Below are 55,569 nucleotides of genomic sequence, written 5' to 3'. Positions count from 1 at the left end.
GCACTGACGCGTTTGAGTGATCTGGCTGGCCAGGTGGCTGTAGCTGCCTGCGACTCATCCGCGCTCTCCGCTCGCACCGAGCACGCCTTGCTGGAGCAGCGTGCAGAAACGGACATGACTGCGACTGCCATGACCGAGATGGCGGCTTCAATCGCCGAAGTGGCGGGGCATGTGCAACTGACAGCCACCGAGGCGCACACTGCAAATGAGCTGGCGCAGCAGGGCGACAAGGTGGCGCAAGCGTCCCGTGAGGCGATTCAAGTGTTAGCCAGCACGGTAAGCAATATCAGTAGCGCGGTCGATAAGCTGGCCGGCGAAACCCAGCAAATCATGAGTGCGGCGGGAATCATCCAGTCCATCGCAGAGCAGACCAATCTGCTGGCGCTAAACGCCGCCATTGAGGCCGCTCGCGCGGGTGAGCAGGGGCGTGGTTTCGCTGTAGTGGCCGATGAGGTCCGCGCCTTGGCCAGCAAGACGCGCGAATCCACTCAACAGATTCAAGGAATCATTGAAACCCTTAAGCGGGGTGCGGATGAGGCGGTGGGTATTGCCAGGCTGGGTATCAGTGAAGCAGATCATGGCGTCCAGCAAGTGGTCGAGACTCAGCTTGCGCTGCAAGGTATTCGTCAAGCGGTTGAGCGGATCAGCAGCATGAGTGAGCAAATGGCCGCCGCCTCCGAAGAGCAAAGCCATGTGGCTGAGGATATCGCCAGGCAGATCAATAATGTGGCCGGAACAGTTGAGGGAACGGCCAAAAGCGCCAATGCGGCAGTGCTGCGTGGCGGCGAACTGGAGCGTGCATCGCGTAGCTTGCACTCGCTGGTTGAGCGGTTCAACCGGTAGCGGTTCAACCGGTAGCGGTTGAACCCTGCGGGCTGTGCGAAGTGGCTGCAGCATTCCCCCCCAAGAAGGGTCTGCCATGCGGCCGCTGTGTATCTAAACTGTTTGCCGCTAGGTGAAACCTTGCCGGAGGTGCCCATCCCAGCCCTGGCTGTCTGCGCAACGTATCGACTAGCTTGAGTGAAAATCACCGGATAAAGATGTGTTCAATGACAGGTTCCCATGGGGGCTGGTGCACGACTCGCTCAGGCGCATGTCGCTGATTTGACGACATCGTAGCGCGTGCGGACAGAGGCAGCAGATCAGCTGTCGAGGTAAAGGAACTACTCCAACATGATGTTAAATCTATTCCAGAGTGCTGCGCTGCTGCTGTCCTTGTGCTGGTTGCAGGCGGTCAATGCCCATCTTTTGCGCTCGCGCGGGCTGACTGCGCAGTTTGTATCAGGCCTGTTATTTGGTGGTGTCTGCGTGATCGGCATGCTGACGGCGACCACCATACAGCCCGGGATAATCCATGACGCCCGCACTGTGGTGCTCAGCATGGCCGGTTTGTTTGGCGGTCCGTTAGTCGCTGGAATTGCGGCCTTGCTGGCGGGCGGCTTCCGACTCTGGCTGGGCGGGGCGGGTGTGGTGGTGGGCCTGAGTGAGATAGTCCTGGCCGTGCTGCTGGGCTTGGCCTATCGGTCGCTCTATCTGCGAGGAAAGGTCAGTCGTCGAGTGTTGCCATTATGGCTCTTCGGCTTGTTGGTGCAGGTTCAGGGACTGTTGCTATTGGTCCTGCTGCCTAGTGAATATCTGCTGGTCCTTCTGGCACAGACAGCGGTGCCTATGCTGCTGGTGATGCCGGTCGCCACTGTGCTGCTCGGCTCGATGCTTGAGCATATCGAGCAACGCAAGCGTATGGATCTGGTGCTGAAAATGAGTGAGGCACGTCAGCGTGCAATCACTGAAGCGATTCCCGATCTGTTGCTAGTGCTGGATCAGGATGGCCGTTATCTGGAGGTGGTTTATCCCAAAGACAACCGACTCCATTCCCTTTGCCCGAGGCGGGTCGGTCAGTCTCTGTTCGAGGTGCTGCCGCACAATGATGCCTGGCGCCTGCTGAACTTTATCCAGCAGACCTTGGCGAGCGACGGTCCACAGAAAATCGAGTATTCGATTCAGGGGCCGCAAGGCCTCATGGTGCTAGAGGGCCGGGCACAGCGGCTGGATGGTCCTATCGACGGCAAGCGGGCGGTGGTATTCCTGGTCCGTGACATCACCGAGCGGATGAATGCAGAGCGCGAACTGCGTATCGCCGCCATCGCCTTCGAATCGCAGCAGGGCATGATCATCAGCGACCCGGACAGCCGCATTCTAAGGGTCAACAAGGCGTTCAGTGCTATCACCGGCTACAGTGCGGAGGATGTCCTTGGGCAGAAAACCCGGATGCTGAGCTCGGGGCGCCAGAGCCCCGAGTTCTACCAGAGCATGTGGCGTAGCCTCAGCGAAACGGACAGATGGGAAGGTGAGATCTGGAACCGGCGCAAGAGCGGGGAGATTTTTCCAGAGTGGCTGTCCATCAGTGCGGTGCGCAACGGCCAGGGCCAGCTCATCAATTATGTCGCGTCGCTGACCGATAGCACTGAACGCAAGGCGGCCGAGGACCGGATCAAACAACTGGCATTCTACGACGCGTTGACGGCACTGCCCAACCGGCGTCTGTTGCTTGAACATTTGCAGCATGCCGTGGCCAATAGCGCACGCAGCGGCCAGTTTGCCGCACTGATGTTCCTCGATCTGGATAACTTCAAGAACGTCAACGATCTCTATGGGCATCAGGCCGGCGACAAGCTGTTGTGCCTGGCAGCCGAGCGTCTGGGCAACGCGGTCAGGGCCAGTGATACGGTCGCGCGTTTGGGCGGTGATGAGTTCGTGGTCATGCTGGAAGGCCTTGGCAGGCTACCTGCGGAGGCCGCAGGCCAGGCCAAAAAAACAGCTGAAAAGGTGCTGGCGGCGCTCGCCGCGCCTTATCGGGTCGGCACTGCGGAGCTGCGCAGCAGCGTCAGTGTCGGTGTGGTGTTGTTCAGCGATGAGTCTTGCAGTTGTGAAGAGCTGATGATGCGCGCCGACTTGTCGATGTACGAGGCTAAGGCTGCGGGCAAGAGCGCCGTGCGTTTCTTCGATCCAGTAATGCAGGACGTGGTCAGTACGCGCTTGCGCCTCGAGGAGGAAATTGACCACGGTCTTCTGGCGGGGGAGTTCATTGGCTATCTGCAGCCACAGGTGGACGAAGCCCATGGCCTTCTGGGGGCAGAAGTGCTGGCGCGCTGGCAGCATCCGCTGCGCGGCCTGCTAGGGCCAGCGACCTTTATCGAGGTGGCCGAGCGCGCCGGCCTGGTCGAGCGGCTGGACTTCCAGATGCTGCGCGGTGCCTGCGAGTTATTGGCCTTGTGGCGACAGCAACCGGCCCTGGAGCGGCTCAGCCTGGCGGTGAACATCAGTGCTCGCTTGCTCTACCAGGTAGATTTTGTCGAGCGTTTGCTGGATCTACTGCAGGAAACGGGTGCCAATCCGGGGCGGCTTAAGCTGGAACTGACCGAATCGCTGCTGCTCGACGATCTGCCAGGCGCCAGTGCCCGTATGTTGGCGTTGAAGAGCCATGGCATTCGCTTCTCGATTGACGACTTCGGTACTGGCTATTCGTCGATGGCCTACCTGCAGCAGTTGCCGCTGGATCAACTGAAGATCGACCAGTCCTTCGTGCGCAAGTTGCCGGAGGATGGCAGCAGCCTGGCGATCATCCGGGCCATCTGCGCCTTGGCAATCAGCCTCGAACTGGAGGTGATTGCCGAGGGCGTGGAGACCGAGGCGCAGCTCTCGACCTTGCGGGATACCGGCTGTCAGCGTTACCAGGGCTATCTGTTTGGACGGCCGATGCCATTGGTTGAGTTCGAGGGTTTGGCCATGGCTAATACGCTTGACTCCGGGCGCGAAGGGCAAGCATTGCGCTGGGAGATTTAGTCGGTTCTGGCCAAAGTGCGCGCCCGTGCGGCTATTGGCTGCGTAGTGAACTGGACAGTTTATGGGTTTATCTACCCTATTGAGCCATTCCTGGGTTCATGGCAGGCGCGCCCCACGGCCAATGCTGGCCGCAGGGCTGGCAGTCATGGGGCGGGTGTCAGCCAAAGACTGAGGTGCCTGATCCGGTCAGTGATCAATCGTTTCGCGTCAGCACTTCCAGCAGTTCAATCTCGATGATCAGGTTGGAGTGCGGCTTGATATGTTCGCCGGCCTGACTCTCGGCATAGCCCAGGTGCGCCGGTATGAGCAGCTTGCGTTTGCTGCCAGCCCATCCGACCCTGATTCCAGCCATTGATTACCCGGTCGCTGCCGATCACGCTCTGGAACGGCTTGCCGTGAGCGTAGAAGGAGATGAAGGTGCTGCCGTCCGCCATCATGCCCTCTACTGAGTGGTGATCAGGGCGCGCTTGATCACGGCCTTGCCAATATCTACAACCTGCAATTCGCTGCTCATCGCGTGCTCTTGCTCTGTCGCCAGTCCGTGACTGGCTTGCCTGGCAGGGTTTTTCAGGACTTTCATGGCCGGCTGATGCCAGAGTCAGGTCTGCTGCCAACGCTGAGTCGATCCCCGGGCCGGTTGCCCGAATGGATCCGTTTTCTCCCTGTGGGTATTGCTACCAAGGGAGTAGTTAAATCGGTACTGCGTGCAATTGTTGTGTGAGGCCCTGCGGCGAAGAATTAGCGCCAGACCGGGAGAACTTCCCGGGGATAACAATTAACCCGCAGAGGTAACCGCAATGAAACACTCCGGTCTACGCAAGCCCTTCGTGCTGAGTGCACTGTGCGCCGCCATGCTCCTCCCTGCCGTTTCGGCGTGGGCGGTCACCGATCAGGAAATCCTCAACGACGTAAATACCACTGACCAGATCGTGACCAACGGCATGGGCCTGCAAGGTCAGCGCTATAGCACCCTGGACATCCTCAATACCGACAACATCAAAGATCTGCGTCCGGTCTGGACCATGTCCTTCGGTGGCGAGAAGCAGCGCGGCCAGCAAGCCCAGCCGATGATCAAGGACGGCGTGATGTACGTCACTGCCTCCTACTCGCGGGTGTTTGCCGTGGATGCGCGCACCGGCAAGGAATTGTGGCAGTACGATGCGCGCCTGCCAGACGACATCCGCCCATGCTGCGACGTGATCAACCGTGGCGTGGCGTTGTACGGCGACCTGGTGATCTTCGGTACCCTCGATGCCAAGCTGGTCGCCTTGAACAAGGACACCGGCAAGGTGGTGTGGCGCAAGAACGTCGCCGACCACAAGGCCGGCTACTCGATCACCGCGGCGCCGCTGGTGGTCAACGGCAAGCTGATTACCGGCGTCTCCGGTGGCGAATTCGGCGTGGTCGGCAAGATCGAAGCCTATGACCCGAAGAACGGCGAACTGCTGTGGAGCCGGCCGACCGTCGAAGGTCATATGGGCTACATCTACAAGGACGGCAAGAAGATCGAGAACGGCATTTCCGGCGGCGAAGCCGGCAAGACCTGGCCGGGCGACCTGTGGAAGACCGGCGGCGCGGCGCCTTGGCTGGGCGGCTACTACGACCCGGAAACCAACCTGCTGCTGTTCGGTACCGGTAACCCGGCACCTTGGAACTCGCACCTGCGTCCTGGCGACAACCTCTACTCGTCCTCGCGCCTGGCCCTGAACCCGGACGACGGCACCATCACCTGGCACTTCCAGACCACCCCGCATGACGGCTGGGACTTCGATGGCGTCAACGAGCTGGTGTCCTTCAACTACCAGGACGGCGGCAAGACCATCAAGGCCGCGGCTACCGCGGACCGTAACGGCTTCTTCTACGTACTCGACCGCACCAATGGCAAGTTCATCCGCGGCTTCCCGTTCGTTGACAAGATCACCTGGGCCAAGGGCCTGGACAAGAATGGCCGGCCAATCTACGACGACAGCAACCGTCCGGGCGCGCCGGGTACTGCCGACAAGGGCAGCAGCGTGTTCTCCGCACCGGCCTTCCTCGGCGCGAAGAACTGGATGCCAATGGCCTACAGCAAGGACACCGGGCTGTTCTACGTGCCGTCGAATGAGTGGGGCATGGACATCTGGAACGAAGGCATCGCCTATAAGAAGGGCGCGGCTTACCTCGGCGCAGGTTTCACCATCCGTCCGCTGAACGAGGATTACATCGGCGTATTGCGTGCCATCGACCCGAAAACTGGCAAAGAAGTCTGGCGCCAGAAGAACTACGCGCCGCTGTGGGGCGGTGTGATGACCACCAAGGGCAACCTGGTGTTCACCGGTACGCCTGAGGGCTTCCTCAAGGCCTTCAACGCCAAGACCGGCGAAAATGTCTGGGAATTCCAGACTGGTTCCGGCGTGCTCGGCTCGCCAGTTACCTGGGAAATGGACGGCGAGCAGTATGTCTCCGTACTTTCCGGCTGGGGCGGCGCGGTGCCGCTGTGGGGCGGCGAAGTGGCCAAGCGGGTGAAGGACTTCAACCAGGGCGGCATGCTCTGGACCTTCAAGCTGCCGAAGGATCTGGTAGCCAAGCACTGATCGGTTACTCCTGAAACACCAATGATGCACAAGGCCGGCTTTTAGCCGGCCTTGTGCTTTCTGTCGTCCAGGTTTTCGCTCTTGCCTAGAGCCTACGCAGGTTTGCCGCCGTCGAGCAGGCGCTGCACATTCCAGGGCCAGTCATGCAGCAGGACGCTGTGCACCTGCACCAGTTCGGCTCCGGCGGCAAGCCGGGCCTGGAGGTGTGCGGCGGTCTGGATGCCGCCGACCGACATCAACGCCATCTGCCCAGCGCACAAGCGCCGCAATTGCTCGACCTGTGCGCAGGCCTGCGCCTGGCGGACCTCGTTCTGCCAGGCGTGGTAGCGCTGGCGGGTCGCTGGTGGGCCGGGATCATGGGCGACGAGCAGGCCGTCGTAGCCCAATTCCAGCAGCAGTTCGGTCAACTCCAGAGGCACCTCGTCGGGCAGGCAGCGCAGTTTGACCACCAGCGGTACGCGGCGTTCGCACCGGTTCAGGCGCTGCTGCTCGATGCGCGCCGCCGCCAGCAGCAGGCGTAGCCGCGCACGCTGCTCGATGCCGAGCAGTGCCGCACCGCGCGGATCGATCAGGTTGAGCGTCAGGTAGTCGGCCAGCGGCCAGGCGCGGGCCAGGCCGGCGCGCAGCGCAGTGAGGGTAATGTCCGAGTCCAGGCTGAGGTTGATCCCCAGTCGCGCCGTCCCAGACGTGAGCGCCCGCGCAGACAGCCGGGTCGTCGCGGCGAGATCGATGCTGCCGATTTCATTGAAGCCGAAACCCAGAGCTCCAGCCTGCCGGGCGAGCCGGCCAAACCGGTCGAAGCCGGCGGCGATGCCCAGCGGTGCCGCGAAATGCAGGCCCATCACCTCGACGCGGCGCTCGAAGGCGGGCGCCGTCAGGCAGCGGGCGGCGAGGCAGGCCAGCTGCAGGGCCAGCCTATGGCCGATGCGCTGTGTGGCATCAGCCATGCCGGCGTGCAAAGTCGTGCATGAACGCCAGTAGGCGCTCGACACCTGCCAGCGGCATGGCGTTATACAGGCTGGCGCGCACGCCACCGCTGGCCGCGTGGCCCTGCAGGTTGAGCAGGCCGGTCTGCTCGGCTTGGCGCAAAAACAGCGCGAGCAGGTGCTGGTCGCGCAATTGAAAGCAGACATTGACCGCCGAGCGGTCCGCCGGCCGCTGGCGGCAATGGTAGAGGTCGCTGGCGTCGACGTATTGATAGAGCAACCGGCTCTTGGCCAGGCCGGCGCGGGCCATGGCCTTGAGTCCGCCCTGCTGGCGAATCCAGCGCAGCATCAAGGCGGCGCAATAGAGGGCGAAGGTCGGCGGGGTGCACAGGCGGCTCTGCTGTTCGGCCTGCAGGGCGTAGCTGAACGGCGACGGCAGCCCGGCGCGCGGCGCCTTGAGCAGGTCGTCGCGGACGATCAGCAAACACAGGCCGGCCACGCCGAGGTTCTTCTGCGCGCTGGCGTAGATCAGGCCGAAGCGTTCGACCGGTAGCGGGCGGGTGAGAAAGTCCGAGCTCATGTCCGCCACCAGCGGTACCGACAATTCGGGGAAATGCCGCAGCTGCAGGCCGTTGGCGGTCTCGTTGCTGGTGATATGGCAATAGCCGGCCTGTGGGTTCAAGCGCCACTCATGGACCGGCGCAATGGCGCTGAAGCCGTCACCGGCACCGCTGGCGACCATGTTCAGTGGCGCATGGCGGCGGGCTTCGGCGATCGCTTTGGACGCCCAGTAACCCGTCTCCAGGTAGTCGGCCGACTGGCCGGGCGCGAGCAGGTTCAGGGGCAGCAAGCCGAACTGGCAGGAGGCGCCGCCATGCATGAACAGCACGCGGTAGTTCGGCGGTATCCCCAGCAGTTCGTGCAGGTCCTGATCGGCCTGCTGCATCAGACCTTTGAAGGGTGCGCCGGTGAACGGCTGCTCCAGCACGGACAGGCCGCTGCCTTGCCAGTCCGGCAGCTCGTGCTGGATCTGCGCGAGCACCTCAGGCGGCAGCATCGCCGGCCCGGCGGCGAAGTTGTAGCGCTCGCCGCTGTGGGCCGCTGGCGCGCCGTCAGGAAAACAGATGCAGGCCATGACCGCCAGCCGCCATCAGGAATAGCAGGGGTATCGACAGGATGGTGTTGCTGCGCGAGGACAGGAAGGTGATCCGCGAGCAGCGTACCCGCTCCTCGAGGCTGGCCGGGACGAACCCCAGCAGCTTCTTCTGATGCGGCCAGAGCACCAGCCACAGATTGAGCAGCATCAGGGTGCCGATCCAGGCACCGAGGCCGATCACCGCCAGCGGGCCTTGCAGCAACAGGGCGTCCACCAGCCAGCCGCGTTGCCAGAGCATCAGCAGGCCGGAGAGCCAGACCACCAGTGAGGCGTAGCGAAAGATCCCATGTTCGCGCTTCATCCGTTGCTCCAGGTCGCGGTTCAGGGTCAGGGTGTCGATGCCGTTCTGCAGCGCCACGAACCTGGGGTTCTGGATGAAACTGGCATAGTTGTGGCCGACCCAGACCAGGGCGAACAGCAGGTGGGCGTAGCGAGCCAGCAGGTCGATGATGCTCATGGTCAACTCCTATAGCACCAGCCAGAACCTGAGCAATAAGTAACAGCCCAGGGTCAGCGCGAGGCCGGCGCCGAGGGTGCCGGCGAAGGAATCATGAGGTAGTTTCAACGTTCACCCCCTGACTGGCGAGCCTCGGGATCAGCGAGCCCGTCGGGCGCGGCACCTGCTGCGCCAGAGCCACCGCCTGCTTGATCAGCTGGTGATGCGGCGACTTGCTGCACGCCGGATCGGTGTTGTCGCCGGAGCCGGTGAGCAACAGCGCCTGACAGCGGCAGCCGCCAAAGTCGTTTTCCTTGTCGTCGCAACTGCGGCACAGCTCTGGCATCCAGGCATCGCCGCGATACAGGTTGAACACCGGCGAGTCGTGCCAGATCTCACCCAGGGGCTGCTGGCGCACGTTGGGGAAGGTCAGATGTTTGAAACTGCTGGCCTGGGAGCAGGGCAGCACATCGCCGTTGGGCGCGATAGTCAGGTGGATGGCGCCCCAGCCGTTCATGCAGGCCTTGGGCCGGCCTTCGTAATAGTCGGGGATGACAAAGAATATGGTCAGGCGATCGCCCAGGCGCTCACGGGCCTCTTGCACCTGGGCCTCGGCGCGTTGCAGTTCCTCACGGGTCGGCATCAATTGCTCGCGATTGAGCAGCGCCCAGTTGTAGTACTGCACGTTGGCCAGTTCCATATAGTCGACCCCGAGTTCGACGGCGAAGTCGATGATCTGCGCAATCTGGCCGATGTTCTGCCGGGTGATGGGCACGTTGAGCACCATCGGGAAGCCATGCGCCTTGATCGCGCGGGCCATGCCGAGTTTGCGCTCCAGGCAGTCGACGCCGGCCAGTTGTTGCGCCGTGACCCGGTCGGTGGACTGGAAACCGAGCTGGATATGCCGCAGGCCGGTGTCCTTGAGTGCCCGCAGGCGGGCCTCGGTGAGGCCGATGCCGGAGGTGATCAGGTTGGTGTAGTAGCCCAGGCGATCGGCTTCGGCCACCAGGATTTCCAGATCCTTGCGCAACGTCGGTTCGCCGCCGGAAAAACCGATCTGCATGGCGCCGAGCGCGCGGGCCTGGCGCATCACGTCGATCCATTCGGCCGTGCTCAATTCATTGCGGCGATAGTCGGCAAAGTTGCGCGGATTACTGCAGAACACACACTGCAGTGGGCACTGGTAGGTTAATTCCAGTAATAACCAGACCGGGCTGCCATTGCCATCAAGTCTTAATTCGGATCCAGCCTTTGCCACGGGACACCTCCAGAAAACGCAGGACGCCATTGCGAATAACATTCGCATCAGCCACTTCATACAGTGCGCCAAGTTTCTCGATTACTTCGGCTACGTCAGTGTGGCCATCGCAGTAGTTGAGAATATCGCCGCCAGTTTTATTCAATTTGACGATGCCTTCCGGGTACAGAAGAACATGGGCGTGTTGCGAGTGTTCCCAGCGGAACATGAAGGGTGGGCGAATTTCGAAACGGTCTGCCAGGTCTATCGGAACGGTTGTCATGGCCTGCCTCGCGGCTGGTGCGGCGAGGCGCCATCGCAGGCGCTCCGCCGGGTTAACGGCTCAGCGCACGTAAACGTACGCGGTGACTTCGAAGCCCAGGCGCAGGTCACAAAAGTCCGGATTTATCCACTGCATGGTCTATCTCCTGTTTCGGGGTAAGTTCAATGTTTGCGGTGCTGCAAGTCGAGGCTACAGCCAGGTGCTGGCGGATACTAATAGAACTTTAGGGTTAACTTTACGGGAAGTTGGTAGTAGGTTTGCTGCGTGATTTAAATAGGTGCAGTAAGTTGTCCGGTTGTTGATTGTAATCAAGGGTGAGTGCGCAGTTGGCCAGTAACGTAAACGCCTTTTGTCTCTCGGTCGATGTGCCTGGTTGTCCTCTTGAATGAAAGGAAAGTGTGCTCGGCACGTTTCTGTTGATGTGAAACCTTCGCCTGGGCCGAGGCACAGCGATTGTGAGTCTAGCGAGCGTCTGCGCGAGGCCGTCTCCTACATTCTCGGCAAGGCGCAGCAGCATGACGCTCGAAGCTAAGTGCAATCCCGCCAGATTTGTGTCGCGCGATGAACGATGGCGCACTGCATGCGGCGAGTGACGCTCCACGGGGCGCAGGTTTATCCGGATTCTGTGGTCTGTCCGTAGCGCGGTCCGGGGACGCTCTGTTCGGGGCGCGGCGTCAGCTCGCCGGAGGTGATCGATGGTGCACTGCCTGCGGCGGGTGAACCCTGCGAGTCGCGGACCGCTCGAGATCATTGGTCGGGGCGTAGGGCGTTTGCAGGCGACCGCAGTAGACGAGAGTTATTTCACAACTCACAGGTGCGGCGAGGTAGAGCCATCCATGCAGGATCGAACCTCATGCAGCTTTGGCTACCAATACCCTACAGGTGTGGATTGCCGCTCTTGCTCAGCGCGCCTCTGCAGCTGCATTGGCAGGATGTCGACGGCATGCGCTAGCAGAAGCAGCTACGCTGAATTTTCCAGCGGCAGTTCCAACTGGGCGGGTAAACGCCTGGCATAGACAACCTGCGCACCTACTACCAAATGACGAGATGTTCTGTGCCATGGGCGCATACCGGTCGAGCCGGCAGCTTCCTAATATCGAACCATGACCTGTTCCACGTTCCCGGGGGCAGGCTCCGACAAGAGAAGAGAGGTCATCATCATGATTTACGCTAAACCCGGCACGCCAGGCGCTGTTCTCACCCTCAAGCCGCGCTACGGCAACTTCATCGGTGGCGAGTTCGTCGCGCCGGTCAATGGCATGTACTTCAGCAACACCAGCCCGGTCGATGCCTCAGTAATTGGTGAATTTCCCCGTTCCAGCGCCGAAGATATCGAGCTGGCCCTGGACGCCGCCCACGCCGCCGCCGATGCCTGGGGCAAGACCTCGGTGCAGAACCGCTCGCTGGTGCTGCTGAAGATCGCCGACCGCATCGAAGCCAACCTTGAACTGCTGGCCGTGGCCGAAACCTGGGACAACGGCAAGGCCGTGCGCGAAACCCTGAATGCCGACGTGCCCCTGGCCGCCGACCACTTCCGTTACTACGCCGGTTGCATCCGCGCCCAGGAAGGCAGCGCCGCCGAGATCGACGAACACACCGCCGCCTATCACTTCCACGAGCCGCTGGGCGTGGTCGGCCAGATCATTCCGTGGAACTTCCCGCTGCTGATGGCCGCCTGGAAACTCGCTCCGGCCCTGGCCGCCGGCAACTGCATCGTGCTCAAGCCGGCCGAGCAGACGCCGCTGTCGATCACCGTGCTGATGGAGCTGATCGGCGACCTGTTGCCGCCGGGCGTGCTCAACGTGGTCCAGGGCTTTGGCCGCGAAGCCGGTGAGGCCCTGGCCACCAGCAAGCGCATCGCCAAGATCGCCTTCACCGGCTCCACCCCGGTGGGTTCGCACATCCTCAAGTGCGCCGCCGAGAACATCATTCCGTCGACCGTGGAACTGGGCGGCAAGTCGCCGAACATCTTCTTCGAAGACATCATGAACGCCGAGCCGGCCTTCATCGAAAAAGCCGCCGAAGGTCTGGTGTTGGCCTTCTTCAACCAGGGCGAGGTGTGCACCTGCCCATCCCGGGCGCTGGTGCAGGAGTCGATCTACGACGCCTTCATGGTCGAGGTGATGAAGAAGATCCAGGTGATCAAGCGCGGCGATCCGCTGGACACCGAGACCATGGTCGGCGCCCAGGCCTCCGAGCAGCAGTACGACAAGATCCTCAGCTACCTGCAGATCGCCCAGGAAGAGGGCGCCGAACTGCTCACCGGCGGCGCGGCGGAACGCCTGGAAGGCGACCTGGCCAGCGGTTACTACATCCAGCCGACCCTGCTCAAGGGCAACAACAAGATGCGCGTGTTCCAGGAAGAGATCTTCGGCCCGGTGGTGGGTATCACCACCTTCAAGGACGAAGCCGAAGCCCTGGCGATCGCCAACGACACCGAGTTCGGCCTGGGTGCCGGGCTGTGGACCCGTGACATCAACCGCGCCTACCGCATGGGCCGGGCGATCAAGGCCGGTCGCGTATGGACCAACTGCTACCACCTGTACCCGGCGCACGCCGCCTTCGGTGGCTACAAGAAGTCCGGTGTCGGCCGCGAGACCCACAAGATGATGCTCGACCACTACCAGCAGACCAAGAACCTGCTGATCAGCTACGACATCAACCCGTTGGGCTTCTTCTGAGTTTGATGTAGCTCCTCGGCGCACGTGCTCCCGTGCGCCGGGTTTACCTGCGATAAGCCCTCGGGCGAGGTTTGCAACAGGCTGCAGTGGCCTGATATTGACGGCAGCAAATCACTCTCGCAACGCGGCCTCGGCCGCGTTTTTTCTTGGGTGCGTCAGGCATGGCGCGTTGCGCGCAAGCGCAAGCCGATATGTCTGGAGCTCGACGAGGGACGCGACTGGATATCAGCGGACAACGATTGTGAACCATGCGGACACGCTGGCGCATCTGAGATGAATCAGGCGGCTGGCGAAGCAGCAGGGGGGGCGGGGAGCGGATACGATCAATTGGCTTAATCGTATGGCCCGAGCCATCGCGTGGCGAATCGTACGGGCGGGTGAGGGCGAGGAACGGCGGGAGTCACCCCGCCGACTACTCGACTCCGCGTATCAGGCGCGGCGGCGAAACAGCGGTTGCGGCTGGTCGCTGGAGGCCTGATACACCTCGGAGAACTCCTCGAAGGCTTTCAGTGCATCCTGCGGATCCTTGTCTTCGCGCAGGGCGAAGGCATCGAAACCGCAGCGCTTCAACGCGAACAGCTGATCACGCAGCACATCGCCAATGGCGCGCACTTCACCCTTGTAGCCATAGCGGGTGCGCAGCAAATAAGCGCTGGAGCAGTGACGCCCGTCGGTGAAGGCCGGAAAGTTAAGGGCGATTACCTGGAAGTTATCCAGCTGGTCGGCGATTTCCTCAATCTCCTCGCCGGCGTCCAGCCAAACGCCCAGGCCGCCGTCGCGGGCCTTGAGTGCGCTCGGGTGTTCGATCCACAACGCCAGGGGCACGATCAGGTCGTCACAATTGCTGAGGCCGTCGAGAGTCGTATCCTTGGGCAGCAGATGCCAGGATTCGTCGACCACCTGGCCGTTCTTAATGATTCGCTGCATATACGCGCTCCTTGAACGGGGCGACACCGATACGGCGGAAGGTGTCGAGGAAACTTTCTTCATCGGTGCGTTGCTCGATGTAGACCTTGATGATCTTGTCGACCACATCCGGCATGTCATCCTGGGCGAAGGATGGGCCGAGAATCTGCGCCAGGCTGGCATCGCGGCCGGAGTTGCCGCCGATGGACACCTGATAGAACTCCTGACCCTTCTTGTCCACGCCGAGGATGCCAATATGGCCGACGTGGTGGTGACCGCAGGCATTCATGCAACCCGAAATATTCAGCTCGATGTCGCCGATGTCGAACAGGTAATCCAGGTCATCGAAGCGACGCTGGATGGCTTCGGCCACCGGGATCGACTTGGCGTTGGCCAGCGAGCAGAAGTCGCCACCCGGGCAGCAGATGATATCGGTCAGCAGGCCCACGTTCGGTGTGGCAAAACCGTGTTCCCGCAGTTCGCCCCAGAGGCCGAACAGCTGAGTCTGCTCGACGTCGGCGAGGATGATGTTCTGGTTATGGCTGTTGCGCACCTCGCCGAAGCTGTAACGATCAGCCAGTTCGGCGATGGTGTCGAGTTGCTTGTCGGTGACATCTCCCGGCGCGACGCCAGTCGGCTTGAGCGACAGAGTGACAGCGACATAGCCGGGCTGCTTGTGGGCGAAGGTATTGCGTTGACGCCAGCGGGCAAAACCCGGGTGCTCGGCATCCAGCTGCGCCAGGGCCGCATTCTGATCGTGCAGGGACTGATAAGCCGGGTCGACGAAATGCGCCGCGACGCGCGCCACTTCGGCTTCGGTCAGGGTGGTCGGGCCATCCTTCAGGTGTGCCCACTCGGCGTTGACGCGCTCGGCGAACACTTCAGGGGTCAGCGCCTTGACCAGAATCTTGATGCGCGCCTTGTACTTGTTGTCGCGACGGCCGTAGCGGTTATACACACGCAAGATGGCGTCGAGGTAGCTGATCAAATGCTGCCAGGGCAGGAACTCATTGATGAAGCTGCCAACCACCGGAGTACGACCCAGGCCGCCACCGACGGAAACACGGAAACCCAGTTCGCCGGCGGCGTTGTTCACTGCCTCCAGGCCGATGTCATGCACTTCGATGGCTGCACGGTCACTGGCGGCGCCATTGACGGCAATCTTGAACTTGCGCGGCAGGTGGGTGAATTCCGGGTGGAAGGTCGACCACTGGCGGATGATTTCACACCAGGGGCGCGGATCGACGATCTCGTCCTTGGCCACGCCAGCGAACTGGTCGGTGGTGGTGTTGCGAATACAGTTGCCGCTGGTCTGGATCGCATGCATTTGCACGGTAGCCAGTTCGGCGAGGATTTCGGGTACGTCTTCCAGGTCAGGCCAGTTGAACTGCACGTTCTGCCGGGTGCTGATATGGGCGTAGCCCTTGTCGTAGTCGCGGGCAATCTTGGCCATCATGCGCACCTGCCTGGAAGACAGCAGGCCATAGGGCACGGCGATCCGCAACATGGGTGCAAAGCGCTGAATGTACAGGCCATTTTGCAGGCGCAGCGGACGGAATTCTTCGCCACTCAGCTCACCAGCCAGGAAACGGCGGGTCTGATCACGGAACTGCTGGACGCGGTCCTCGATGATTTGTTGATCGTACTGGTCGTATACGTACATGAAGGGTCCTGTTTTCAGGCTGCTTACAGCAATTCTGCGCGCACGGCCGCGCACCCCTTAGCGGAGCTGAGGGAAGATACCAGCTCAGGGTTATGCGCAAAAGTGAAGTTTGAGTATATGGTAAGAACTTTGAGTGCTAAGGATGGGCAAGAGCATAACTTCCTCGCTTGAGCAAGCGCGCGACCTAGGCTTAACTGCATAAGCGAATCACTCATAAGCACAATAAAAAGGGTAGCCCATGACCGACCATACCGAATATGACAGCCGAGATAGTGTTGTCGACGCCAGGGCGATCTTTGTCCTGATTCTGTTAGTTGTAGCCACCGCAGTATTCTGGGTCAGCCAGCAATAACTCAGGCTGCTTGAGAAGCCGACTCCAGGCAGATAGGCCATGTTGGTGCGAGAGCCCGGAAGTCAGATGTTGACTTGGAAACGTTCTCCGGCCAGGTCAACCATGACATCTTGATTGATCGCTCAGGTGCGCGGACTTTGGATCGGCGGTTATCCGGCTGATTCGTGCTTTTCTGAATGCGGGAACGTTGATCAATGGCGTGGTCAATAAAGCCGCCCTAGGTGCCACAGGGTGACTCGTTATCTACGTTGTTGGCGCAACAGTCGCCTCGAGCTGAATCGCGTGTTGAACATTGCGTGGTTCGACAGCGTGGGCTGGTACGTCGCCCATAACCTCAACCTCTTGAACCGCCCGGTGCGGATCCGCCTGCCGGATGGTGTGGCGGGCGGCGGTCTATGGCGGCCGTCCCCTATGCCGATTTTGCCTCCGTCCTCGCACTGCTGTTTGGGCCCACTAAGGCGCTAAACTGCGTGTTTTATGGTGGGAAACTCGAGTGTGAAGTGGGACATTTTCTGTAGCGTTGTCGATAACTACGGCGATATCGGGGTGACCTGGCGCCTGGCGAAGCAATTGGCGGCCGAGCATGGGGTGGCGGTACGCCTGTGGCTGGATGACCTTGGCGCCTTCGCTCGCCTGTGTCCCCAGGCCGACCGGCACGCGGCGCAGCAATTCCGGCAGGGTGTGGAGGTTCGTCAGTGGCCGCTGCCTTGGCAGCCTGTGCAGCCGGCGGATGTGGTTATCGAGGCTTTTGCCTGTGAGTTGCCGACGGCTTATGTGGCGGCAATGGCAGCGCGGCCGCAGAAAGTACTGTGGCTGAATCTGGAGTACCTCAGCGCCGAGGACTGGGTCGAGGGCTGCCATGGTTTGCCGTCCTTGCAGTCCAATGGCTTGCAGAAATTTTTCTTTTTCCCCGGCTTTACCACGGGTAGTGGAGGTTTGCTGCGCGAGCGTGATCTGCTCGATCAGCGCCAGGCGTTTCAGGCGGATCCCCTGGCGCGTGCGCAGTTTCTCCAGGGGCTGGGGGTGACGCCGATTGCGGGGGCGCGGCTGGTGTCGTTGTTCGCCTACGAGAACCGCGCCCTGGCCAGTTGGCTGGAGGCTCTGGCGGCGGAACCCCGGGTGACCCAGTTGCTGGTGCCGGAAGGGCGCATTCTCGCCGATCTGCAAGCCTGGCTCGGCTGCGCGGCGCTGGTTGCCGGCGATCGGCAGCAGCGCGGTCGGTTGCACGTCCAGGTACTGCCTTTCGTCGAGCAGGAACAGTACGACCGCCTGCTCTGGAGTTGTGACTTCAATGCGGTGCGCGGTGAAGATTCGTTCGTCCGCGCGCAGTGGGCCGGGCGTCCGTTGCTCTGGCATATCTATGAGCAAGAGGAGAACGCCCACTGGGACAAGCTCGAGGCATTTTTGGCGCTTTATGCCAAGGGCCTGTCGCCTGCCGCGCGTGCGGCGCTGGAGGGACTGTGGCGGGCATGGAATGCCGGTACAGCCATGGGGGCGAGCTGGGATGGGCTGTTGCAGGTGTGGCCAGAGTTGGTTGAGCATGCCGAGCGGTGGTGTCTACAACGGGCCTCTCAAGCTGATCTTGCTGAGGCACTGGTAGAGTTTTACCAAAATTGGCTATGATATGCGGCCTAGAATTCCGTATCTCCATCCAAATCCGGATATTAGTATGAAAACCGCACAAGAAATGAAGCCCAACAGTGTGGCCCTGATTGACGGCCAGCCTTGGCTTATCCAGAAGGCCGAGTTCACCAAGTCCGGCCGTAACAGCGCTATCGTCAAAATGAAGCTGCGCAACCTGCTGACGGGTTCCTCGACCGAGACCGTGTACAAGGCCGACGACAAGCTCGAGCCGGTCATCCTCGATCGCGTCGCTGTGACCTACTCCTATTACAGCGAGCCAAACTACGTCTTCATGGACGATGAGTTCAATCAGTACGAGCTGAACAAGGACGACCTGGAAAGCGTTCTGCCGTACATCGTCGACGGCATGACCGATATCTGCGAAGCCGTGTTCTTCGAAGGCAAAGTGGTTTCGGTCGATCTGCCGACCACCATCGTTCGCCAGATCACCTACACCGAAGGTTCCGCCCGTGGCGACACTTCCGGCAAGGTAATGAAGACTGCCAAGCTGAGCAACGGCACTGAAGTCAAGGTTGCAGACTTCTGCAATATCGACGACTGGATCGAAATCGACACCCGCACCGGCGAATACAAGTCCCGCGCTAAAGCCCCAGTCTAAATACTGGCTTTACCCGCGAGGAGGAGAAGCCCGACCTGGTGTCGGGTTTTTTTCTGCCTGGGTTTTATCGAGCGGCCTGAGGTTGGGCTGAGAGCTGATGAAAATAGTCCCGTGCGATTGCCGTCAGGCGCGCATTGCCGCGAAGCCGAGGAAGCGACCCCGCGACGGCGTTTGATATTTGTACAGCCGCTGAGCTGAGCAATGTCCAATATGGCGATTGCGAACGAGGCATTGAGCCCGGCATTGCCATCCGGTTGCTATTGCTGTCGGATGGTGGATACGGCGGGACAAATTTTTGCAAGGCCGTGCCTGTTGTGTACGTGCCTCATCCGCCCGCGGATAGCGACAACCCTGCTGCGCCGAGCTGCTGCCGGTAGCAATCCAGCAAGCCATTCGTCGCCGGCCAGACATCCTCGAGCAACTCGTCCAGCGCCACGTGGCTGCCGACCCGGCACCGGGTCGGCAGTTCGCAACCTGCATAGAAGGTATTGACCGCCTCGACCATCGACTGGCGCTGGTTCTCCAGCAGCACGGCAGCATGGGCCAGGCACACGTGACGGCTGTCACTTGGCCGCCGACGCCAGCGTTGCGCGGTACCGACCAGTTTGCGTTGTTCCAGGGTGACATTGTAGCGGCCGTCGCAGAAGGCGCCGTCCACTTCGCCCAGGCCGGGATCCAGGCCCAGGTCGCGCAGCCAGGCGCACAGCGGTTCGCACAGGCGCAAGTAGGCGGTCTCGATGCGCTTCTGCTCGTCGTCGCTCGCCGGCACGGCGTAGGCCAGGGCCACGTTGAGCACTGCCGGCGACTGCGGCACCGGCTCGCCGCCGGTGTCGCGCAGGGCTACCGGCCAGCCCTGCGCCACGCAGGCGGACTCGGCGGCCGCGAAGCCGCTCAGGCGGTTGAGTCGGCGCGGCATCACCAGCGCCGCATCCAGCGGGCGCCAAAACAGCAGGCCGCAGTCGAGGGCGCCGGCATGCACCTGCTCCAGCAACTGCCGTTCCGCATCCAGGCCGGCTTCGACCGGCAGTCGCTGTATGCTTGTCATGTCACCTCGTCGTATTGCAGTCGTCTGCACTAATTCATCGAGAAAGTCCGCTGCCGGCGCAGCGCTCACCACATGGTGATCGAAGGTCAGCGACAATCCCATAGAGTCCCGCTCCAGCAGCTTGCCATGGTTCTGGCAGGCGCCGCTGGCAGCCGCCCATGTCGCGGACGGCCCCCTGCAGCATATTGAGGATAGGGGCGAAGAAGCGGGCCCGCGACGGTTTCGGTTGGAAAGCGTGACTTCCGCGCCGGTTAGCTGCTCGGCAGCCAGTCGCGCCGGCGCTACCAGCAGCAGGTCGTCGGGCAGCGGGGCGGCCAGGAGTGGGGCGGCTGTTGCGGCAAACGGTCCGTAGGAACTCGTGATTGACTTGCAGGAGAGGGCGCCGTTCACTCCACCCGCTGTTCGCCGGTAAAGCTCAGGGTCACCTTGCAGCGCCGGCAGAAGTAGCGGCGGCCTTTGCCGACCAGGGCGTGACGTTGGGCGGAGAAGGGGAAATCGCCCTGGGGGCAGCTGCAGCGGTAGATGAAGCGGCTGACCTTGCGACGCTTGACGTCATAGCTATGGCAGCGGTTTGGCGGCAACTCATAGACGCCACGCATGATCAGTTGCCATTCCTCGCCGTGAGGCTGGATCTTCAGGCCAAACAGTTGATGGGCGATCAGGTGCGCCACTTCGTGGGCCACTGTCTGCTTGAGGAAGTCGTCGCGGTTTTCCCGATATAGCTGGGGGTTGAAGCGCAGTTTGTTTTCCGTCAGGTGCGCTACTCCGGCCTTTTGCCCGCGCAGTTTGAAGCTCACTTCGGCACGGACAAAGCGTTGTTTGAAAAAGGCCTCGGCTTGCTGGTAACAGGATTCGACGCGGGCGTGGATGTGTTCGGGCATGGGCGTAACCTGAAGATGACGGCGCGATTATGCCTAAGCCGAACTGCTACGGCAGCCCTAAAACGACGAAACCACCGCAAGGTGGTTTCGTATGGTCTTCGCTGCCATGCCCTAGCTGGTGTAGACCGGGCCTACCCCAAGGCCCCAGAGAATCACCGAGCAGGCGATCATCGCCACTAGGACCACCAACCCTACCGCAAGTACCGAACTGGAGAACATGAAACCCTCATCTGTGGGGATATTCATGAAGGTTGGTATGCCCACGTAGAGCAGGTAGACGGTGTAACAGATGGCCAGTGTTCCCACCACCATGGCCAGCCACATATTTGGATAGAGTGCCGCCAGGCCGCCGACAAACAAGGGCGTCGCGGTGTAGGCGGCGAACACGATGCACCGGGTCAGGTTGGGGCTGGCGTCATAGGTACGTGCCATCCAGTGAATGAAGGCGCCCATCACCGCAACCCCGGCAAGCATCGCCAGGTAGGTCATGATCGTCATTTGCAATGCGCTGGCTTGGGTCAGCATTACCGGTGCCCTATCACCGATGGACCAGCCAACCTGGGTGGTGCCGATGAAGGCCGAGATCGCCGGAATCGCGGCGAGCACCAGTACGTGGGTGAGATACATGTGGCTGATGGTTTCTTCTTCGCCACGAATTTCCTGCCATTCCTGATCGGGATGGGTGAAGAGCCCCCAAACGTGATGGATCATGCCAGACACCTCCTCTTGTTATGCGGTCGCCCCCCAGCGAAGTGCCTGACGCGCGTAGACAGCGCTATCAGGTACTGGGCCGAACCTATGCGACCGTATGTCGCAGTATAGGCAGAGGCTGGCATTCGAGAGGGGTCATGCTTTAGAGCAAATTGGTCTCTGAAAATCAGCTGTAATAGCGTTCAAGAATTTCCATGGCTTTGTTGATCGACTGCAGGCGCGTGGTGCTGCCGCCTCGGTCGGGGTGATGCAGGCTGACCAGTTGCCTGTAGCGATGCTTGATAAGCCCGATATTGAGCACTTGCTGGCTTTCATTCAGCTCGAACAGCTCCAGGGCTGCACGTTTTTCTTCGCCGCCTTGCATGCGTGTCCAGAAGCTGGCCAGCAGCTTTTCCACATCGCGCTCGTCGGTATCGCTCAGTTGGCTGAGATCCAGGTAATAGTCGCGCAGCGGGTCGTGCTCGCTCAGTTCGGCACTGCCAGCCTGGTAAGGCAGCAATTGGATACACAGCGGGTTGATCTGGACAAAGCCGAGCCGCTCGCTCCATAGCCGCTCGCGCAAGCGGTACAGGGCGTTGAAGACCAGGAAGTGGGTGCGAAACAGCACCAGGTAGTCGGTCAGCGGCAAGTGGGGGATGTGCGTGCAGTGGCGATCTTTCAGCTGTTGGATCAACTGGTATTCGCCAATCCCGGCGGGAACAGCCTGCAGCAGCTGGTGCAGCTGATCTGCCAGATCGGCAGAGGGGTCAAGTTCGTCGTTCATCACCCGAGCCTAGCATTTCAGCGCGATTGGGGTAGGGCGCGTCGCGCTTTCTGGGTAAAATGCCGCTCTTTAGTAAGCCTCCGGATTCCAGCGCACCATGGGTAGCCTCTCGGTCAATCAGAACAAACTGCAAAAACGCCTGCGTCGTCAGGCCGGCGAAGCCATCGCCGACTTCAACATGATCGAGAACGGCGACAAGGTCATGGTTTGTCTGTCCGGGGGCAAGGACAGCTACACCATGCTCGATGTGCTGCTGCATATGCAGAAGGTCGCGCCGATCGAGTTCGAGATAGTCGCGGTCAATATGGACCAGAAGCAGCCAGGCTTCCCCGAGCATGTGTTGCCGGCCTATCTGGAGTCCATTGGTGTGCCGTATCACATCGTCGAAAAAGACACCTACTCGGTGGTCAAGGAGATGATCCCGGAAGGCAAGACCACCTGTTCGCTGTGTTCACGCCTGCGCCGCGGCACCCTGTACACCTTTGCCGACGAGATCGGCGCGACCAAGATGGCCCTGGGACATCACCGCGACGATATCCTGGAAACCTTCTTCCTCAACATGTTCTACGGCGGCACGCTCAAGGCCATGCCGCCGAAGCTGCGTGCCGATGACGGGCGCAACGTGGTGATCCGCCCGCTGGCCTACTGCAATGAGGCGGATATCGAGGCCTATAGCCAGCTCAGGCAGTTCCCGATCATTCCGTGCAACCTCTGTGGTTCGCAGGAAAACCTGCAGCGTCAGGTGGTCAAGGAGATGCTCCAGGACTGGGAGCGCAAATCGCCGGGGCGTATCGAGATCATGTTCCGCGCGTTGCAGAACGTCGTGCCCTCGCAGTTGGCCGACCGCAACCTGTTCGACTTCAAGAACCTGAGAATCGACGAAAATGCCGCATCGCGTTTCGTCAATGTGATGAACCTGTAGGACAGCGCTAAAAGCGCCAAGCAAAGGCGAGGGATGATGCGCGACTATAAATGGCTCCATGAGTATTGCCTGAACCGTTTTGGCTCGGCAGCGGCCCTCGAGGCGCGCTTGCCGCAGCCGCGTAGCGATGCCGAGTTGCGCGCGCTGAGCGATGACCGTTATCTCTCCACCATCAGCCTGCGCATCTTCCGCGCCGGTCTAAAGCACAGCCTGGTCGATGCCAAGTGGCCGGTTTTCGAGCAGGTATTCTTCGGTTTCGATCCGGAAAAAGTCGTACTGATGGGCGCTGAGCGTCTGGAAAACCTGATGCAGGATGCGCGCATCATCCGCCATCTGGGCAAGCTCAAGAGCGTGCCGCGCAATGCCCAGTTCGTGCTGGATGTGCGCAGGGAAAAAGGCAGCTTCGGTGCGTTGATCGCCGACTGGCCAGTGACCGATATCGTTGGTCTGTGGCGATACCTGGCCAAGCAGGGTAGCCAACTGGGCGGGTTGTCCGCTCCGCGCTTCTTGCGCATGGTCGGCAAGGATACCTTCATCCCCACCGATGATATGGTCGCCGCGCTCAAGGCGCAGAACATCATCGACAAGGTGCCGACCAGCTTGAAAGACCGTGCAGCCGTGCAGGCGGCGTTCAATCAGTGGCACGCGCAGAGTGGTCGACCGCTGTGCCAGTTGTCGATGATGCTGGCGTATACGGTCAATCATTGAGCCGCTGGGGTGGCTGATGCTTCATCCACCCTGCGCAGGAGAGCTTGAGATGGATGAGGTCATTGCCCGTGTCGCCGAGGCCATCATTGCGGCCGAACGCATCCTGATCATCACCGGCGCCGGGCTGTCCGCCGACTCCGGCTTGCCGACCTACCGCGGCATCGGCGGCCTGTACAACGACCAGACTGCCGAAGGCCTGCCGATCGAGACGGCGCTTTCCGGCCCCATGCTGCAGCGCGATCCAGCCCTATGCTGGAAGTACCTGGCCGAACTGGGCAAGGCCTGTCTCGGCGCCCAGGCCAATGCCGGGCATTACGCCATCGCCGAGCTGCAGCGCTTGAAACCCCAGTGCTGGGTGCTGACCCAGAATATCGACGGCTATCACCGCGCTGCCGGCAGTCCGTCCGAGCGCCTGATCGAGATCCATGGCCAGCTGGCGCCGCTGTATTGCCAGTCCTGCGGTGCTCAGGACCCGCAACTGGCCGAGCACCTGAGCCGGCCGCTGCCGCCCAGGTGCCAGGAGTGCGGCGGCATCCTGCGCCCGCCGGTGGTGCTGTTCGAGGAAATGCTCCCGGAGCGGGCGATCAACAGCCTGTATGCCGAACTGGGTAAAGGCTTCGAGGTGGCCATCAGCATCGGCACCAGCGCTAGTTTCCCCTATATCGTCGAACCGCTGCTGCGCACCCACCAGGCGGGAGGTTTCACCGCCGAGATCAATCCTGCTCGCGGTGACTTGAGCGATGTCGTCGATGTGCATGTGCGACGTGGAGCCTTAGATGTTTTGCCGGCGCTACTGAGTCACATCAAGCGCCATAGAATTTGCAAATGAGGGGCATAGAAGGCATAGTCGCGCCCTTGTGAAACTACGGCACGTTGCACTCATGTTGAAAAAAATCGCCCCTCTCTTGCCCCTCGCATTTACGCTGGTTCTGGTTGCCTGTGCCAGCCATGCGCCGCAAATTCCGGCGACCATTGCCGTGACGAAGGTCAAGACGGTTGAGCGTGCGGTTCTTCTCGACGAAGCCGAAGCCGAAGCCGAAGCAGTCATCGATTTTTCCGACGACAAAGCCTACGAACTCCCTCAGTTGGCCGACAGCATTCTGTCCCATGGCCTGTCGCTGGTTGGCACCCGTTACCGCTACGGTGGCAGCACGGTGAAGTCGGGGTTCGATTGCAGCGGTTTTATCGGCTTCCTGTTCAAGGAAGAACTCGGCATGCAATTGCCGCGTTCGACCCGCGAAATGATCAAGATTGATGCGCCTCTGGTCGACCGTGAAGAGCTTGAGCCGGGCGATCTGCTGTTCTTCAGCACCAACGGCCGTGGCCGTGTCAGTCATGCCGGCATTTACCTGGGGGACGATCAGTTCATTCACTCCTCCAGCAGCCGTAGCGGCGGTGTGCGGGTCGACAGCCTGGAAAGTCGCTATTGGAACCGTACCTTTATCGAGGCCAAGCGGGCACTGGCCATGGCCCCGACCGATCAGCTGGCCCGCCATCCCTGATCTACCGGCGCAGCCGCAAAGGTTGCGCGGTTTCTCCTGAGTCGGCACAGTAGAGCGCATTCAGGCTCTGGATCGCTTTGCTCATGCACCTCACGACCCGTGTTGCCCTGCTTCTGCTTGCCTCGCTGCTGACTGCCTGCGCCGGTCGCCCTCCTGCTCCACAGTCAATCGTTCATGTGCCCGCGGCCAGCGTCGACAGTGGCGCCCAGGACGTATTGTTTCGCGCCCTCGGGCTGGTCGGCACGCCCTATCGCTATGGCGGCAATACACCGGCGGGCGGCTTCGATTGCAGCGGGCTGATCGGTTACGTCTACCGCGACGCGGCTGGCGTCAGGCTGCCGCGTACGACCCGCGAGCTGATCAGCATGCGTGCACCAGGCGTTGGCCGTAATGCGCTGCAAAGCGGTGACCTGGTGTTCTTTGCCACCAGCGGTGGGCGCCAGGTCAGTCATGCTGGTATCTATGTCGGTGACGGCCGCTTCGTGCATGCGCCTTCCAGCGGTGGCACCGTGCGCCTGGACAGCCTCAGTAACAGCTACTGGCAGCGCACCTATCTGAATGCCAAGCGCGTATTCAGCCCTGAGCTGGCGGGTAATCCCTGACGACGGCGTAGGACCATCTCCCTAGCCCGGCTGTAATCTGGCTCGGTTGTCGATAGGCACCCCGATGTCATCCGGGCGGACTCAGCCAGCAGCGCAGGCTTCGTAGGAGGCGCGCCCCGTGGTTGGTTTTGCTGCAACCGCCTGGGGCTTATGCATCAACATAGGCGCTACGAGAGCTGGGTAGGGTGGATGCCGCAGGCCTTGCAGCCGCAAGCAGGGTAGGCGAGATGGCATCTCTTCCCAGCACCTGCGCGTGGATAATTCAGGAGGGCCCAATGACCAACCGCACCCTTACGCTCGACGACAGCCTTTACCACTATCTGCTCGACGTCTCCCTGCGCGAAACGCCGTTGCTCAAACGCCTGCGCGATGAAACGGCACAACTGGCCAATGCCAACTGGCAAATCGCACCCGAACAGGGCCAGTTCATGGCGCTGCTGGTGCAGTTGACCGGCGCCAGGCGGCTTCTCGAGGTCGGCACCTTCACCGGCTACAGCGCTCTCTGCATGGCTCAGGCCATGGGGGCAGAGGGGCGGATGATCTGCTGCGATCTTCCCGGCGACTACAATGCCATCGCCGAGCGCTATTGGCGCGAAGCCGGCCTCGGCGAACGCATCGAACAACGCCTGGCGCCGGCCCTGGATACCCTGGCCGCGCTTGAGCGCGCAGGGCAGGCGGGTAGCTTCGACCTGATCTTCATCGATGCCGATAAAGCCAACTACCCGGCCTATCTGGAGCATGCCCTGCGACTGGTGCGCCAGGGCGGTCTGATTCTGTTCGACAACACCCTTTGGAGCGGCCGGGTGCTGGAGCAGAACCCGGACAGCGCCGACACCCGCGCCATCCAGGCCCTCAACCTGGCTCTGAAAGACGACCAGCGCCTCGACCTGTCGCTGCTGCCGCTGGGCGATGGGCTGACGCTGTGCCGCAAGCGCTGAAGCGGATCTGGAGCGTGCCATGTGATCAGGATTTTGGGGGCGCGCGGCCAGGGGCTCGGCCGTGTCACCCTGTCGAGGGTATCGGGCGGCGACCTGCGGTGGGCACGACCCAGGACTACCCGATCGATCTGAAACCGGGCAAGTATTACGACTCCTGCCCGCTAAGCGCACCCCGCACTGCGTGCTGATCCTCCGCGACGCAACCAGTTAACGACGGGGGTAGAACCCGAACCTGTCCCGAGGAATGCTGGGCAAAAAACAGCATGCACAGGCTATCCGTTGACGCCAGGGGCTTGTGCCTCTACCCTGCGCGCCTTGCAACAGGTGCCCCCAGCCTTGCGACCTGTCCACGTTCTGCCGCGCATTAGCGCGCATGAATGGAACAGGCCTCAGGACTAGAGGGGTGAAACAGGGAAGTCGGTGCGTTGTGCGTGTTCACGCCAACCATTCCGACGCTGCCCCCGCAACGGTAGACGAGTCAAACCAGCGCTTTTTAACCACTGTGCTTCAGCATGGGAAGGTGCGTCTGGAGGTGTTTGCATAACACCGCTCGTAAGCCCGGAGACCGGCCTGCTGCAGTCCATGGCATCGCGGAGGGCGTTGTCAGGCGTGTGGCCTGCGCCGTTCCTGCAGTTCATCCGTCTTCGTTCTCCGTATGCCTTTCCTGGCTATCGCTCGGGTGAGAGCGACGGAGCAACAACGTAATGAGCACAAAGAGCAAGTCCCTTCTACAGCCGGCAGCGTTGCTGCTGTGTGGCGTCTCGAGTATTTCCCAGGCCAGTGCGGCCGAGCGTACTTATCTGCAAGACCAGGTGGTGACCGCCACCCGTACCGCGCAGACCGCTGAGCAGAGTCTGGCCGCGGTGATGGTCTTCGATCGCGTACAGATCGAGCAAAGTCAGGCCACGTCCGTGCCCGAACTGCTGAAGCGGGTGCCGGGCGTGTCCCTGGCCAACAATGGCGGGCCGGGCAAGAACACCTCGTTGTTCATGCGCGGCAGCGAGTCCGACCATGTGCTGGTGCTTATCGATGGCATCAAGATCGGTTCGGTCAGCTCTGGGGGCGCGGCCTTGGCGGATCTGCCGTTGGAGCTGATCGAGCGAATCGAGGTGGTGCGTGGGCCGCGCTCCAGCCTGTATGGCTCGGAAGCCATCGGCGGGGTGATCCAGATCTTCACCCGCAAGGGCCGCAGCGGCGAGGCCACGCCGTTCTTCTCCGCCGGGTACGGCACCCACGACAGCTACAGCGGCAGCGCCGGGGTCTCCGCTGGCAATGATCGAGGCTGGTACAGCTTGGGCCTGAGCAGCAGCGACACCGACGGCATCAACGTCAAGTCGGCAGGCACCCGCGGCTATGAGGACGACGCCGACGGCTACCGCAACCTCTCCGCCAGCCTGAGCGCCGGCTACCGCTTCGACAGCGGCCTGGAACTGGACGCCAACCTGCTGCAGGCCAGCGGGCACAACGATTACGACCAGGTCAACAGCAAGGGCACCGCGGGTTTTCGCGCCAACGCCGATGTCGAGAGTCGGGTGGTCGGTACTCGCGCCCGTTTCGCCCCGCTCGAGTCCTGGCAGGTGACCCTGCAGGTCGGGCGCAGCGAGGACAAGTCCGATGGCTACCTGGATGGCGCCTTCGACTCGCGCTTCGACAGCCGCCGCGACAGCGCCAGCTGGCAGAACGACCTGAGCCTGGCGCCCGGTCATACCCTGACCCTGGGCGTCGACTACCTGCATGACGAGGTCAATGGCAGCACCGCCTACGCCGAGGACTCGCGCGACAACACTGGCGGCTTCGTCCAGTACCTCGGCGAGGAGGGCGCGCACGACTGGCAACTGTCGCTGCGCCGCGACGACAACCAGCAGTTCGGCCAGCACGACACCGGCAATCTCGGCTACGGCTACGCCTTGACCGACTGGCTGCGCGCCACCCTCAGCTACGGCACGGCGTTCAAGGCGCCGACCTTCAACGAGCTGTTTTTCCCCAATTACGGCAATCCGGACCTGGACGCGGAAACCTCGCGCAGCCTGGAGGCCGGCCTGGCCGGGCAGCACGGCTGGGGCCACTGGGCAGTCAACGCCTTCCGCACCCGCATCGACGACCTGATCGCCTACGACGCCAGCATCAAGGCCCCGGCCAACGTCGATGAGGCGCGTATCCGCGGCGTGGAACTGGTACTCGCCAGCCAGTTGCTGGGCTGGGACTGGAACGCCAACTACAGCCTGATGGAACCGGAGAATCGCTCCGGCGGGGCCAACGACGGCAACGAGCTGGCGCGCCGCGCCAAGCAGCTGTTCAACCTCGACCTGGACCGCCGCTTCGGCGCCTTCAACCTCGGCGCCAGCCTGCACGCCGAGGGCCAGCGCTACGACGACCTGGCCAACACCAAGGAACTGGCCGGCTACGCCACCCTGGACCTGCGCGGCGAGTACCGCATCGATCCCGAGTGGCGCCTGCAGACCCGCGTCGCCAACCTGCTGGACGCCGATTACGAGACTGCCCAGGGCTATAACCAGCCCGGCCAGGCAGTCTACCTGACCCTGCGCTACCAGGCGCTTTGACCCATTTGGCGCCGGCGGGCCAACCCCGGCGCCCTACCCAGGAGAACCACCATGCTCAAGCTGTCCCCCCGCATGCAACTGCTGATCGGCCTCGCCCTGGCGGCGCTGCTGGCCATGACCCGTGGCCACCACTTCGCCTCGGTCAACCTGCCCAGCGCCTCTTGGGCGGTGTTCTTCCTCGCCGGCGTGCTGCTGACGCCGCGCTGGGTGTTCCCGGCGCTGTTCATCGAGGCCTCGCTGCTGGATTTCGCCACCATCCAGTGGGCTGGGGTCAGCGACTGGTGCATGTCGCCGGCCTACTGGCTGCTGGTGCCGGCCTATGGCGCGCTGTGGCTGGGTGGCCGCCTGTATGCCGGCTGGCACCGCGATAGCCTGAACAGCCTGGCGCTGCTGGTGGCGACCGTCGCGCTCAGCGCCTTCGTCGCCTACCTGCTGTCCGGCGGCGGTTTCCTGTACTTCTCCGGGCGCTACCCGGAGCCGAACCTGGCCCTGCTGGCCGAGCGCATCGCCGCCTATTACCCGCGCTACCTGGGCAACCTGGCGCTGTATGTCGGCCTGGCCGTGGTGCTCTATGTCGGTATGCGCGGCACGGTCGGCCTGCGCCAGCACAAGGAAGTGAACTGATGAGCGAGTCGAGCGAACGCGACGCCCGGCACAAGGCGCGCATGGCGCGCAAGAAGGCGCTGATCGACGAGAAAATTGCCCAGGCCCAGGATGAATATGGCCTGCTGCTGGTACATAGCGGCAACGGCAAGGGCAAGAGCAGCTCGGCCTTCGGCATGGTCGCTCGCGCCCTCGGGCACGGCATCAAGGTCGGCGTGGTGCAGTTCATCAAGGGCGCCGCCAGCACCGGCGAGGAGAGCTTCTTCCGCCGTTTCCCCGACGAGGTCAGCTACCACGTCATGGGCGAGGGCTTTACCTGGGAAACACAGGACCGCCAGCGCGATATCGACAAGGCCCGTGAGGCCTGGGTGGTCGCCGCGCAGCTGCTGAGTGATCCTGCCATTGGCCTGGTGGTGCTCGATGAACTGAATATCGCCCTTAAATACGGCTACCTGGAACTGGAGACGGTGCTCGCCGACATCGAGGCCCGGCCACTGCTGCAACACGTGGTGGTGACTGGCCGTGGCGCCTTGCCGGGGATGATCGAGGCGGCGGACACCGTCACCGAGATGAGCCTGGTCAAGCATGCCTTCAAGGCCGGCGTCAAAGCGCAGAAAGGCGTGGAGTTCTGATGCTTCCGCTTAAGGCATGCAAAGATCGCAGCTGTGTAGGGTGGATGACGCCGTTTTCATCCACCGTTGTCGCTGCTGGATGGGTAAGGCGTCATCCACCCTACGATGCTGACGGGAGGCTGCGATGAGCCATAGAAGCTGCCCGGCGTTGCTGATCGCCGCCCCGGCCTCGGGCCAGGGCAAGACCACGGTTACCGCCGCCCTGGCGCGGTTGCATAGCCGCCAGGGCAAGCGAGTGCGGGTGTTCAAGTGCGGGCCGGATTTTCTCGACCCGATGATCCTCGCCCGTGCCAGCGGTGCGCCTGTGTATCAGCTCGATTTGTGGATGGTCGGTGAGGCCGAGAGCCGGCGCCTGCTCTGGGAGGCGGCGGGCGAGGCCGATCTGATTCTGATCGAAGGGGTGATGGGCCTGTTCGACGGCACCCCCTCGGCGGCCGACCTGGCCCGGCGCTTCGGCGTGCCGGTGCTGGCGGTAATCGACGGCTCGGCCATGGCCCAGACCTTCGGCGCCCTGGCCCATGGCCTGGCCAGCTTCCAGCCCGATCTACTGTTCTCCGGGGTGCTCGGCAACCGGGTTGGCAGTGCGCGGCATGGCGAGATATTGCGCGATGCCTTGCCAGAATCTATCCGCTGGTATGGCGCCTTGCCACGCAGCGCCGCGGTCGAGTTGCCGAGCCGTCATCTGGGCCTGATTCAGGCCGAGGAGTTGAGTGACCTGGATGCGCGCCTGGATGCCGCTGCCGACGCCCTGGTCGCCAGTGCCGATGTCAGCCTGCCGCCGCCCGTCGAGTTCGCCGTACCTGAACCGCGCAATGTCGAGCCCCTGCTGTCCGGCGTACGCATCGGCGTGGCCCGCGACAGCGCCTTTGCCTTTCTCTATCAGGCCAATCTGGATCTGCTGGGAGAGCTGGGCGCCGATCTGCAGTTCTTCTCGCCGCTGACCGATCAGGTGCTGCCCGAGGTCGACAGTCTGTACCTGCCTGGCGGCTACCCCGAGTTGCACCTGGCGCAGTTACAAGCCAACCAGGCCATGGCGGAGGCAATCCGCGCACACCATGCCGCCGGCAAACCGACTCTCGCCGAATGCGGCGGCATGCTTTATCTGCTCAATAAGCTCACCGACAAACAGGGCAGCAGCGGCCAGATGCTCGGCCTGTTGGCTGGGCAAGCGACCCTGCAACCGCGCCTGACCGCCCTGGCCCTGCAGGGAGTCGAACTGCCGGAAGGGCGCCTGCGTGGCCACACTTTCCACCACTCGGCGCTGACCACCGAGCTTGCGCCAATCGCGCTTGGCGAGTGTCCGAACTACAAACGCACTACCGAGGCGGTCTATCGGCTGGGCCGGCTGACAGCGTCCTATATCCACTTTTATCTACCCTCCGATCCCGTCGCGGCTGCGGCGCTGTTCCGCCCGAGCCAGCAGCCATGAGCGAGCAGGCCTTTAGTCCTGAGGAGCGCGCAGCGGTGTACCGCGCCATTGCCGAGCGGCGCGACATGCGCCACTTTTCTCCAGGGCGGGTTGAGCCCGAGGTGCTGCGGCGCCTGTTGGAGGCGGCGCACCAGGCGCCCAGTGTCGGCCTGATGCAGCCGTGGCGCTTTATTCGCATCACCCGGCCGGCGCTGCGCGAGTCGATTCAGCAACTGGTGGAGCAGGAGCGGTTGCATACGGCCGAAGCCCTGGGCGAGCGCGGCGATGAATTCATGCGGCTCAAGGTCGAGGGCATTCGCGACTGTGCCGAATTGCTGGTGGTGGCCTTGATGGACAGGCGCGAGGCCCATGTGTTCGGCCGTCGCACCCTGCCGGAAATGGACCTGGCGTCGATGGCCTGCGCCATCCAGAATCTCTGGCTCGCCGCCCGCGCCGAGGGGCTGGGCATGGGCTGGGTCTCCCTGTTCGAGCCGCAAGCGCTGGCCGAATTGCTGAGCATGCCGCCCGGTAGCAAGCCATTGGCGGTGCTCTGTCTGGGACCGGTCGCGGCCTTCTATGACGTACCGATGCTGGTGCAGCAGGGCTGGGCGGAGCCGCGCCCGCTGCGGGCTCTATTGTATGAAGATTCTTGGGGAGCAACCCAGCCATGAAAGGCCCGCAACGCATCGTTTGCCTGTCTACCGAGACTTGCGAAACCCTCTATCTGCTCGGCGAGCAGGAGCGCATCGCGGGGATTTCCGGCTTTACCGTACGCCCGCCGCAAGCACGCAAGGAGAAGCCCAAGGTCAGTGGTTTCACCACGGCGCGGCTCGACAAGATCCTCGCGGTGAAGCCGGATCTGGTGTTGGGCTACTGCGACCTGCAGGCCGATATCGCCGCCGAACTGGCGCGCGAAGGGCTGGAAGTGCATCTGTTCAACCAGCGTGACATCGCGGGCACCTACCGCATGATCGAAACCCTAGGCGCCCTGGTGCATGCCAACGACCGCGCCGAACGACTGATCGCCGAGCTGCAGGATGGCCTGGAGTGCATTCGCGCCAGTGCCGCGCAATTACCGCGCCGGCCCAGGGTGTATTTCGAGGAATGGAACGAGCCCTTGATCAGCGGCATCGGCTGGGTCAGCGAGTTGATCGAACTGGCCGGTGGCGAGGACTGCTTCGCCGAGCTGGGAGCCTGCAAGCGCGCCAAGCAGCGCATCATCGCCGACCCGCTCGAAGTGGTGCGGCGTGCCCCTGATCTGATCGTCGGTTCCTGGTGTGGTAAGCGCTTTCGCCCTGAGCAGGTGCTGGCCCGGCCCGGCTGGCAGACGATACCGGCGGTGCGTAATGGCCAGCTGTTTGAAATCAAATCGGCGGACATCCTCCAGGCCGGCCCGGCCGCCCTGACCGATGGCGTACGCCAGTTGCACGCACTGATTCGTGGCTGCGCGGAGGCGGGTGCTTGAGCCTTATAGTAGCTGCCGTGGCCGGTGTAGCCCTGGACGCCGTGTTCGGCGAGACGAAAGGCTGGCATCCGCTGGTGGCCTTCGGGCGCATGGCCGAGCGCATCGAACAGCGCTGCAACGCTGGCGGCGGTGGCTGGCGCAGTCATGGGCTCAGCGCCTGGTGCTTGGCGGTACTGCCCTTGACCCTGCTGGTCGGCGTGCTTGCCCAGGTGCCGGTATTCGGTTGGGTGGTGGACGTTCTTGCCCTCTATGTCGCCCTCGGTTTGCAGAGCCTGGGCGAACATGCCCAGCCGGTGGCCCGGGCCCTGCGCCTGGGCGATCTGCAGCTGGCGCGCGAACGGGTCGGCTATATGGTCAGCCGCAACACCGCCGCACTGGATGCCACGGGCGTGGCCCGCGCGGGTACCGAGTCAGTGTTGGAAAACGGCTCGGATGCGGTGTTCGCCGCGTTGTTCTGGTTTCTCGTCGCCGGTGCACCAGGCGTGGTGCTCTATCGCCTGAGCAATACCCTGGACGCCATGTGGGGCTACCGCAATCCACGCTTCGAGCGCTTCGGCTGGGCCGCGGCGAAGATCGACGATGGCCTCAATTACCTGCCGGCGCGGCTGGTGGCGCTGACCTATGCGCTGCTCGGCAAGACTGCCCTGGCCCTGCGTTGCTGGCGCCAGCAGGCGCCGCAGTGGGACAGCCCCAATGCCGGCCCGGTGATGGCCGCCGGTGCCGGTGCCCTCGGCGTCAGCCTGGGCGGCGCGGCCGAGTATCACGGCGAACAACACCTGCGCCCGCAACTGGGCCAGGGCCCGCCGGCGCAGGCGCGGGATATCGAACGGGCGCTCAATCTGGTCTACGGCGGCGTGCTGCTGTGGCTGGCGTTGCTGCTGCTATGGGGGATTTATCGTGCTTGAACATGGCGGCCGCTTGCGCGCGGCGGCGCTGAACTTTGCCATTCCGTTGCGCGACTGGCTGGATCTGTCCACCGGTATCGCCCCTTATGGTTGGGTGCTGCCGGGTATCCCCGCTTCAGCCTGGACGCGCCTGCCCGAACTGGACGATGGCCTGGAAAGCGCCGCCCGCGACTATTACGGGGTGGCCCGCCTGCTGCCGGTGGCCGGTTCCCAGGCGGCGATCCAGGCGCTGCCGCGGTTACGGCGCAACGCTCGGGTCGGCATCGTTTCGCCGGCCTACGCCGAGCATGCCGCCGCCTGGCGGCGCGAAGGCCATCGACTGCTGGAACTCAGCGAAGGCGGGGTCAACCGTGCCCTGGAGCGCCTCGACGTGTTGCTCCTGGTCAACCCGAACAATCCCACCGGCCGGTGTTTCACGCCCGCGCAACTGCTGGCCTGGCATGCACGCCTGGCCGAGCGCGGTGGCTGGCTGGTGGTCGACGAGGCCTTTATCGATTGCACGCCCGAGCACAGCCTGGCGGCGCATAGTGAGCTGCCGGGGCTGATCGTGCTGCGCTCGTTCGGCAAGTTCTTCGGTTTGGCCGGCATTCGTCTGGGTTTCGTCCTGGCGCAGCCGGCGCTGCTCGATCAGTTGGCCGAGCTGCTCGGGCCCTGGGCGGTCAGCGGGCCGAGTCGGGCAGTCGCAACGGCGCTGTTGCAGGACCAGGCCGGTCAGCAAGCGCAACGCGAGCGCTTGCGTGCCGATGGCTTGCGTTTGGCCGCCTTGCTCAGCGCCTGCGGTTTCGCTGCGACTGGCGGATGCGCCCTGTTCCAGTGGCTCGCTACTCAGAGAGCCAGCCTGCTGCACGAATTTCTCGCCTGTAACGGCATTCTCACCCGCCTGTTCGACAGCCCATCCAGCCTGCGTTTCGGCCTGCCGCCGGACGAGCCAGGCTGGTTGCGCCTGGAGCAGGCACTACAGGTATTCGCCAAGGAGTCCGCATGAGCACCCTAATGGTTCAAGGTACGACCTCGGACGCCGGCAAGAGCACCCTGGTAACCGCGCTGTGCCGCTGGCTCAAGCGCCAGGGCGTGGCGGTGGTGCCGTTCAAGCCACAGAACATGGCGCTCAATAGCGCGGTCACCGCCGATGGCGGCGAGATCGGTCGCGCCCAGGCGGTGCAGGCCCAGGCCGCCGGTATGGCGCCGCACACCGACATGAACCCGGTGCTGCTCAAGCCCAACAGCGACATCGGCGCCCAGGTGATCATCCACGGCCGTGCCATCAGCAGCATGGATGCCGCCGCTTACCACGACTACAAGCGGGTGGCGATGGACGCCGTGCTGCAGTCTCACCAACGCCTCACTGCGGCCTATCCAGTGGTGATGGTGGAAGGCGCCGGCTCGCCGGCGGAGATCAACTTGCGCGCCGGCGACATCGCCAACATGGGCTTCGCCGAGGCAGTGGATTGCCCGGTGCTCCTGATCGCCGACATCGACAAGGGCGGGGTGTTCGCCCACCTGATCGGCACCCTGGCCCTGCTGTCGGAGAGTGAGCAGGCGCGCATCCAGGGCTTCGTGATCAACCGTTTCCGCGGCGACATCGCCCTGTTGCAACCGGGCCTGGACTGGCTGGAGCAGCGTACCGGCAAGCCGGTGCTCGGCGTGCTGCCGTACCTGATGGATTTCCACCTGGAAGCCGAGGACGCCATCGATGTGCGCCAGACCGCCAAGACCGGCGCGACCCTCAAGGTGGTGGTACCGGTGCTGCCACGCATCAGCAACCACACCGACTTCGACCCACTGCGCCTGCACCCGCAGGTCGAACTGAGCTTCGTCGGCCCCGGCCAACCGATGCCGCCGGCCGATCTGATCATCCTGCCCGGCTCCAAGAGCGTGCGCGCCGACCTGGCGTTTCTGCGCGAGCAGGGCTGGGAGGCGGCCATTCACAGGCACCTGCGCTATGGCGGCAAGCTGCTGGGCATCTGCGGCGGCCTGCAGATGCTCGGCACGCGCATCGACGACCCCCACGGGCTGGAGGGTGTGGCCGGCAACAGTCAGGGCCTTGGCCTGCTGGATTTCGCCACCGTGCTGCAACCGGAGAAGCAGCTGCGCAACGTGCAGGGCCGCCTGTGCCTGGAAGGCGCAGCGGTGAGCGGCTACGAGATCCATGCCGGGGTTAGCAGCGGGCCGGCCCTGGAGGCCGCCGCCGTGCAGCTGGATGACGGCCGCGGCGACGGAGCCCTGAGCGCCGATGGTCAGGTGCTCGGCAGCTACCTGCACGGCCTGTTCGAGTCGAGCCCGGCCTGCAGCGCGCTGCTGCGCTGGGCCGGGCTGCAGCAGGTGCAGCAGGTCGACTACCACGCCCTGCGCGAACGCGACATCGAACGCCTGGCGGACATGGTCGAGGCACACCTGGATACCGACCGGCTGCGTGAATTGTGTGGCCTGTGAGCCGCTGCGAAACAGCATCCGCCAACCAATGGATTGAATAGGTTATCGACATGCATGAATTGATCCTCGGCGGCGCCCGTTCCGGCAAGAGCCGCCTGGCCGAGCGCCTGGCTGGCGAGTCCGGGCTGGCGGTGACCTATATCGCCACCAGCCAGGCGCTGGACGGCGAAATGAGCGCGCGCATTGCCCAGCACCAGGCCCGCCGCCCGGCGCACTGGGCCCTGGTGGAGGAGCCCTTGGAACTGGCCCGGGTGCTGCGTGAGCAGGCGGCGCCGGGCCGGTGCCTGCTGGTCGACTGCCTGACCCTGTGGCTGAGCAACCTGCTGATGCTGGATCAGACGGCACGCCTGGACGCCGAGCGCGAGGCCCTGCTCGAGTGCCTGGCGGGGCTGCCGGGGCGGATCATCCTGGTCAGCAACGAGACCGGCCTGGGTGTGGTGCCGCTGGGCGAGCTGACCCGTCGCTATGTCGACGCCGCCGGCTGGTTGCACCAGGCCCTGGCCGAGCGTTGTCAGCGGGTGCTGTTCACGGTGGCGGGGCTGCCGCTGGTGTTGAAAGGGGAGGCGCCATGAACCGGGATTGGTGGCAGATGCCGTGCAAGGTGCCGGACCGGGTCGCTCGCGACAAGGCCCAGGCGCGCCAGCAGCAGTTGACCAAGCCGGCCGGTTCGCTAGGCCAACTGGAGGGCCTGGCCGTGGAATTGGCGGCCCTGCAGGGCCGCGAGCGACCGGCGGTCGAGCAGCTGTGGATCGCCATCTTCGCCGGTGACCATGGCGTGGTCGCCGAGGGCGTGTCGGCGTTTCCCCAGGCGGTCACCGGTCAGATGCTGCACAACTTCGTCGCCGGCGGCGCAGCGATAAGCGTGCTGGCGCGCAAACTGGGCGCAAGCCTGGAGGTGATCGACCTGGGCACCGCGCTGCCGCTGAGCGAGCTGCCCGGGGTGCGTCACCTGCACCTCGGCGCCGGCACCGCGAACTTCGCCGATGGCCCGGCGATGAACGTCGCCCAGGCACTGCTCGCCCTGCAGGCCGGGCGCGACAGCTTGCTGCGGGCGCAGCAGGCCGGCGTCGAACTGTATATCGGCGGCGAGATGGGCATCGGCAACACCACCGCGGCCACGGCCCTGGTCTGCTGGCTGCTGGACTGCCCGGTGGCCGGGCTGGTCGGCCCCGGTACCGGCCTGGACAGCGCCGGTGTGGCGCACAAGGCGGCGGTGATCGACGCGGCCTTGGCCCTGCACCGGCCGGCGCTCGCGACGCCGTTCGAGGCGCTGCGGCACCTCGGCGGCTTCGAGATCCTCGCCCTGGTCGGCGCCTACCTGGCCGCCGCCCAGCAGGGGGTGCCGGTGCTGGTCGACGGCTTCATCTGCAGCGTCGCGGCGCTGGCGGCGGTGCGCCTCAATCCGGACTGCCGCGACTGGTTGCTGTTCGCCCACTGTGGCGCCGAGCCGGGACACCGGCGCGTGCTCCACGCCCTCGACGCCGAGCCCTTGCTGCAACTGGGCCTGCGCCTGGGTGAGGGCAGCGGGGCGGCGCTGGCCGTGCCCCTGCTGCAACTGGCCTGCAGCCTGCACAACCAGATGGCTACCTTCGCCGAAGCGGCGGTGGCGGAGCGCCCGACATGACGGTCTACCTGGAACTGCTGCGTCACGGCGAGACCGAGCAGGGTGGCGGCCTGCGTGGCAGCCTCGACGATGCGCTGACCGAGACGGGCTGGGCGCAGTTGCGCGCGGCCGTGCAGCAGGCTGGTCCCTGGGACCGGTTGATCAGTTCGCCGCTGCAGCGTTGCGCGCGGTTCGCCGAGGAACTGGCCGAGCAGCACGGCCTGCCGCTGCGCCTGGAACCGGCGCTGCAGGAGCTGCACTTCGGCGCCTGGGAAGGGCGCAGCGCCGCCGAGTTGATGGTCAGCGATGCCGATGTCCTGGGCCGTTTCTGGGCCGATCCTTATGCCTTTACTCCGCCTGGCGGCGAGCGGCTGGTGGACTTCGAGGCGCGGGTACTGGGCGCGGTGCAGGGCCTGCAGTTGCGCCATGCCGGTGAGCGCCTGCTGTTGGTCACCCACGGCGGGGTGATGCGTCTGTTGCTGGCCGGCGCCCGCGGTCTGCCGCCGGCGGACCTGTTGCAGGTCGAGGTGGCCCATGCCCAGCGCGTGCGCCTGCAACTGGACCACTTCGGCCGCCTGCAGGAGCTGGCATGACTGCACTGCTGATCGCCCTGCAATTTCTCACCCGTCTGCCGGTGCGCCTGGCGGCGATGCCCTCGGCGCAGGAGACCGGCCGCTCGCTGCTGTGGTATCCAGTGGTGGGCCTGCTGATCGGCCTGTTGCTGCTCGGCGTGCATTACCTGCTGGGCGATGCCCCGGCCTTGTTGCAAGCGGCGCTGCTGCTGGTGATCTGGGTGGGCTTGAGTGGCGGCCTGCACCTGGATGGGCTGGCCGACAGTGCCGATGCCTGGGCCGGCGGCTTCGGCGACCGTGAGCGCACCCTGGCGATCATGAAGGACCCGCGCAGCGGGCCGATGGCGGTGGTGGTACTGGTGCTGCTGCTGTTGCTCAAGTTTGTCGCCCTGGTTGTCTTGCTCCAGGCTGGCAAAATAGTGGTGCTGCTGTTGGTGCCCTGGCTGGCGCGCACACTGCTGCCACTGTTGCTGTTGAGCACACCCTATGTGCGCCCCGGTGGCCTGGGCCAGGCCCTGGCCGAGCAGCTGCCGCGTCGACAGCTGCCCTGGGTTTTGGCGGCCCATGGCACGGCGCTGCTGCTGTTTGGCTGGACCGGTGTACTGGCCCTGCTGGTCGCGGGTCTGTTGTTCCTCTGGCTGCGCCGGGTCATGCTGCAGCGCCTGGGTGGTACCACGGGCGACACTGCCGGTGCGCTGCTGGAGCTGGTCGAGTGCGGGGTATTGCTGGTGCTGGCGCTTTAAATGACTGGATTCGTCTGCAGGCGAACTCGAATTGCCTCGAGATTTTCACTAATCGCCTATGCTCTCGGCATGATTAAATTTCGGACGGTTGATCGCACCTGGCGGGCTTCTATCACGGGCGGGTTGCTGGGCCTGCTGCTGGCGGCTGGCGCGCAAGCTGCGTCGCTGACCTGGGGGCTGTTGCCGGTGCCGGGCGGGGTCGAGCTCAAGGACGGCAAGCCGCACGCCGGGATCCTGCTGGAGTCGCTGTTCCTCCTGGAGCCCGATTTGCCTGGCCTGGACATCCAGTACGAACTGTTCAACGTGCCACGCATGCAGCAGGCCATGGCCAGCGGCCGTGAGTTCTGCACCAATGGCAGCCTGCCCCTGGCCGAGCGCGACCGCCAGGGCTACTTCGTCCCCTACCTGGTGACCCCGCCAATGCAACTGGTGGTGCGGGCTGACAGCCTGGCGCGCCTGCCCTGGCGCGGCAAGCAGCTGTACCTGAGCGACCTGCTGGCCAGCCACGATCTGCGCGGAGGGCTGGCCAGCCTGCGCAACTACCCGGAGGCCATCCGTGACGCGCTGGCGGCGGCGCAGAAGCGGGGGCGCCTGGAACGCTTCAGCGGCGGTATTGCCGGGGGCGGGGAGAATCTGCTGTTCATGGTCAGCCACGGGCGCATCGATTTCACCTTCGAGTATCCGCCGGTACTCATGGCGATGAGCCAGGACGAGTTGCTGCTCGAGCCGCTACGCAGCATCAGTTTGGCTGACAATACCGAACTGCAGCTCAGCGGCATCTACTGCACGCGCAACGCCTGGGGGCTGGCGATGGCGCGCCGGCTGGATAAGGCCGTGCGCCGCTTGATGGGCGAGCCGCAGGCGCTGCTGGCGCTGTACCAGCGCTCTTTGCCGGCCGATACCTTTATGGCCTACCGGCAACCCTTGCTCGGCTACTTTCGCCTGCGCGCCGGGCAGGTCTTCGAGGCCGTGCCCTGATCGAAGCCAGGCGCAGGTGAGCGCCGATGGTCTGATTGCCAGCGCAGGGCAGGAACGTGCATTGTGCGGATGATAATTTGGCTGCAGAACGGCAGTCGATCGAACGGAATGGAGAGTGCAGGGAATGAAGTCGCGGGCAACACTTTGGATTCTGCTGGGCGGGTCATTGATCCTCGCCTTGTCGTTGGGCATTCGACACGGCTTCGGCCTGTTCCTGCCGCCGATGAGCGCCGAATTCGGCTGGGGGCGCGAGGTGTTCGCCTTCGCCATCGCCCTGCAGAACCTGATCTGGGGCTTGACCCAGCCCTTCACCGGGGCCCTGGCCGATCGCTACGGCGCGCAGCGCACAGTGGTAGTAGGGGCTGTGTTCTATGCCTGCGGCCTGGTCTTGATGGGCCTGGCCGACTCGGTCTGGTCATTGTCGCTGAGCGCCGGCTTGCTGATCGGCATCGGTCTATCCAGCACCTCGTTCTCGGTGATTCTCGGGGTGGTCGGTCGTGCCGTGCCCGCGGAGAAGCGCAGCATGGCGATGGGCATCGCCGCAGCGGCTGGCTCGCTCGGCCAGTTCGTCATGCTACCCGGCACGCTGGGCTTGATCAGCTGGCTCGGCTGGTCCGCCGCCTTGCTCGCCCTGGGGTTGCTGGTGGCCTTGATCGTGCCGCTGGCCGCAATGATCAAGGATAGCCCGTCGCCAGTTCTGGCCCACGAGCAAAGCCTGGTCGAGGCCTTACGGGAGGCCTGCGTGCATCCTGGCTTCTGGTTGCTGGGGCTGGGTTTTTTCGTCTGCGGCTTCCAGGTGGTATTTATTGGCGTGCACCTGCCGGCTTACCTGGTCGATCAGCATCTGCCGGCGCTGGTCGGCACCACGGTCCTGGCCCTGGTCGGCCTGTTCAATGTATTCGGCACCTACACTGCTGGCTGGCTCGGTGGACGCATGTCCAAGCCGCGCCTGCTGACGGGTCTGTACCTGGCCCGGGCGGTGGTGATTAGCGCCTTCATCCTGACCCCGCTGACCACCTGGAGCGCCTATGCCTTTGGCATCGCCATGGGCTTGCTGTGGCTGTCCACGGTGCCCTTGACCAACGGCACGGTGGCGACCATGTTTGGCGTGCGCAACCTGTCGATGCTGGGGGGTATCGTCTTTCTTTTCCATCAGATCGGCGCTTTTCTCGGCGGCTGGCTGGGCGGTTACCTGTACGACCGCACGGGCAGCTATGATCTGGTCTGGCAGATCGCGATCTTCCTCAGCCTGCTCGCTGCGGCGCTGAACTGGCCGGTACGCGAGCAACCGGTAGCGCGTCTGCAAGGCCTTGGAGTCGGTGCATGAAAACAGAGTATTGGCTGAGCAGTGCCTTGCTCATGCTGGTCGCCGCGCTGCTGGCTCTGGCTTGGTGGGGGTGGGGCCAGAGTGGGCTGGCATTCATGCAGTTGGGCCTCGGGACGTGTTGAGGGTCTGACTCCTGCGAGTCATCTCCTGGCGTCCTCTGCTGGCCTAGCGCTGGATAACGCGCTGCGACAGTCTCTGGCGCGCTGTCGCTTCGCGTCGGCCCTAGATTTTTTCACAATCCGCTGCACGCTGGTTTGAATAACCTTGTTGCAGACGCTTACCTTTCGCCGATTGCCTGCCGCAGGGTGGGCGAGTAGCGTTGCCGCTTGGCTTCTGCTCGAGGTTCAGCCCATGTTGTTGCGTGCCCTTGTCCTGCCAGTTTTCCTCACCAGCCTGGCGCTGCCGAGCTGGGCTGGTGAGTGCCCGATCCTGCTGCAAGGCGAGCTGCCCAAGCTGCGCAGCAAGGACAGTATCAACCTGTGTCAGCAGTTTTCCGGCAAGCCTCTGGTGGTGGTCAATACCGCCAGCTTCTGCGGCTTTACCCCGCAGTTCAAGGGACTGGAAGCACTCTATCAGCGCTACCGGGAACAAGGTTTGGAAGTGCTTGGCGTGCCCTCGGACGACTTCAAACAGGAGTCGGACGATGTCGAGGAAATCGCCAAGGTTTGCTACGTCAATTACGGCGTGACTTTCAGCATGAGCGAAACCCAGCGGATCATCGGCGCCCAGGCGATTCCTCTGTTCAAGGAGCTGACCGCACAGAGCCAGGCACCACGCTGGAATTTCTCCAAGTACGTGGTCGACCGTCAGGGCAAGGTGATCGCCAGTTTCTCCAGTCACATCCAGCCGGACGATCCGGCGTTGATCGCCGCAGTCGAACAGGCCATCGCCTCGGCGCCTTGAGTCGCCGGCCCGGCAGCCAATCAGTCCTTCACCCATCTGGGCGATGTGCGGGTCATTCTCATCTCCTTAAAGTGTCGGTACGCCGGACGCAGTCTCCCGGCGTGCCAACAAGAACAATAAGGAGGCACCCATGCGTCGTGTTATTTCTACCGCCCTGGCCACTATGGCCCTGGTCGGCGCCGTCGAGGCCCAGGCCGGTTACACTCAAACCAAGTATCCGATCGTGCTGGTGCACGGTGTCACCGGTTTCGACACTATCGGTGGCCTGATCAACTACTTTCACACCATCCCCTGGAACCTTGAGCGCGATGGCGCCAAGGTCTATGTTGCCAGCGTTTCTGCGCTGAACGACAGTGAGCAGCGCGGCGCCGAACTGGCCCGACAGATCGTGCCCTGGGCCGGCGCCAACGGCGGTAAGGTCAACCTGATCGGCCACAGCCAAGGTTCGCCAACCTCGCGGGTCGCCGCCTCCTTGCGTCCTGACCTGGTTGCCTCCGTCACCTCGATCAATGGCGTCAACAAGGGCTCGAAGGTCGCCGACGTACTGCGTGGGGTGATTCCGCCTGACAGCGGTATCGAAGGTGGCGTCAATGCCGTGGCCAACGCCTTGGGTGCAATGATCAACCTGCTGTCGGGCAGCAGTAATCCGCAAAGCGGTATCGATGCACTGAAAACCCTGACCACCGCCGGCACTGCGCAGCTCAACAGCCGTCACCCGTGGGGCGTCAACAACAGCAGCTACTGCGCCAAGTCCAGCGAAGTGCACAACGTACGCGGGTATAACATCCGCTACTTCTCCTGGACCGGAGATTCGTCCTATACCAACATCTTCGATGCGGTCGACCCGTTCCTGGCCATCACTGGCCTGGCGTTCGGCAGCGAGAAGAACGATGGCCTGGTCGGTGTCTGCTCCACCTATTTGGGGCAGGTGCTCGGCGACAGTTACCACATGAACCACGTCGATGCGATCAACCACCTGTTTGGCATCCACGGCTGGACCGAGCCGGTCTCGCTGTATCGCCAGCATGCCAACCGTCTGAAGAATAAAGGCGTCTGAGCCTTTCCACGTATGCGGGCTGGCCAAGACAGCCCGCTTTGGAGGTCGCATGCCCTTGCCCATTCGCTCCCTGGTTTCGCTGACCGTGCTGGCCATCGTTGCCGCGGCGCTGACGCTTTACTGGCAATGGCCGGAGCCGGTGGTGGTCCAGACCGACTCGGTCCGCCCGGTTCAAGCTGTCGCTGCAATCATTGCCAGCCCCTTGCCGCCCCAGCCGGCGCCCACTGCAGTCAACCAAGCCGTGCCAGCGGCGATTTTGCCGAGTATGAGCGGCACCGAGGTCGACGGTGGAGTGAAGTCCGACAGCGCCGGGAATCTGCAGCTTGATTTGGCGCTGCGTGACTATTTCGATTATTTCCTCAGCGCTGTCGACCAGAACGGGCTAGATAGCTCGGTCGAGGTATTGCTGGCTGACGCCGCTGGACGCTTGCAGGAGCCAGCGCTGGGCCAGTTGATCAACCTGCTGGGTGACTATCTGGATTACAAACGCGCCAGCCTGGCGCTTATGCAGCAGCCGCTGAACGCACAACAGCAAGCTCAGCCGCATGCACAGCTCGCGGTATTGCAGCAGGCTTTCGACAGCATGGCGCAGCTACGCCGCAGCCACTTTTCAGCGGGAGCGGTCGAGGCCTTGTTTGGTGCCGAAGAGGCCTATGCACGCTACACCCTTGACAGCCTGAACGTGCTGGCTCGCGATGATTTGAGCGAACAGGGCAAGGCCGATGCCCAGCAGCGCCTGCGCGAACAATTGCCTGCCGCCATGCGCGCCAGTGAGGAACGCCAGAGGCAAGCCCTGGTGCAGCAGGCGCAAAGCGAGCGGCTGTGGCATGAGGGGGCGAGCGAGGAACAGGTGCGCCAGTCATTGGCTTTGTCCTATGATCCGTCGACAGTCGAGCGCCTGCTGCTTGAGCAGCGCAACGAGCGCGACTGGCAGCAGCGCTATACCGCTTATCGCGAGCAACTGGCCAGGTTGCACAGCAATGGCCTGAGTCCGGCGGACCAGCAGCAGGAGCAGCAGCGTTTGCGCCAGCGATTGTTCAACTCCGCCGATCAACACCGAGTCGACACCTATGATGCGATCGCCGCCAAACAGCAGGACAACGAAGCAGCCGAGCTTTAAGTCCAGGCGGCGGCCTGAGCAATCACTCGCGCAGTCGGGCGGGGTGCGATGAACCTGGAGCAGGAAGAGCGCCTGCTGCTGGCACAACAGCGCCGGGGCTACCGGCGGTTGTGCTTTGTCCCTGAGCTGGAACAGGGCTTTGTCGAGCATCGGGTGCAACGTATCGGCCGCCGCTTGCTGTTGATCGTCAGCACCGCAATTGTCTTCCAGTTGATCTACACCGCTCTCGACCTGCTGATGATGCCGCTGACGGTGAGCCTGTCGGTGGCGCCTTTGCGTGCGCTGGGCATCCTCGGGGTGCTGGCAGCTTTCGTCTACTGCCGGCGGCCGCAGAGTCCGCCGCGCGCGGTGTTATTCGCCTACATCGGCGCCTACGCACTGAACGGCGCTTGCGTGGCGGTGATCATTCACCTGTGCTGGGTCCAGGGCGTGGACATGCCCTACGACGGGTTGTTTCTGATCCTGTTGTTCGGCTATGTGCTGCTCGGTGTCTCGTTCCGCGCCGTGAGCCTCGCCGCCTGGGGTTTCTGTCTGCTGTTCCTGATGCTTGGCCTGTTGTTGGTCGAGCCGGGCAGTCTGTGGGCCTACCAAGGCCAGTTCCTGATTTGCGCCAACCTGATTGGCAGTGTCGGCGCCTACCTGCAAGAGCACGGGCAACGCGGTGCCTGGCTCAATTTGCGCCTACTCGATCTGGCCCGCCAGCGCGCCGAAGCGGATGACGCACGCAAGCTGCGCCTGCTCGCCGCCGCCAGTCATGACCTGCGCCAGCCGCTCAATGCCATGGGGCTGTATGCCCAGCACCTGCTCGAGCAGAGCCGGGAGCCGGATATTCAGCGGGTCAGTGCGCGTCTGGCAACCTCGGTGGAACAGCTCAGCCGCTTGCTGCAATCGCTGCTGGACTACACCCGCCTGACCTTGCCCGGTGGGGTGCAGGCCAAGCTTGAAGTGTTCGCCTTGCGTCCTCTGCTCGAGCGCTTGAGTGGCGAAACCCGCCGCGAAGCCGAACTGCAGGGGGTCGAGCTGGACCTGCAATGCGCGGATTTGTGGGTGCGCAGCGACCCGCTGCTGCTCGAGCGGGTGCTGCGCAATCTGCTCAACAATGCCCTGTGCCATGCCCAGGCGCAGCGAGTGACGCTTAGCGCCGAGGAGGACGCTGGCAACGTGCTGCTGCAAGTCGCCGACGACGGTCGTGGTCTCAGCCAGGCAGAACAGGCACAGATCTTCGAGGAGTTCCGCCAGCTGGACAACCCCGGGCGCAATGCCGAGCGTGGCCTGGGCCTCGGCCTGGCCATCGTCCAGCAACTGGCCAGGCTTCTTGAACACCCGTTGCAGCTGGATTCCAGTCCGGGACAGGGCGCCCGCTTCAGTTTGCGCCTGCCGCGCGCCACGGTGGGTGAGTGGCAGCCAGCCAAACCGGTCGGTGCAGCACTGCATGGGCGGGTCTTGCTGGTGGAGGACGATGAAGCCGGACGCGAGGCATTGTCAGGGCTGTTGCAGCGCTGGGGTTGCGAGGTCTGGGCCTGCGCCGATCTGCAGGAGGCTCTGGCGTGCCTGGCAGAGGCGACGCCGCAGTTGTTGGTCAGCGACTACCGGTTGGGTGCCAGTGAAGATGGTTTGCGCGCCATCGAGTGCTTGCGCGAAGCAGCCGGACGCATGTTGCCAGCCTTGCTGATCAGCGCCGATATCAGTCCAGAGTTGCAGGAACGCTGCATGCCCGCACACGTGACCCTGCTCGGCAAACCCCTGTTGCCAGCGCGTTTGCGGCAGGCTCTGGCAGTGTTGTTGCCAGCTTCCGAAAAGGCACCGAGACAGAGTGTCGGCAGCGAGTGAAAAGGCATATCCGGGCCATTCCGCGGTAAACATGGTCGGGCGGCGAATCGTCGACGGGTGCTGCGCACTCGCAAAAACGTGGCTAAAGCTTACCCCTACAGCCAGCCCCGCTGGCGCGCGGTGCTGACACAGGCGGTGCGGGTGTGCACATCGAGCTCCTGAAACAGGGTCTTCAGGTGGGTTTTTATCGTGTCTTCGGACACGCCCAGTTGCCTGCTGATAGCCTTGTTCGGCAGGCCTTCTGCCAGCAGCAGGAGGATTTGCAGTTGGCGCGGCGTGAGTTGTGGTTTTTCGCCGGCACCCGGCGCCGGCAGGGTTTCCCCGAGCAACACGCGGGTCACCGCCTGGCGTATATCGTCGCTGTTGGCGCTTTTCGGGATAAAGCCCAGGGCGCCTGCGGCCAGCGCCGCCTGAGCATCCAGGTTGGAGTCGCTGGCACTGAGAATCGCCACCGGAGTCATGCGTCCTTGCTGCTGCCAGCGCTGCAGCAGTTCAAGGCCAGCGACGTCCGGCAGGCGCAAATCCAAGAGAATCAGATCGAAATCGTGCTGGCTCAGGCATGCCTCGGCTTCGCTGGCGTTCTGCGCGGTATGTATCTGCAGGTCTGGGCAAAGTGGGGCAAGGGCCAAACTCAGGCCGTCGAGAAAAATCCGGTGGTCATCCACCAGCAACAGGCGGAGCTGTTTGGGTAAGACAGTACAGAGTGTGGTCATGGCTGCGTCACGCGGTTTTTATGGTTATGGTCGCCGCCCGAGTGTAACGCAAAGTGCTGGCTGGTTTAGTCGGGCAGCTCACTAATGGAGGAGGGGAGGGGGGCGTGGAGGAGACAGCTTGCTGGCGATCCAGCAACCGCTGTGGAAAATCGCCAGAGTGCCAGACCATCGCCAGCAGTCAGGCTGGTCAGGCGACCGCGCTGAAGTTGCCGATGCAGCGTTGCCAGGCTTCGATGAAGTCACGCGGGTGACCTTGTGGGTTAAATACTCGGCGCCAGACCCGGGCCAGGCCGAGCAGGTCATCCGCGGCGGGTAATTCGCCCTGGTCTACCTCGACCAGCATCCAGGCGATGGCGGTGGCGTACCGCAGGTTGACCGTCAGTTCCAGGTGCGGCGCCGCGAGGAAGGCATGCTGGCTGGCCAGCCCGCGGATCTGGCTGGCCAGGTCCGGATCGAGCGCCAGGAAATGATCCCAGAGCTGCTGGTGGCGCAGTTCGGCGATGCGGTAGAGGCCATGGCCACCCTGGGCGTTCAGCGCCGAACCCAGCGCCGACTGGCAGGCAGCGGCGCCCACCAGCAGGACTTCGGCAGCAGGTGAATGGCGCCCCAGATAAATCAGAGTGGGGCGGATGACATGCTGGATCAACTCGCAGGCTGGAATTCCCATATAGCCCTCGCGAAAAATGGCCGGTGGGGGCCGGGGCGCGTGGCAGCGTGTGGTTGTTCTTGGAAAGGCCCCACCGGAAGCGCGTTTAGCCGCTTAATTTCAAGTGTAGTGCGACCTTTCGCCTGTAATACACTGTTTTTAAATTGTTTTATGCTTTCGGTTATTACCTATATTTCGATTGGTGCTTAGCCCGCAGGCAAGCGGCAATCTGCCGACGCTCTTCCTACTTGCCTATCCATGGGCGGACTGCATCGGCCATCGCCGCGGGGCGTGGCACCTACAGGGGGTTGACGATGCCGGCTGCTCTTGTGGGAGCGCGACCTCGGCACGAGGCTTCCATGTCGGGCATCCGACCGGGGCGAGGCGTTGGGTATTTGGGCGGACTGTGTCCGCCATCGCCGCGGGGCGCGCCACCTACAGGGGATTGGCGCTGCCGGTTGCTCTTGTAGGAGGGCCGACCTCGGCACGAGGCTTTGGCCTTGGCGGTCCTGCGGCCTGAATCGCCGCGAGGTCGTGCCTCCTACATGAGTTCAGCGCTGCGCTTGCCCGCGTCGAGCTGGCAATGGTTACGGGGGCTGAAGATGGTACGTGGCCGGGTTGGCGGTTAACGACTGAGTGTTTGCTCGTCGCCTGTCGCTACCGGCCGTGTCGGGTCGGTAATCCACTCGCTCCAGGAACCGGCATACAGCGGCGCCAGCGGGTAGCCGGCGAGGCACAGGGCGAACAGGTTGTGGCACGCGGTGACGCCGGAACCGCAGTAGGCCACCAGCTCGCTGGCCGGGCGCTCGCCGAGTTGCGCGGCGAAGCGTTGGCGCAGTTGCTCCGCCGGCAGGAAGCGTCCGCTACTGTCCAGATTGTCGGTGAAGGGGGCGCACCGAGCACCGGGGATATGCCCGGCAACCGGATCGAGCGGTTCCACCTCGCCACGAAACCGCGGCAGGGCGCGGGCGTCGAGCAGCGTCAGCTGCGGATCGGCGAGGCGTTGCTGCAGCTGACTGGCGTCGACCAGCAGGCTGGCATCGGCGTGTCCGTCGAAGTTGCCGGGTGCTGGCTGCGGCAGCGCTTGGCTCAAGGCGCCACCTGCCTCGCGCCAGGCCTGCAAGCCGCCATCGAGCAAGTAGACGCCCTCGCGCTTGCCCAGCCAGGCCAGCAGCCACCAGGCGCGGGCGGCGAAGGCACCGGGGCCGTCGTCGTACAGCACCACCGTACTGTTGTCGTTCAAGCCCCATGCGCGCAGACGCGCCAGCAGTTGTGCGGGTTCCGGTAGCGGATGGCGGCCGCTGATGCCCTTAAGGATCGGACCGGACAGCGCGCGCTCAAGATCGGCAAACTGGGCACCGGCGATATGCCCATCGGCATAGCTACGCTGACCGTAGGCCGGGTCATCGAGGGCGTAGCGGCAATCGAGGATGACCAGTTCGGGTTGCCCAAGGCGGGCCTGGAGTTGATCGGCGCTGAGCAGTTGGGCAATAGGCATGGCGGACGTCCTGATTAATAGCGGATTCGAGGCATGATAAACCGCCGCATGCAGGATGCAGAATCTGCTGCGGCAAGTCGCGAGTCTTGCCATAGGCCTGATATGGTCCTGGTGGATGCACCAGGAAAATTACCTGGCGGCTTGGGCTAAGGGTTTGCCCCCCTTTATGTGTCCCATTGGATGAGGTGTCTGTGCCCCTCGTTGTTTACCGTTGTGGCCTTTACCCTACTGGCTGGCATTGCCATGCCGTTGGCGCGATTCTGCTGGCTAGCTTGAAGGCGCCGCAGAATTTGCCGAAAGGCTTGAATGCCTACCGGTAGCTACGCGGTTCGACGGGCTCCAGCCGCGCAAGAATAGGGCTGATGTTTACCCTCATGGCGCTGCTTGGACCGCTGGCCGGCATATCGGCTTATTTGTGGTTGGCGAAATCTCCACAGTGGGTGCCGGCGATCATGCTGTTCGCCGCTGGTGACATGCACTACTCGGTGTTTCAAGATATCGCGCCCCAGCCCAAGCTGAACAAGCATTGGGCGCCATCGCTGGGTGCCTTGCTGGGTTTTATGCTGGGGATTGTCGGGCACAGGCTTACCGTGGTCTGAGGGCTGCTGTATCGTTCGGCCTCTTTCAAGCTCACAGAGTCATGAGACAGCCATGAAGCGTTTTGTACTGCTCGATACCGCCCAGATTCCCGATGGCTCCGGGGCGCTCTGCCTGTTCGAGTATGGCGAGGATTTTGTGATCAAGATTGCCGGTGGCGATGGCGGTCAGTTGATGAACACGCGCATGCACGGCTCCGAAGATGCCCTGGCGGCGATTCCCTGCAAAAAAGTCGCCGGACGCCCGGATTCGCGGGTGTTGATCGGTGGTCTGGGCATGGGCTTTACCCTGGCGGCGGCGCTGCAGAACCTGGGCAAGACTGCCGAGGTGGAGGTGGCCGAATTGGTGCCGGGGGTGGTCGAGTGGAACCGCGGCCCGCTGGGCGCCAAAGCCGGCTATCCGCTGCTCGATCCACGCACGCGGGTGTTGCAGGAGGATGTCGCCAATAGCCTGAAGACGGCGGATAAGCGCTATGACGCGATCATGCTGGATGTCGATAACGGCCCCGAGGGCCTGACCCAGAAGCGCAACAGCTGGCTGTATAGCGCACAAGGGTTGCAGCGTTGTCACCAGGCGTTGCGGCCTAAGGGAGTACTGGCCGTGTGGTCGGCCAGCGCCGACAGCAAGTTCGCCGACAAGGTACGCAGGGCCGGCTTCAAGGTTGAAGAAGTGAAGGTCTATGCCCACGGCAATAAGGGAACCCGCCACACCATCTGGATAGCCGAAAAGCTCGGCTAAAGGGCGGCGCACACTGGCAAGCCCGTTGCTGGTCACCCGGCAACGGGCTTTTTTCTGGGCGATTCAGCGAATCTTCAGCCGACCGATGCGGTCGTTATCCAGGCTGCCGAAGTACAGGTAATCACCCACCGGCTTGACCGAGGTAACCATGCGCAGGTGCGTGCCGCTGGTGTCGTGCAGGCTGCGGATGATTTCGCCCTGCTCGTTGATGGCAATGGCCAAACCATAGGGAATCGCCTTCGGCCAGAGCGCGCGAGGCAGTTTGGCGATTTGCGCCTTGAGCCAGGGGTGCAGGTGGAGGAAATCGGCATCGGCCTTGCGCGGCGACGGCAGGGCGACCCAGAAGGTACCGGCGCGATCGCCTTGCAGGTTGTCCGGCAGGCCCGGCAGGTTGTCGATAAACACATCGTGCGTGCCGGCTTGCTCGCCTTTGAGCCAGTAGCGGCTGATGCGATAGCGGTAGGTTTCGTTGACCAGGACGAAGTCCTCCTTGGCCGACAGCGCCACGCCGTTGGCGAAGTACAGGTCCTTGAGCAGTACGCGGGTCTCGCCGCTGTGGGGGCTGTAGCTGAGCAGGCGGCCATGGGGGCGGGCTTCGAGCAGGTCAAGCAGGTAGTCCGGCTGCTCAAAGCGCGAAGAGGCGTCGCTGAAGTAGATGGTGCCATCGCTGGCGATGTCCAGGTCGTCGGTGAACTTGAACGGCACGCCTTCGGCTTCGGTGGTCAGTACCTTGAGCTGCCCTTGCGGGTCGATGGACAGCAGGCCCTTGTGGGCGTCGGCAACGATCAGCTGGCCGTTGGCGTCGAAGTCCATGCCCAGTGGGCGGCCGCCGGTGTCGGCGAAGGTCTCCAGGCTGCCGTCGGCCTTGAGGCGCACGATGCGCCCGTCATGCAGGCCAGAATACAGTCGGCCCTGGGCATCGACGGCGCTGTCTTCGGGGCCATGGACCAGGCCGAGACCGAGCAATTCGGCCTTCATCAGGGTGTCGTTGGGTTCCAGTACGCCAGTCATGGCCGGCGCCGGTGGTGCCTCCCAGGCCAGCGGGTCGATGGGGCTGGGGGTGATGGCCAGGTAGAGTGCCAGGGCGGCAACCAGCAGGATGAGTAGGCCAAGCAGTTTCTTCATTGCGCTTAATTCCTTGTGCCGAAGCGTGCGAACGGCGGCCAGATTACACAGTTAAGCGCTGCCAATGCGAGGTCGGCACGGCCCTGTATCGGTTTACGGGCGCGCAATACCCGGCAAAGGGCCGGTGCGATATATACTGCGTGGCATTCTTGATGGGAGAGCCGCGTGGTTATTGATATTCACTGGATTCGTGACAACGCCAGCCTGGCGCAGCACTGCGCCGGCTGGCGCAGCCTGCCATTCGTGGCGGTAGACACCGAATTTATGCGGGTCGACACTTTTTATCCGATCGCCGGCCTGCTGCAGGTCAGCGAAGGTGAGCGCGCCTACCTGATCGATCCGCTGCTGATCGACGACTGGGCGCCGTTCAGCGCCTTGCTGCAAGACCCGGCCGTGGTCAAGGTGTTGCATGCCTGCAGCGAGGATCTGGAAGTCTTCCTGCGTCTGACCGGCAGCCTGCCTGTGGCCTTGTTCGACACCCAGTTGGCTGCCGCCTACCTCAACCTCGGCTTCTCCATGGGTTATTCGCGCCTGGTGCAGGCGGTGTTGAACATCGAGCTGCCCAAGGGCGAAACCCGCTCGGACTGGCTACAGCGCCCGCTCAGCGAGACCCAGGTCAGTTACGCCGCCGAGGATGTGCTGCACCTGGCCGAGGTCTATACCCAGTTGCAGCAACAGCTGACGGCCGAGAAAAATGCCTGGGTGCTGGAAGACGGCGCCGAGCTGGTGGCCAACCTGGGCCGTGAAGTCGCCCCGGAAGATGTCTATCGTGAGGCCAAGCTGGCCTGGAAGCTGTCCCGCGCGCAACTGGCGGTGCTACGCGAACTCTGCATCTGGCGCGAGCGCGAGGCCAGGGCACGCAATCAGCCGCGCAATCGCATCATCCGCGAACATTCGCTGTGGCCGTTGGCCCGCACTCAGCCGGACAACCTGGTGGCGCTGTCGCGGATCGACGACATGCACCCGAAAACCGTGCGTCAGGACGGCGAGTTCCTGCTCCAGCTGATCAAGAAGGCTGCTGCCACGCCGCCGGCCGATTGGCCCGAAGCGGTGCCCGAGCCGTTGCCGCTGGAAGCCTCGAGCCTGTTGAAGAAGCTGCGCACCCTCGGTCAGCGCGAAGGCGAGCGGCTGAACATCGCCCCGGAGCTGATGCTGCGCAAGAAAACCCTCGAAGCCCTGCTGAAAACCGGCTACCCCAATGGTCCTTACCGGTTGCCGGACACGCTGCGCGGCTGGCGTCGTGAATTGATGGGCCAGGCATTGCTCGATTGCCTGGCTGCTGAAGGAGAATCCGCGTGAAACGCATCTGTTCGATCTACAAAAGCCCGCGCAAAAACGAGATGTACCTCTACGTGCTGAAAAGCGATGAGCTTGAGCGGGTGCCGGAAAGCCTGCTGGCGGCGTTCGGTCCGCCAACCCTGGCTTTCAGCATGGTGCTCACGCCGGAGCGTAAGCTGGCCCGCGAGGACATTCACGCCGTGTTGGAAAACCTAGAGAAGCAGGGCTACCACCTGCAGATGCCGCCGCCGGAAGATGAATACATCGAGCATCTGCCGGACGAATTGCTGCGTCGCAACGACCCGATTTGACCGCCATGCGCGTCCTGATCGGCGAAATCGCCCATGCCCGCTATGCCAAGTTACTGCAGCAGGTGGCGCCCGAACTCGAGCTATTTGGCAGTGCCGACCCGCTCGAACTGGCACGCTGGGCCGGCAGTTGTCCGCTCTGGCTCGGTCAGCCGGATCTGCTCGCCGCCTTGCTGCGTCAGGGGCACCAGCCACAGTGGCTGCAATCGACCTGGGCCGGCATCACGCCGTTGCTGGCCGCCGATCTGCCGCACAACTATCAGTTGAGTCGTGCGGTTGGCATCTTCGGCCAGGTGATGGCCGAGTACGTGCTCTGTCACCTGCTGGCCCACGAGCGTCAGCTATTTGCCCGCCTGGCCGCCCAGGTCGAGCAGCATTGGGACAGCCGCCTGCCGCAGAGCCTGGCTGGACGCCGTGCGCTGATCGTCGGCAGCGGCGATATCGGCCAGAGCGTGGCACGCTTTCTCGCCCCATTCGGCATCGAGCTGTACGGGGTGGCCAGTCGTGCGCGCGTCCTCACGCCTTTTGTCGAGGTAGCCGGGCTCGATCAGTTGCCACGCCTGGCCAGCCAGGCCGATTACTTGATCAACCTGTTGCCGGACACCCCGGCTACCCGCGATATCTACGACGCCGCGCTGTTTGTCCGGCTCAAGCCCGGCGCGCTGCTGATCAACGCCGGGCGTGGCGTGGCAGTGGTCGATGCCGACCTGGTCGCGGCACTGCAGCAGGGCCAATTGGCCGGGGCGGTGATCGACGTCTGCCGCCAGGAACCGCTGCCCGCTGGGCATCCGTTCTGGACCGCGCCGCGGCTGCTTCTCACCGGGCACAGCTCCGCACCCACCGAGCCACGGCTACTGGTGCAATTGTTCATCGACAATCTGCAGCGTTACCAAGCCGGTGGCGAACTGCGCGGCGCCGTGGATTTTGCTCGCGGTTATTGAGCCCTGCGTATGGTATCCGCCGCGGAATTCCCCCGTCGCCACAGGCCGCGCGCCGGGCCGGCCATCCTTCAACAGCAGCAAACTGTCCCTGTAGACGGGCCGCGCCCGTTCCCTTCGGGCTTGCGGCATTTGCCACAGCCATTGGGGGCATGCGCCCCACGGCGATAGCGGATAACGTCCGCTATGGGATTGCGCTCAGTCTTGCCGCGTGGCCGCGCCTCCAGCAGACGGTGGTTTGCCTGCCTTTCGGCCCGCCGGCCTTGGCCACTTGCGAGGCGCGCGCTAGACTGCCGGCCTTTTCGCCAGACACCGTACCCTCGCCATGGCCGCCAAAGTCGAACCCTTCTGGAAACGCAAAACCCTCGAGCAACTCAATCAGGACGAGTGGGAATCGCTGTGCGATGGCTGCGGCCTGTGCTGCCTGCAAAAACTCGAGGATGACGATGACGGCAGCGTCTATTACACGCGCATCGCCTGCAAGCTGCTTGACCTGAAGAGCTGCCGCTGCACGGACTACAGCAATCGTCGAAAGACCGTGCCCGATTGCATCCAACTCACCCCGGCCCAGGCCGACCAGTTCCAGTGGCTGCCGCCGACCTGCGCCTATCGCCTGGTCAGCGAGGGCAAGGACCTGCTGCTCTGGCATCACCTGGTCTGCGGCGATCCTGAGCAGGTGCATCAGCAGCGCATTTCCCAGTCCGGGCGCATGCTCAGCGAAAACAGCGTTGCCGAGGATGATTGGGAAGAGCACCTGATTTTCCGCGCCGGCTGAGGCAGGGTGCGGTTTAACCAGCTATAACGATCAGCTGGCATTGAATTGCCCGGCCCATATCCGGTCTACCCAGTGCACAGACCCGTCCCGCCAGGAAATGCCCATCATGATGATTCGCCGTAGCTTGTTGTCCGCCTTGCTGTTGAGCCTATGCACGCCGCTCTGGGCGGCGCAGAAGGTCGACCTGGATTACCTCGTGCGATTTCTGCCCGAGAGCGATCAGGCCGAAGTCAGCCTGACCCTGGGCAAGGGCGAGCGTGTGCGCAGCCTGTCGTTCAATCTGGGTGACAAGGGTAACTACAGCGACTTCAGTGCCGACGGCGAGTGGAGCCAGGAAAGCCCCGAACGTGGGGTCTGGCAGCCAGGCAAAGGTGTGGCAAAGCTGACCTACCGGGTACGCATCAGTCAGCCGCGGGGAGATGCCGATTTCGATGCGCGCATGA

Annotated in this window: 54 protein-coding genes, 1 pseudogene and 1 riboswitch (2 of these 56 only partly in view); of the genes and pseudogenes, 38 read left to right on the top strand and 17 right to left on the bottom strand. The window is 63.3% G+C overall.

The annotated features are described in order from the left end of the window. Window positions 1-843: the 3' portion of a methyl-accepting chemotaxis protein gene (locus LJY18_RS18430; RefSeq protein WP_442964507.1), read on the top strand. Its footprint begins 300 nt before the window's first position; the window shows 843 of its 1,143 coding nt (coding positions 301-1,143); the start codon falls outside the window, past its left edge; the stop codon is at window positions 841-843. A gap of 330 nt (window positions 844-1,173) precedes the next feature. Continuing rightward, the gene (locus tag LJY18_RS18425; protein WP_238043303.1) at window positions 1,174-3,843 is read left to right on the top strand and encodes an EAL domain-containing protein; all 2,670 of its coding nucleotides are present in this window, start codon (window positions 1,174-1,176) and stop codon (window positions 3,841-3,843) included. A gap of 193 nt (window positions 3,844-4,036) precedes the next feature. Here the strand turns inward: LJY18_RS18425 and LJY18_RS18420 are convergent. Continuing rightward, window positions 4,037-4,357, bottom strand: a pseudogene (locus LJY18_RS18420) (FKBP-type peptidyl-prolyl cis-trans isomerase). A gap of 283 nt (window positions 4,358-4,640) precedes the next feature. Between LJY18_RS18420 and LJY18_RS18415 the strand changes: the two are divergent. Then, on the top strand, window positions 4,641-6,416 hold the full coding sequence (locus LJY18_RS18415; protein ID WP_238043301.1) for a PQQ-dependent methanol/ethanol family dehydrogenase: 1,776 nt from the start codon (window positions 4,641-4,643) through the stop codon (window positions 6,414-6,416). A gap of 92 nt (window positions 6,417-6,508) precedes the next feature. Here the strand turns inward: LJY18_RS18415 and LJY18_RS18410 are convergent, their stop codons facing one another. The 6 genes from LJY18_RS18410 to pqqA form a co-directional block, all read right to left on the bottom strand. Beyond that, window positions 6,509-7,363 (bottom strand): phosphoserine aminotransferase, encoded by an 855-nt coding sequence (locus tag LJY18_RS18410; RefSeq protein ID WP_238043299.1) that lies wholly within the window; start codon window positions 7,361-7,363, stop codon window positions 6,509-6,511. Then, complete coding sequence (gene serC, locus LJY18_RS18405; RefSeq protein WP_238043296.1) at window positions 7,356-8,477, bottom strand: 3-phosphoserine/phosphohydroxythreonine transaminase; 1,122 nt, start codon at window positions 8,475-8,477, stop codon at window positions 7,356-7,358. The genes LJY18_RS18410 and serC overlap by 8 nt, the downstream gene beginning before the upstream one ends. Next, on the bottom strand, window positions 8,455-8,955 hold the full coding sequence (locus LJY18_RS18400; RefSeq protein ID WP_372866772.1) for a urate hydroxylase PuuD: 501 nt from the start codon (window positions 8,953-8,955) through the stop codon (window positions 8,455-8,457). Before LJY18_RS18400 ends, serC begins: the two co-directional genes overlap by 23 nt. 91 nt (window positions 8,956-9,046) lie before the next feature. Continuing rightward, window positions 9,047-10,222: a pyrroloquinoline quinone biosynthesis protein PqqE gene (pqqE, locus tag LJY18_RS18395; protein ID WP_442964503.1), complete on the bottom strand. Its 1,176-nt coding sequence runs from the start codon at window positions 10,220-10,222 to the stop codon at window positions 9,047-9,049. Continuing rightward, entirely contained in the window at window positions 10,161-10,454 is a 294-nt protein-coding gene (gene pqqD, locus LJY18_RS18390; protein WP_238043289.1) for a pyrroloquinoline quinone biosynthesis peptide chaperone PqqD, read from the bottom strand. Before pqqD ends, pqqE begins: the two co-directional genes overlap by 62 nt. 60 nt (window positions 10,455-10,514) lie before the next feature. After that, a complete protein-coding gene (gene pqqA / locus LJY18_RS22785) occupies window positions 10,515-10,589 on the bottom strand; it encodes a pyrroloquinoline quinone precursor peptide PqqA (RefSeq protein WP_003296405.1) in 75 nt (24 codons plus the stop codon). Between the two features lie 1,025 nt (window positions 10,590-11,614). On the opposite strand from pqqA, the gene exaC reads away from it, so the two are divergent. Further along, window positions 11,615-13,135, top strand: coding sequence for an acetaldehyde dehydrogenase ExaC (exaC, locus tag LJY18_RS18385; protein WP_238043287.1), 1,521 nt, complete (start codon window positions 11,615-11,617; stop codon window positions 13,133-13,135). Between the two features lie 429 nt (window positions 13,136-13,564). On the opposite strand, the gene LJY18_RS18380 is transcribed toward exaC, so the two are convergent. Continuing rightward, window positions 13,565-14,062, bottom strand: a complete 498-nt coding sequence (locus tag LJY18_RS18380; RefSeq protein WP_238043285.1) for a DUF934 domain-containing protein — start codon at window positions 14,060-14,062, stop codon at window positions 13,565-13,567. Continuing rightward, window positions 14,046-15,704: a nitrite/sulfite reductase gene (locus LJY18_RS18375; protein ID WP_238043283.1), complete on the bottom strand. Its 1,659-nt coding sequence runs from the start codon at window positions 15,702-15,704 to the stop codon at window positions 14,046-14,048. The genes LJY18_RS18380 and LJY18_RS18375 overlap by 17 nt, the downstream gene beginning before the upstream one ends. 829 nt (window positions 15,705-16,533) lie before the next feature. Between LJY18_RS18375 and earP the strand changes: the two genes are divergently transcribed. Next, entirely contained in the window at window positions 16,534-17,679 is a 1,146-nt protein-coding gene (gene earP / locus LJY18_RS18365) for an elongation factor P maturation arginine rhamnosyltransferase EarP (protein ID WP_238043281.1), read from the top strand. Between the two features lie 46 nt (window positions 17,680-17,725). Next, a complete protein-coding gene (efp, locus tag LJY18_RS18360; protein WP_238043280.1) occupies window positions 17,726-18,298 on the top strand; it encodes an elongation factor P in 573 nt (190 codons plus the stop codon). 325 nt (window positions 18,299-18,623) lie between these two features. Here the strand turns inward: efp and LJY18_RS18355 are convergent, their stop codons facing one another. The 4 genes from LJY18_RS18355 to LJY18_RS18340 all read right to left on the bottom strand — a co-directional run bounded on the left by LJY18_RS18355 (window position 18,624) and on the right by LJY18_RS18340 (window position 21,698). Then, a complete protein-coding gene (locus LJY18_RS18355; RefSeq protein ID WP_238043279.1) occupies window positions 18,624-19,343 on the bottom strand; it encodes a lipoate--protein ligase family protein in 720 nt (239 codons plus the stop codon). Between the two features lie 386 nt (window positions 19,344-19,729). Beyond that, on the bottom strand, window positions 19,730-20,224 hold the full coding sequence (locus LJY18_RS18350; protein WP_238043278.1) for a SprT family zinc-dependent metalloprotease: 495 nt from the start codon (window positions 20,222-20,224) through the stop codon (window positions 19,730-19,732). A 111-nt stretch (window positions 20,225-20,335) separates the two neighbouring features. Continuing rightward, on the bottom strand, window positions 20,336-20,935 hold the full coding sequence (locus tag LJY18_RS18345; RefSeq protein ID WP_238043277.1) for a Yip1 family protein: 600 nt from the start codon (window positions 20,933-20,935) through the stop codon (window positions 20,336-20,338). A 166-nt stretch (window positions 20,936-21,101) separates the two neighbouring features. Continuing rightward, the gene (locus LJY18_RS18340) at window positions 21,102-21,698 is read right to left on the bottom strand and encodes a DNA-J related domain-containing protein (protein ID WP_238043276.1); all 597 of its coding nucleotides are present in this window, start codon (window positions 21,696-21,698) and stop codon (window positions 21,102-21,104) included. 97 nt (window positions 21,699-21,795) lie between these two features. Between LJY18_RS18340 and ttcA the strand changes: the two genes are divergently transcribed. The 25 genes from ttcA to LJY18_RS18215 all read left to right on the top strand — a co-directional run bounded on the left by ttcA (window position 21,796) and on the right by LJY18_RS18215 (window position 46,510). Then, window positions 21,796-22,620: a tRNA 2-thiocytidine(32) synthetase TtcA gene (gene ttcA, locus LJY18_RS18335; RefSeq protein WP_238043275.1), complete on the top strand. Its 825-nt coding sequence runs from the start codon at window positions 21,796-21,798 to the stop codon at window positions 22,618-22,620. A gap of 36 nt (window positions 22,621-22,656) precedes the next feature. Beyond that, window positions 22,657-23,328: a DNA-3-methyladenine glycosylase I gene (locus LJY18_RS18330; RefSeq protein WP_238043274.1), complete on the top strand. Its 672-nt coding sequence runs from the start codon at window positions 22,657-22,659 to the stop codon at window positions 23,326-23,328. Window positions 23,329-23,377: 49 nt separating this feature from the next. Next, window positions 23,378-24,157 (top strand): NAD-dependent deacylase, encoded by a 780-nt coding sequence (locus tag LJY18_RS18325; protein WP_238043273.1) that lies wholly within the window; start codon window positions 23,378-23,380, stop codon window positions 24,155-24,157. Window positions 24,158-24,209: 52 nt separating this feature from the next. Then, on the top strand, window positions 24,210-24,830 hold the full coding sequence (locus LJY18_RS18320; protein WP_238043271.1) for a C40 family peptidase: 621 nt from the start codon (window positions 24,210-24,212) through the stop codon (window positions 24,828-24,830). Between the two features lie 83 nt (window positions 24,831-24,913). Then, window positions 24,914-25,432: a C40 family peptidase gene (locus tag LJY18_RS18315; RefSeq protein ID WP_238043269.1), complete on the top strand. Its 519-nt coding sequence runs from the start codon at window positions 24,914-24,916 to the stop codon at window positions 25,430-25,432. A 275-nt stretch (window positions 25,433-25,707) separates the two neighbouring features. Continuing rightward, on the top strand, window positions 25,708-26,370 hold the full coding sequence (locus tag LJY18_RS18310; protein ID WP_238043267.1) for an O-methyltransferase: 663 nt from the start codon (window positions 25,708-25,710) through the stop codon (window positions 26,368-26,370). A 367-nt stretch (window positions 26,371-26,737) separates the two neighbouring features. Beyond that, window positions 26,738-26,958: riboswitch (cobalamin riboswitch) on the top strand. 116 nt (window positions 26,959-27,074) lie between these two features. Beyond that, the gene (gene btuB, locus LJY18_RS18305; protein ID WP_238043265.1) at window positions 27,075-28,931 is read left to right on the top strand and encodes a TonB-dependent vitamin B12 receptor; all 1,857 of its coding nucleotides are present in this window, start codon (window positions 27,075-27,077) and stop codon (window positions 28,929-28,931) included. Window positions 28,932-28,982: 51 nt separating this feature from the next. After that, entirely contained in the window at window positions 28,983-29,555 is a 573-nt protein-coding gene (locus LJY18_RS18300; protein ID WP_238043263.1) for a hypothetical protein, read from the top strand. Then, window positions 29,555-30,166 (top strand): cob(I)yrinic acid a,c-diamide adenosyltransferase, encoded by a 612-nt coding sequence (cobO, locus tag LJY18_RS18295; RefSeq protein WP_238043261.1) that lies wholly within the window; start codon window positions 29,555-29,557, stop codon window positions 30,164-30,166. Before LJY18_RS18300 ends, cobO begins: the two co-directional genes overlap by 1 nt. 124 nt (window positions 30,167-30,290) lie before the next feature. Beyond that, window positions 30,291-31,595: a cobyrinate a,c-diamide synthase gene (locus tag LJY18_RS18290; protein WP_238043259.1), complete on the top strand. Its 1,305-nt coding sequence runs from the start codon at window positions 30,291-30,293 to the stop codon at window positions 31,593-31,595. Then, entirely contained in the window at window positions 31,592-32,245 is a 654-nt protein-coding gene (gene bluB / locus LJY18_RS18285; protein ID WP_238043258.1) for a 5,6-dimethylbenzimidazole synthase, read from the top strand. Before LJY18_RS18290 ends, bluB begins: the two co-directional genes overlap by 4 nt. After that, window positions 32,242-33,039 carry a cobalamin-binding protein gene (locus LJY18_RS18280; protein ID WP_238043257.1) on the top strand — a complete coding sequence of 266 codons (798 nt, stop codon included), beginning with the start codon at window positions 32,242-32,244 and terminating at the stop codon, window positions 33,037-33,039. The genes bluB and LJY18_RS18280 overlap by 4 nt, the downstream gene beginning before the upstream one ends. Before the next feature lie 5 nt (window positions 33,040-33,044). After that, complete coding sequence (locus LJY18_RS18275) at window positions 33,045-33,944, top strand: CobD/CbiB family cobalamin biosynthesis protein (protein WP_442964506.1); 900 nt, start codon at window positions 33,045-33,047, stop codon at window positions 33,942-33,944. Continuing rightward, the gene (cobD, locus tag LJY18_RS18270) at window positions 33,937-34,929 is read left to right on the top strand and encodes a threonine-phosphate decarboxylase CobD (protein ID WP_238043255.1); all 993 of its coding nucleotides are present in this window, start codon (window positions 33,937-33,939) and stop codon (window positions 34,927-34,929) included. Before LJY18_RS18275 ends, cobD begins: the two co-directional genes overlap by 8 nt. Beyond that, window positions 34,926-36,377 carry a cobyric acid synthase gene (locus tag LJY18_RS18265; RefSeq protein WP_238043254.1) on the top strand — a complete coding sequence of 484 codons (1,452 nt, stop codon included), beginning with the start codon at window positions 34,926-34,928 and terminating at the stop codon, window positions 36,375-36,377. Before cobD ends, LJY18_RS18265 begins: the two co-directional genes overlap by 4 nt. Window positions 36,378-36,427: 50 nt before the next feature. Beyond that, a complete protein-coding gene (gene cobU / locus LJY18_RS18260; RefSeq protein WP_238043253.1) occupies window positions 36,428-36,949 on the top strand; it encodes a bifunctional adenosylcobinamide kinase/adenosylcobinamide-phosphate guanylyltransferase in 522 nt (173 codons plus the stop codon). Then, window positions 36,946-38,001 carry a nicotinate-nucleotide--dimethylbenzimidazole phosphoribosyltransferase gene (gene cobT / locus LJY18_RS18255; protein ID WP_238043252.1) on the top strand — a complete coding sequence of 352 codons (1,056 nt, stop codon included), beginning with the start codon at window positions 36,946-36,948 and terminating at the stop codon, window positions 37,999-38,001. The genes cobU and cobT overlap by 4 nt, the downstream gene beginning before the upstream one ends. Next, window positions 37,998-38,573, top strand: a complete 576-nt coding sequence (cobC, locus tag LJY18_RS18250; RefSeq protein WP_238043250.1) for an alpha-ribazole phosphatase family protein — start codon at window positions 37,998-38,000, stop codon at window positions 38,571-38,573. The genes cobT and cobC overlap by 4 nt, the downstream gene beginning before the upstream one ends. Continuing rightward, window positions 38,570-39,295, top strand: coding sequence for an adenosylcobinamide-GDP ribazoletransferase (locus tag LJY18_RS18245; protein ID WP_238043248.1), 726 nt, complete (start codon window positions 38,570-38,572; stop codon window positions 39,293-39,295). The genes cobC and LJY18_RS18245 overlap by 4 nt, the downstream gene beginning before the upstream one ends. A 69-nt stretch (window positions 39,296-39,364) precedes the next feature. Continuing rightward, the gene (locus LJY18_RS18240; protein ID WP_238043245.1) at window positions 39,365-40,273 is read left to right on the top strand and encodes a hypothetical protein; all 909 of its coding nucleotides are present in this window, start codon (window positions 39,365-39,367) and stop codon (window positions 40,271-40,273) included. A gap of 124 nt (window positions 40,274-40,397) precedes the next feature. Continuing rightward, on the top strand, window positions 40,398-41,600 hold the full coding sequence (locus tag LJY18_RS18235) for an MFS transporter (protein WP_238043244.1): 1,203 nt from the start codon (window positions 40,398-40,400) through the stop codon (window positions 41,598-41,600). A gap of 351 nt (window positions 41,601-41,951) precedes the next feature. Then, window positions 41,952-42,503: a glutathione peroxidase gene (locus LJY18_RS18230; protein WP_238043243.1), complete on the top strand. Its 552-nt coding sequence runs from the start codon at window positions 41,952-41,954 to the stop codon at window positions 42,501-42,503. Between the two features lie 130 nt (window positions 42,504-42,633). Next, entirely contained in the window at window positions 42,634-43,560 is a 927-nt protein-coding gene (locus LJY18_RS18225) for an esterase/lipase family protein (RefSeq protein WP_238043242.1), read from the top strand. Between the two features lie 49 nt (window positions 43,561-43,609). Next, a complete protein-coding gene (locus LJY18_RS18220) occupies window positions 43,610-44,680 on the top strand; it encodes a lipase secretion chaperone (RefSeq protein ID WP_238043241.1) in 1,071 nt (356 codons plus the stop codon). Window positions 44,681-44,728: 48 nt separating this feature from the next. After that, window positions 44,729-46,510, top strand: a complete 1,782-nt coding sequence (locus LJY18_RS18215) for a hybrid sensor histidine kinase/response regulator (RefSeq protein WP_238043240.1) — start codon at window positions 44,729-44,731, stop codon at window positions 46,508-46,510. A 95-nt stretch (window positions 46,511-46,605) separates the two neighbouring features. On the opposite strand, the gene LJY18_RS18210 is transcribed toward LJY18_RS18215, so the two are convergent. The 3 genes from LJY18_RS18210 to LJY18_RS18200 form a co-directional block, all read right to left on the bottom strand. Then, window positions 46,606-47,223 (bottom strand): response regulator transcription factor, encoded by a 618-nt coding sequence (locus tag LJY18_RS18210; RefSeq protein WP_238043239.1) that lies wholly within the window; start codon window positions 47,221-47,223, stop codon window positions 46,606-46,608. Between the two features lie 187 nt (window positions 47,224-47,410). Further along, the gene (locus LJY18_RS18205) at window positions 47,411-47,890 is read right to left on the bottom strand and encodes a hypothetical protein (protein WP_238043238.1); all 480 of its coding nucleotides are present in this window, start codon (window positions 47,888-47,890) and stop codon (window positions 47,411-47,413) included. 604 nt (window positions 47,891-48,494) lie between these two features. After that, window positions 48,495-49,367, bottom strand: coding sequence for a sulfurtransferase (locus LJY18_RS18200; RefSeq protein ID WP_238043237.1), 873 nt, complete (start codon window positions 49,365-49,367; stop codon window positions 48,495-48,497). Between the two features lie 362 nt (window positions 49,368-49,729). Between LJY18_RS18200 and LJY18_RS18195 the strand changes: the two genes are divergently transcribed. Next, a complete protein-coding gene (locus tag LJY18_RS18195) occupies window positions 49,730-49,966 on the top strand; it encodes a hypothetical protein (protein WP_238043236.1) in 237 nt (78 codons plus the stop codon). A 52-nt stretch (window positions 49,967-50,018) separates the two neighbouring features. Beyond that, window positions 50,019-50,702 (top strand): spermidine synthase, encoded by a 684-nt coding sequence (locus LJY18_RS18190; protein ID WP_238043233.1) that lies wholly within the window; start codon window positions 50,019-50,021, stop codon window positions 50,700-50,702. Between the two features lie 63 nt (window positions 50,703-50,765). Here LJY18_RS18190 and LJY18_RS18185 read toward each other — a convergent pair whose 3' ends face one another. Further along, a complete protein-coding gene (locus LJY18_RS18185; protein ID WP_238043232.1) occupies window positions 50,766-51,827 on the bottom strand; it encodes an SMP-30/gluconolactonase/LRE family protein in 1,062 nt (353 codons plus the stop codon). A 165-nt stretch (window positions 51,828-51,992) separates the two neighbouring features. Here LJY18_RS18185 and rnd point away from each other — a divergent pair, with 165 nt between their 5' ends. From rnd to LJY18_RS18160, 5 genes are all read left to right on the top strand, one after another. Further along, a complete protein-coding gene (gene rnd, locus LJY18_RS18180; protein ID WP_238043231.1) occupies window positions 51,993-53,126 on the top strand; it encodes a ribonuclease D in 1,134 nt (377 codons plus the stop codon). Next, window positions 53,123-53,416 carry a YcgL domain-containing protein gene (locus LJY18_RS18175; protein ID WP_238043230.1) on the top strand — a complete coding sequence of 98 codons (294 nt, stop codon included), beginning with the start codon at window positions 53,123-53,125 and terminating at the stop codon, window positions 53,414-53,416. Before rnd ends, LJY18_RS18175 begins: the two co-directional genes overlap by 4 nt. A gap of 5 nt (window positions 53,417-53,421) precedes the next feature. Beyond that, window positions 53,422-54,354 carry a D-2-hydroxyacid dehydrogenase gene (locus LJY18_RS18170; protein WP_238043229.1) on the top strand — a complete coding sequence of 311 codons (933 nt, stop codon included), beginning with the start codon at window positions 53,422-53,424 and terminating at the stop codon, window positions 54,352-54,354. 322 nt (window positions 54,355-54,676) lie between these two features. Next, complete coding sequence (locus LJY18_RS18165; RefSeq protein WP_238043228.1) at window positions 54,677-55,126, top strand: YcgN family cysteine cluster protein; 450 nt, start codon at window positions 54,677-54,679, stop codon at window positions 55,124-55,126. A 106-nt stretch (window positions 55,127-55,232) separates the two neighbouring features. Beyond that, window positions 55,233-55,569: the start of a hypothetical protein gene (locus LJY18_RS18160; RefSeq protein WP_238043227.1), read on the top strand. It continues 893 nt past the right edge of the window; the window shows 337 of its 1,230 coding nt (coding positions 1-337); it begins with the start codon at window positions 55,233-55,235; its stop codon lies beyond the right edge, outside the window.

The sequence above is a fragment of the Pseudomonas sp. MMS21 TM103 genome (assembly GCF_022132145.1).
Lineage (GTDB): Bacteria > Pseudomonadota > Gammaproteobacteria > Pseudomonadales > Pseudomonadaceae > Aquipseudomonas.
The sequence above is the reverse complement of the archived record's forward strand: the minus strand, read 5'-3'. Positions and strand labels throughout refer to the sequence as shown.

What these genes read in the sequence shown, in the direction of transcription:
- LJY18_RS18220 (WP_238043241.1), top strand. Translation starts at nt 43,610, where the DNA reads ATGCCCTTGCCCATTCGCTCCCTGGTTTCGCTGACCGTGCTGGCCATC.
- LJY18_RS18190 (WP_238043233.1), top strand. Translation starts at nt 50,019, where the DNA reads ATGAAGCGTTTTGTACTGCTCGATACCGCCCAGATTCCCGATGGCTCC.
- LJY18_RS18350 (WP_238043278.1), bottom strand. Translation starts at nt 20,224, where the DNA reads ATGCCCGAACACATCCACGCCCGCGTCGAATCCTGTTACCAGCAAGCC.
- LJY18_RS18375 (WP_238043283.1), bottom strand. Translation starts at nt 15,704, where the DNA reads ATGTACGTATACGACCAGTACGATCAACAAATCATCGAGGACCGCGTC.
- ttcA (WP_238043275.1), top strand. Translation starts at nt 21,796, where the DNA reads ATGGGTAGCCTCTCGGTCAATCAGAACAAACTGCAAAAACGCCTGCGT.
- LJY18_RS18300 (WP_238043263.1), top strand. Translation starts at nt 28,983, where the DNA reads ATGCTCAAGCTGTCCCCCCGCATGCAACTGCTGATCGGCCTCGCCCTG.
- pqqE (WP_442964503.1), bottom strand. Translation starts at nt 10,222, where the DNA reads ATGGCGTCCTGCGTTTTCTGGAGGTGTCCCGTGGCAAAGGCTGGATCC.
- LJY18_RS18200 (WP_238043237.1), bottom strand. Translation starts at nt 49,367, where the DNA reads ATGCCTATTGCCCAACTGCTCAGCGCCGATCAACTCCAGGCCCGCCTT.
- earP (WP_238043281.1), top strand. Translation starts at nt 16,534, where the DNA reads ATGGTGGGAAACTCGAGTGTGAAGTGGGACATTTTCTGTAGCGTTGTC.
- LJY18_RS18185 (WP_238043232.1), bottom strand. Translation starts at nt 51,827, where the DNA reads ATGAAGAAACTGCTTGGCCTACTCATCCTGCTGGTTGCCGCCCTGGCA.
- LJY18_RS18320 (WP_238043271.1), top strand. Translation starts at nt 24,210, where the DNA reads ATGTTGAAAAAAATCGCCCCTCTCTTGCCCCTCGCATTTACGCTGGTT.
- cobO (WP_238043261.1), top strand. Translation starts at nt 29,555, where the DNA reads ATGAGCGAGTCGAGCGAACGCGACGCCCGGCACAAGGCGCGCATGGCG.
- btuB (WP_238043265.1), top strand. Translation starts at nt 27,075, where the DNA reads ATGAGCACAAAGAGCAAGTCCCTTCTACAGCCGGCAGCGTTGCTGCTG.
- LJY18_RS18215 (WP_238043240.1), top strand. Translation starts at nt 44,729, where the DNA reads ATGAACCTGGAGCAGGAAGAGCGCCTGCTGCTGGCACAACAGCGCCGG.
- LJY18_RS18170 (WP_238043229.1), top strand. Translation starts at nt 53,422, where the DNA reads ATGCGCGTCCTGATCGGCGAAATCGCCCATGCCCGCTATGCCAAGTTA.
- LJY18_RS18230 (WP_238043243.1), top strand. Translation starts at nt 41,952, where the DNA reads ATGTTGTTGCGTGCCCTTGTCCTGCCAGTTTTCCTCACCAGCCTGGCG.
- LJY18_RS18340 (WP_238043276.1), bottom strand. Translation starts at nt 21,698, where the DNA reads ATGAACGACGAACTTGACCCCTCTGCCGATCTGGCAGATCAGCTGCAC.
- LJY18_RS18425 (WP_238043303.1), top strand. Translation starts at nt 1,174, where the DNA reads ATGATGTTAAATCTATTCCAGAGTGCTGCGCTGCTGCTGTCCTTGTGC.
- LJY18_RS18415 (WP_238043301.1), top strand. Translation starts at nt 4,641, where the DNA reads ATGAAACACTCCGGTCTACGCAAGCCCTTCGTGCTGAGTGCACTGTGC.
- LJY18_RS18280 (WP_238043257.1), top strand. Translation starts at nt 32,242, where the DNA reads ATGAAAGGCCCGCAACGCATCGTTTGCCTGTCTACCGAGACTTGCGAA.
- cobU (WP_238043253.1), top strand. Translation starts at nt 36,428, where the DNA reads ATGCATGAATTGATCCTCGGCGGCGCCCGTTCCGGCAAGAGCCGCCTG.
- LJY18_RS18235 (WP_238043244.1), top strand. Translation starts at nt 40,398, where the DNA reads ATGAAGTCGCGGGCAACACTTTGGATTCTGCTGGGCGGGTCATTGATC.
- LJY18_RS18195 (WP_238043236.1), top strand. Translation starts at nt 49,730, where the DNA reads ATGTTTACCCTCATGGCGCTGCTTGGACCGCTGGCCGGCATATCGGCT.
- cobC (WP_238043250.1), top strand. Translation starts at nt 37,998, where the DNA reads ATGACGGTCTACCTGGAACTGCTGCGTCACGGCGAGACCGAGCAGGGT.
- LJY18_RS18245 (WP_238043248.1), top strand. Translation starts at nt 38,570, where the DNA reads ATGACTGCACTGCTGATCGCCCTGCAATTTCTCACCCGTCTGCCGGTG.
- LJY18_RS18330 (WP_238043274.1), top strand. Translation starts at nt 22,657, where the DNA reads ATGCGCGACTATAAATGGCTCCATGAGTATTGCCTGAACCGTTTTGGC.
- exaC (WP_238043287.1), top strand. Translation starts at nt 11,615, where the DNA reads ATGATTTACGCTAAACCCGGCACGCCAGGCGCTGTTCTCACCCTCAAG.
- LJY18_RS18325 (WP_238043273.1), top strand. Translation starts at nt 23,378, where the DNA reads ATGGATGAGGTCATTGCCCGTGTCGCCGAGGCCATCATTGCGGCCGAA.
- LJY18_RS18345 (WP_238043277.1), bottom strand. Translation starts at nt 20,935, where the DNA reads ATGATCCATCACGTTTGGGGGCTCTTCACCCATCCCGATCAGGAATGG.
- pqqD (WP_238043289.1), bottom strand. Translation starts at nt 10,454, where the DNA reads ATGACAACCGTTCCGATAGACCTGGCAGACCGTTTCGAAATTCGCCCA.
- LJY18_RS18290 (WP_238043259.1), top strand. Translation starts at nt 30,291, where the DNA reads ATGAGCCATAGAAGCTGCCCGGCGTTGCTGATCGCCGCCCCGGCCTCG.
- LJY18_RS18265 (WP_238043254.1), top strand. Translation starts at nt 34,926, where the DNA reads ATGAGCACCCTAATGGTTCAAGGTACGACCTCGGACGCCGGCAAGAGC.
- serC (WP_238043296.1), bottom strand. Translation starts at nt 8,477, where the DNA reads ATGGCCTGCATCTGTTTTCCTGACGGCGCGCCAGCGGCCCACAGCGGC.
- LJY18_RS18225 (WP_238043242.1), top strand. Translation starts at nt 42,634, where the DNA reads ATGCGTCGTGTTATTTCTACCGCCCTGGCCACTATGGCCCTGGTCGGC.
- LJY18_RS18210 (WP_238043239.1), bottom strand. Translation starts at nt 47,223, where the DNA reads ATGACCACACTCTGTACTGTCTTACCCAAACAGCTCCGCCTGTTGCTG.
- LJY18_RS18400 (WP_372866772.1), bottom strand. Translation starts at nt 8,955, where the DNA reads ATGAGCATCATCGACCTGCTGGCTCGCTACGCCCACCTGCTGTTCGCC.
- LJY18_RS18310 (WP_238043267.1), top strand. Translation starts at nt 25,708, where the DNA reads ATGACCAACCGCACCCTTACGCTCGACGACAGCCTTTACCACTATCTG.
- cobT (WP_238043252.1), top strand. Translation starts at nt 36,946, where the DNA reads ATGAACCGGGATTGGTGGCAGATGCCGTGCAAGGTGCCGGACCGGGTC.
- LJY18_RS18165 (WP_238043228.1), top strand. Translation starts at nt 54,677, where the DNA reads ATGGCCGCCAAAGTCGAACCCTTCTGGAAACGCAAAACCCTCGAGCAA.
- LJY18_RS18240 (WP_238043245.1), top strand. Translation starts at nt 39,365, where the DNA reads ATGATTAAATTTCGGACGGTTGATCGCACCTGGCGGGCTTCTATCACG.
- bluB (WP_238043258.1), top strand. Translation starts at nt 31,592, where the DNA reads ATGAGCGAGCAGGCCTTTAGTCCTGAGGAGCGCGCAGCGGTGTACCGC.
- LJY18_RS18315 (WP_238043269.1), top strand. Translation starts at nt 24,914, where the DNA reads ATGCACCTCACGACCCGTGTTGCCCTGCTTCTGCTTGCCTCGCTGCTG.
- LJY18_RS18380 (WP_238043285.1), bottom strand. Translation starts at nt 14,062, where the DNA reads ATGCAGCGAATCATTAAGAACGGCCAGGTGGTCGACGAATCCTGGCAT.
- LJY18_RS18355 (WP_238043279.1), bottom strand. Translation starts at nt 19,343, where the DNA reads ATGACAAGCATACAGCGACTGCCGGTCGAAGCCGGCCTGGATGCGGAA.
- LJY18_RS18205 (WP_238043238.1), bottom strand. Translation starts at nt 47,890, where the DNA reads ATGGGAATTCCAGCCTGCGAGTTGATCCAGCATGTCATCCGCCCCACT.
- LJY18_RS18410 (WP_238043299.1), bottom strand. Translation starts at nt 7,363, where the DNA reads ATGGCTGATGCCACACAGCGCATCGGCCATAGGCTGGCCCTGCAGCTG.
- efp (WP_238043280.1), top strand. Translation starts at nt 17,726, where the DNA reads ATGAAAACCGCACAAGAAATGAAGCCCAACAGTGTGGCCCTGATTGAC.